This window comes from Clostridium sartagoforme (assembly GCF_039521405.1).
Lineage (GTDB): Bacteria > Bacillota > Clostridia > Clostridiales > Clostridiaceae > Clostridium > Clostridium sartagoforme.
The window spans coordinates 1-57,671 of sequence record NZ_BAAACH010000003.1 but is presented as its reverse complement, the minus strand read 5'-3'; the positions used below and the strand labels follow the sequence as shown (position 1 = coordinate 57,671).

Here is a 57,671-nt window from a genome sequence, read left to right as displayed (position 1 = left end):
GAAGAAGTAAGATAAGTTAATCTATATACTTGTCTAATTAAGTTTAATAACAAAGTTTATATTGTTTAACAAAAATAGCGTCAGATGTTCTGGGGCTATTTTTATTAATATATTAATTTTTGCTTAATACTTATAATGATTTATGCATAGATTATAATTGAGCGATATAAAAGGGGAAAAGGATGAGTAGTAAAGGAGAGTGTTTTATTAAAAAAGATAAATTAAGTACAGCAAGAAGACTTCAAGAAGATGTATCACAAATGATTAAAAAACAAGAAAGTAAAAAAATAAATGCTATGTGGCTTGAAGTAACTGGATGTTCTGGTAATATAATATCCCTATTAAATAGTGAAAATCCAGGGTTGTATGATATTTTAACTAGTATAGTAAATTTTACTTTTAACAATACACTTATGGGTAATGAAGGAGATGCTGCTTTTGAGAAGTTTTTAGAGACACTTGATACAGAATTCATATTACTAGTAGATGGAGCTGTCTCAACAAAAGAAAAAGGAGCTTATAATATTATTGCAAATTATAATGGGAAGGCTATTACAGCTTTAGAAGCTATAGAATTAGCTGGTGCAAAAGCAAAGTATGTTGTAGCAGTAGGAACATGTGCTTCTCATGGAGGAATTTCAGCAGCAAAGCCAAATCCTTCAGAAAGCAAAAGTGTACAAGAAGTTTTAAATCGTCAGGTGATTAAGTTGCCAGGATGTCCATGTCATCCTGATTGGGTAGTGGGGACTTTAGCTCATTTAGTTGGATATGGTGTCCCAGAGTTAGATAGTGAGGGAAGACCACTTCTTTTTTATAGTTTTACAATTCATAATACTTGTACAAGAAGAGGCTTTTTTGAAGAAGGTATTTTTGCAAAAAACTTTGGGGAAGAGGGTTGTATGATTAAACTTGGTTGCAGAGGACCAAGCACAAAAACTGATTGCCCAAGGAGAAAATGGAATGGCTATGTTAATTGGCCTATTGGTGATAATACTAATTGTATAGGTTGTGCAAAATCAACTTTTCCAGATGGAAATGAGCCTTTTGTAAAATATTAAGGAGGAGTTATGATAAAAAGAATTACTATAGACCCAGTTACAAGAATAAGTGGTTTCTTAGATGTTAAAGCAGAAGTAGAAAAAGATACAATTGTACAGGCAACTGCTAGTGGTTTACTTTTTAGAGGATTTGAAGAAATGTTAAAGGGAAGACCAGCACTAGATTCTATATATTTTACAGAAAGAATTTGTGGAATATGTTCAGCGGCTCATTCTATGGCATCTACTTTAGCTTTAGAAGATGCATTAAAGGTTCAAGTTACCTTAAATGATAGCTATATAAGAGACATTATGCATGGTTTTGAATTTATTCAAAATCATTTAAGACATTTCTACTTACTTTCTATCCCTAGCTATGCAAAAATTTATAGCGTAAAATTAGCTGAAAATAGCCAATACAACGATTATAGACTTCCAAGCAAAATTAACAATATTATAGGAGAACATTATGTTAAAAGTATTGAATTAAGTAGATTAGCACATGAAGGTTTGGCAATATTGGGGGGAAAGGCACCGCATAATCATGGGATTTTTGTTGGAGGAGTTACAGTAGATATAGATGCGTACAAAATAGAGAAAGTTAAAAGTACTATAAGAAAAATTACTGATTTTGTATCAAATGAAATGATAGAAGATGTAGAGGTTATAGCTAAATATTATCCGGATTATTTTAAAAAGGGAATATCATATCCTAATTTTATGAGCTTTGGGGTTTTTGATAAGTATGAAGATCCAGAAATAACGTATGTCAAATCAAAAGTAATAGAAAATAATGTTAGGTATGCCTTTGAACCTAATAAAATTACTGAACAAGTTCATTATTCTTGGTACAAGAAAGAACAAGGTTTAGAAGAAGTAGATTTGACTAAGAGTAATGCTTATACCTTTATAAAGGCGCCACGATACAATGGATTGCCCATGGAAGTTGGACCATTAGCACGATTGATTATTAGTGGAGAATACACAAATGGACATTCTTGTATGGATAGGAATATAGCAAGGGTTTTAGAGACCAAAAAAATACTTAATATATTAGAGAACTTAGTAAAAAGAGTGGAATTAAAGTCTAATAATCAAAAGGTTTATTTAATTCCTGATAAGGCTTATGGTGTAGGACTTATAGATACCACTAGGGGAGCTCTAGGACATTGGATAGAAATAGAAAATAAAGTAATTAAGCATTATAATATCATAACACCAACAGTATGGAATCTTTCTCCTAAGGATGAGTTAAACAATCCAGGGCCAGTAGAAAAATCATTAATTGGCTCTAAAATAAATAATATTAGTGAGCCGGTAGAAATCGGAAGAATTGTAAGGTCTTTTGATCCCTGTGTATCTTGTGCAACTCATTTAATTGGAAGTAATGGAGATACTAATATAGTTGAGGTCCTAGTATGAGTTTCAAGCTTATTGCAATAGGAAATATTCTTATGAAAGATGATGCAATAGGAATTAAAGTGGCAGAGCAAATAGAAGATGAACTCTCAAGTATTGGAGTTGAGGTTATATATGGAGAAACAAACCTTCAACATATTATGGGAAATATAAAAAAAGAAGATTATATAATAATTCTAGATGCAGCCTACTATGGAAAAAATATAGGGGAAATAACAACTGTATCAATAGATAAATTTATTTCTAATAAGGTTGAGTCCTCTCAGCATAACTATAATTTTTTGGATTTAGTAAAAATTTATTATCCTAATATCAAAGGGATAATTTATGGTATTGAAGTTAATAAAGTTGAATTTGGAGTTGGACTAGATTGTATTTTAGAGAAAAGGCTAAAATTAATTTCTAAAAATATTTTAAATGAAATAAAAAAAATCGTAAACTAGAGGGATACTCAAATATGGAAAATACTTTTTTATTAAATAAGACTTCAAAATACTATTATTTAAAGTATTATAAAACTCTTCAATATGAAATAAAAATAGAGGGAATAGTGCAGGGTGTTGGATTTAGGCCTTTTGTATATAAAAATGCCACTATTTACAATATTTCAGGATATGTTAATAATGTAGGGGGAGCTGTGGAAATTTATTGCCAAGGAACAAGAGATAATTTGAAAAAATTTATACTAAGTATTTTAAATAATCCTCCTCCTATTGCTAAAATTGAAAAATTTCAATGTAAATTTATAAAAGAAGAATCTTCACATAGAAAGAATCTTTATGAAGATATTTTTCAGATTAAAGAAAGCGTCAATGAAAAAAATTTGTTAAAGTTTATTTCGCCAGATGTAGCAATTTGTAAAGAATGCTTAGAGGACATACAAAAAAGTGAAACTAATAGATATAAATATGTATTTACAAATTGTACTAATTGCGGGCCGAGATATTCTATAATTAAGGGTTTACCTTATGATAGAAACTATACAACTATGGAAAAATTCATAATGTGTAAAGAGTGTAATGCTGAATACAATAATCCATTAAGTAGAAGATTTCATACTGAGCCAAATTGTTGCAAAAAATGTGGGCCAAGTATTTCTTTAGTAGACAATGAAGGGAAAATAATTGAATGTAAGAATGTAATTGATGAAGCTAAAGAGTTGCTTAAGGCAGGAAAAATACTAGCAGTTAAAGGTATTGGAGGATTTCACTTAGTTTGTGATGCTAAAAATGAAGCTGTTATTAAACTTATTAGAAATAAAAAGCAAAGACCACATAAACCATTAGCAATAATGGCAAAGGATATTAATGCTGTAAAAGAGGTTTGTCAATTATCAGCTAAAGAAGAAGAAATATTGAAAAGTAATAAAAGACCTATTGTAATTTTGAAAAAGAAACCTTCCTTTTTATTATCAAAAGCTATATCACCAAAACAAAACTCATTAGGAGTTATGATGCCATATACAGGGTTACATCATTTACTATTAGATGAAGAATTACGTTTTTTAGTTATGACTAGTGGAAACATAAGTAATATGCTAATGGAATATGAAAATAATGAGGCATTAAATAATTTGAATAGAGTAGCTGATTATTTTTTAATGCATGATAGAGATATTTATATTGAAGAAGATGATTCTGTTGTGAAAGTTATAAATAATGATGAAAAGGTTATAAGGATAGGGAGGGGATACGCACCATATATATCAAAGGGTAATGAAAAATATGAAATTATAGCAGTTGGTGGTGAACAAAAAAATACAGTTTGTGTTTCAAAAAATGGCTATTCTTATTTGAGTCAATACTTAGGAAATTTGGAGGATTTTAATTGTTACAATAATTTTAAGTATGTGATTAATCACTTTATTAATTTACTTGATGTCAAAAAATATATATTAGTACATGATATGCACCCTTCATATATAAGTACTAATTATGTAAAGAGTCAAAAAATAAATAAAATAGAAGTTCAACATCATCATGCACATATGGTAAGCTGTATGGCAGAAAACTCAATATATGAAAATACAATTGGAGTTATTTTTGATGGAACTGGCTTTGGATTAGATGGAGCAGTATGGGGTGGAGAATTTTTTGTTGGAAATAGAAAGTCGTTTAGAAGAGTTGGTCAATTACAATATGTAAATATCCAAGGAGGATATAAGGCAATAAAAGAACCGTGGAGATGTGCAGTAAGCTATTTGAATTCTTTGGATTATAATCCTCTAGAAATAATTAATTATATAGATAAAGAGGAAATTGAAGCTGTTATACAAGCTTTGAAATCAGGAATAAATTGTTTTTTATCTTCTAGCATTGGAAGACTATTTGATTGTGTAGCCTCCCTTATAGGTATAAGAAATTATATATCCTACGACGGACAAGCCGCTATAGAATTAGAAAATATCATTAATGAGAATATAAATGAATGCTATTTATATGATATCAGAGAAAATGAGAAAGTTCTTCAGATAGAATATAAAAGAATAATAGAAGGTGTACTAAAGGATATAAAAGATGGAGAATCTCATTCAAATATATCCGCTAAATTTCATAACTCATTAATCTATGCAACTTGTGACTTACTTTATATTTTAAGGCAAAGGGAGAATATTAATAAAGTTGTTCTTAGTGGTGGAGTGTTTGAAAATGAATATTTATTAAAAAATATATATAAAAAACTAACTGAGAAGGGATTTGAAGTTTTTTATAATAAGAAAGTTCCTACAAATGATGGAGGATTATCTTTTGGACAACTTTATATAGCTAGTGCTTTATTAAAGGAAAATTAATTATATTTATGATAATGAAGGGAATTGAAAAGGATGTGTCTTGCAATACCAGGTCAAATTGTAGAAATAAGTGAAGCTACTGCAAAAGTAAACATTATGGGGATGGAAAGTGAAGTAAATATTCAAATTATTGAAGAAGCCCAAATAGGTGATTATGTTTTAATACATGCTGGATGTGCTATTCAAAAGATTGATATAGAGTATTTTGAAGAATTAAATGATCTTCTTAAATTATTATCTAAAGTAGAGGTAAATAATGAACAAGAAATTTTTAATTAAAAGGTTTTTAGAGGAAATTAACAATTATCCTAATGGTGAATTTAATATTATGGAGGTTTGTGGAACTCATACTCAATCTATATCAAAATTTGGAATCAGGGAATTAGTTGAGCCTAAGATAAATTTAATATCAGGACCCGGTTGTCCAGTTTGTGTTACTTCTGAGGAATATATAGATGCTGCTATAGAAATCCTTAAAGATGATAAAGTAGTTTTAGCTACCTTTGGAGATATGATGAAAGTTAAAGGAAGTAAGGAAAATTTAATTGAACAAAGAGAAAAAGGAAAGAATATTAGGATAATATATTCACCTTTAGATTCAATAAATCTGGCAGAAGAAAATAAAGATAAAGAAGTAGTTTTTTTAGCAGTTGGGTTTGAAACTACTGCACCAATAATTGCTTTAACTATTAAAACAGCTAAAAAAAGAAATATAAGAAATATTTCCTTTTTTATAGGAATAAAAAGGATGGAACCAATACTACATCATATCTTAAGGGATGATAAATTAAACATACAGGGACTTATTTGCCCAGGCCACGTAGCATCAGTAATGGGAGCAGATTATTTTAAGTTTATTGTAGAAGAATATAATATTCCAGCAGTAGTAGCAGGATTTAATGAGTTAGATATTATTGGAGCTATATATTTTTTAACCCAAGAGCAAAGTAAAAATAAGAAAACATTTAAAAATTTATACAAAAGTTGTGTAACTTCAAAAGGAAATTTAAAGGGAAACCAAATAATAAAGGAAGTATTTTCTTATTGTGATTCTGAATGGAGGGGAATAGGCAATATTGGCTCTTCAGGTTTTTTATTAAAGGAAGATTATAAATATTATGATGCAATAAAGAAATTTAAAATAAGTTTAAGAAAAGGTAATAGCAAAAATTGCGTTTGTAGTGAAATTTTATTAGGAAAAAAGAGACCTATTAATTGCGAATTTTTCGGAAGGCTTTGTACTCCAGAAAATCCAGTTGGGCCCTGTATGGTTTCTAATGAAGGAGCATGCTCAATTTTCTACAAATATAATGGGAGAATAATAAATGAATAATGTAATAAAGCTTAGTCATGGAGATGGAGGAAAGCATACTGAAGAATTAATCAAAAACATTTTTTATAAATATTTTAATAATGATTTGTTAGTAAAGGGCCAAGATGCAACAATATTTCAAGCTGCTAATAATAAGCTAGCATTTACAACAGATTCTTTTGTAGTGAAACCAGTATTTTTTTCTGGTGGAAACATAGGAAAACTTGCGGTTTGTGGAACAATTAATGATTTAATTGTATCAGGGGCAAGCCCCCTTTATTTAAGTGCTGGGTTTATAATTGAAGAAGGATTTTCATTGGAAAACCTAAATAAAATTGTGAAGTCTATGAGTGAAACTTGCTTAGAGTCAGGAGTAAGTATTATAACAGGAGATACAAAAGTAGTAGAAAAGGGAAAAGTAGATGGAATCTTTATTAATACTAGTGGAATAGGGATTGTTTTAGAAAGATATAAGCAAAAGCCAATTAAAGAAGGGGATAAAATTATAGTAACAGGAAATATAGGAGATCATGGTACAACAATTGCAATAGAAAGATATGATATCAAAGTGAAAGATAAGATAAAAAGTGATTGTGCCTCTCTATACCCTTTTACAGAAATAATTAAAGATAACTATGATTCAATAAAAATAATGAGAGATCCAACTAGAGGGGGGTTAGCAACTGTATTGCATGAGTTTTCTAATCTTTGTGAACTTGGAATACATTTAATGGAGGAAGATATTCCGATTGATAGAGGTGTTATAGCTGTAAATGAACTTTTAGGATTTGATCCATTATATATGGCATGTGAAGGAAGAATGGTAATAGTTGTAGAAGCATCAGAAGCAGAAAATATATTGAAGAAAATTCAAGAATTTAATGGGGGAAAAAATGCAAAAATTATAGGTGAATTCATTAAAGAATCACGAAATACTATTTTTATAGAAAATTATTTTGGAGGTAAAAGAATATTGCCACCTTTAGAAGGAAATATGTTACCTAGGATATGTTAGAATAATATAATAAAGTCTAAAAATTAGAATTTTAACTTTAAGCTTTACTTGTTGATTTACAAGGAAACTTATGAAATAATAAAGAGTTGCGATTATGAAGTAAATATATAAAAAACTTTGACAATGAATATTTTATTTGCCAAAGTTTTTTTATTGTCTAAAATATTAGTAACAAACTGTGGTGCTAAGAATAGTATATAGATATATATCTATAATAAATAATTGAAAGTATTATAATTAAAGATATATATTGACATTATATAGATAGTTATCTATATTGTATACAAGGAATAATTTATGCTGGGAGGATAAATATGAAAAATAATTATGAGGAAAATGCAAAAGTTTTAAAAGCATTAAGTGACCCTAATAGACTGAAAATAATAGATATCTTATCTTGTGGTGAAAAGTGTGCCTGTGATTTGCTAGAAAGTTTTAATTTTACTCAGCCAACATTATCTCATCACATGAAGGTTTTAATGGAATGTGGTTTAGTTTTATCAAGAAAAGAAGGGAATTGGAGCTATTATAAATTACATACAACTAATGCTAACAGATTAATTTTAAACTTAATGAATATTATCACTGACACGGAAGAGTGTATTTGTAAGCAAAAAGAATGTGTATGTAAAAATAATTAAAAATTTAAAGGAGTGTATTTATTATGAAAAAAATGATTATTTTTGATCCTGCAATGTGCTGTTCAACAGGGGTTTGTGGTCCATCTGTAAATCCAGAACTTTTAAGGGTTTCAACAGTAATAAATAATTTAAGGAATAAGGGGATATTAGTTGAAAGATATAATTTAACAAGCAATCCACAAATATTTGTTGATAACAAAACAATAAATGAAATATTGATGAAGCAAGGTGTTGATGTATTACCAGCAACAATGGTTGATGGGAAAATTGTAAAAGTAGGTAACTACCCTACTAATGATGAGTTTTGTAATTTACTAGAAATTTCTCCTGATTTACTAAAGGCTGAAGAAAAAAAATCAAATAGTTGTTGTTGTAAGGGTGGTTGTTGTTAATTAAGGGGGAGTGATAGAGAATGTATAAAACATTTGATATAAAAGAAATAAACCTAACTAAATATTTATTTTTCACAGGTAAAGGAGGAGTGGGTAAGACTTCAACAGCTTGTGCGACAGCAGTGTCTTTGGCAGATGAAGGAAAGAAGATAATGCTTATCAGTACAGATCCTGCTTCTAATCTTCAAGATGTTTTTAATACTGAATTAGATAATAAAGGTGTTCAAATAAAAGATGTGTCTAATTTGGTAGTGGCTAATTTTGACCCAGAACAAGCAGCAGCAGAATATAAAGAAAGTGTTATATCACCATATAGAGGAAAGTTACCAGAAAATGTATTAAATAATATGGAAGAACAACTTTCAGGCTCATGTACTGTTGAGATTGCGGCCTTTAATGAGTTTTCATCTTTTATTACTGATGAAAAAGCAGCTAATGACTTTGATCATATAATTTTTGATACTGCACCAACTGGACATACATTAAGAATGCTTCAATTACCATCAGCATGGAGTAATTTTATAAGTGAAAATACTCATGGGGCATCATGTTTAGGACAGTTATCGGGACTTGAAAGTAAAAAGGAAGTTTACAAAAATGCAGTTTCTAATTTGGCAGATAAGGCAAAGACTACTCTTATTCTTGTATCTAGACCAGAAGAGTCTCCATTAAAAGAAGCTGAAAGAGCATCAAATGAACTTAAGGAAATCGGTGTAGCAAATCAAATTTTGGTTGTGAATGGAGTACTAGAAAAGTATGATGATGATTTATCAACTGCATTATATAATAAACAACAAAAAGCCTTAAATGATATCCCAGTAGGATTAAAAGGGATTGAAAGGTACAAAATACCCTTAAGACCTTATAATATTACAGGGCTTGAAAATGTCAGAGCGTTATTAAAAGAGAGTAATATAAAAGTAAGTACAGATAAAATAAATACAACAACAATTCCTAAGTTAAATAATGTTATAGAAGACATATTTAATAGTAATAAGAAAGTTATATTCACAATGGGAAAAGGAGGAGTTGGAAAGACAACTATTGCAGCAGCTATTGCAATAGGACTCGCTAAGAAGGGTAAGAAAGTTCATTTAACTACTACAGATCCGGCAGCTCATTTAAAGTTTGTGGTTGATGAAAGCTATGGAATAACTTTAAGTAGCATTGATGAAAAGAAAGAACTAGAGAAGTATAAAGAAGAAGTTTTAAGTAAGGCAAGAGAAACAATGAGTGATGCTGATATTGAATATGTTGAAGAAGATTTGAGATCACCTTGTACTCAAGAAATTGCAGTATTTAGAGCTTTTGCAGAAATAGTTGGAAAATCAGAAAATGAGGTTGTAGTTATTGATACTGCACCAACTGGACATACGTTATTACTTTTAGATTCAACTCAAAGCTATCATAGAGAGATCCAGAGATCAGAAGGTGATATACCTGAATCAGTTAAAAAGCTTTTACCAAAACTAAGAAACGAAAATGAAACAGAAGTTATTATTGTTACTCTAGGAGAAACTACTCCTGTTTTTGAAGCAATTAGATTGCAAAAAGATTTAAATAGAGCAGGGATAAATAGTAAGTGGTGGGTAATAAATTCAAGCCTTTATGCAACTGAAACCACTAATGAAATATTAAGAGCAAAGGCAAGTAATGAAATTAAATGGATAAATAAGGTTGATAAAATATCAAAGGGAAATTTTTCAGTGATTGAATGGAAACCTAAAGAATTAAAAGGTAAAAATTTATTAGAAATAATTAAATAAAAGGAGAAACTAAAAATGAAAAAGAAGGTAGCATTTATATGTGTTCATAATTCTTGTAGATCACAAATGGCGGAGGCATTAGGAAAATTATATGGAAGTGAAGTTTTTGAAAGTTATTCAGCTGGAACTGAAACTAAACCACAAATAAATCAAGATGCAGTAAGAATAACTAAGCAATTATATAATATTGATATGAATGAAACTCAAAAATCTAAATTACTTACAGATATACCAGATGTTGATATTGCTATAAAAATGGGGTGCAATGTTGTGTGTCCTGTTATATCAGCTAGTCATGTTGAGGACTGGGGCTTAGAAGATCCTACTGGTAAAAGTGATGAGGAGTTCATTAAAGTTGCAAAAGTGATAGAAGAAAAAATAAAAGATTTAGCAAAAAGAATTAAGAATAACGAGATATAGGAGGGAATTATGGGGGAAGAAAGTAAAGGAAAGGGATTAGGAGTCTTTGAACGATATTTAACAATATGGGTTGCTGCTTGTATTGTGATAGGAATATCCATTGGTCAATTGCTTCCTATTATACCTGAAACATTAAATAAGTTTGAATATTATAATGTATCAATACCTGTAGCTATCTTAATATGGCTTATGATATATCCAATGATGTTAAAAATAGATTTTACAAGTATTCTAAATGCTACTAAAAAGCCAAAAGGACTTATTGTAACTTGCACAACTAATTGGCTAATAAAGCCATTTACTATGTATGCAATAGCAGCATTTTTCTTATTTGTAGTCTTTAAAGGGATTATTACACCAGATTTAGCTAAAGAATATTTAGCTGGAGCAGTTTTATTAGGAGCAGCTCCTTGTACAGCTATGGTATTTGTATGGAGTCACTTAACAAAAGGAGATCCAGCATATACTTTAGTTCAAGTAGCAGTAAATGATTTAATTATTTTAATTGCATTCACACCTATAGTAGCGTTTTTACTAGGAGTTAGTGATGTATCTATACCATTTGGAACTTTAATATTATCAACTATATTATTTGTTGTAGTTCCTTTAGCATTAGGATATATTACAAGAACCTTAGTAATAAAAAATAAAGGTAAAGAGTATTTTGAAAATATATTTTTAAAAAAGTTTGATAATATAACAATAATAGGACTACTTTTAACATTAATAATATTATTTTCATTTCAAGGAGATACTATAATAAACAATCCAACTCACATATTGCTGATTGCAATACCACTTACAATTCAAACATTTTTTATATTTGGGTTCGCATATATTTGGGCAAAGCTTTGGAAGTTGCCACATAATATTGCAGCACCAGCAGGGATGATAGGAGCAAGTAACTTCTTTGAACTTGCTGTAGCAGTAGCTATTTCTCTTTTTGGACTACAATCAGGAGCAGCACTTGCAACAGTAGTAGGAGTTTTAGTTGAAGTTCCAGTAATGCTTACACTAGTTAAGATTGCAAATAAAACAACAGGATGGTTTACCTTAGAAAAATAATTTAAATTTTATTATTATATTTTTATTAAAAATCAGTATCAAGGAGGGTTATCTCATATGAAATGGGAATATAAGGTCGTTGAAATTAATTCTATAAAAAACTTAGGAGATCCAGATAAGCTGCAAGAGGAACTTAATAATTATGGTAGTGAGGGATGGGAGCTCACAGGTGACTTAACTAAGCCTCATGAGGGAGTAGGGTGGAATCCAAAACCAGATGATGGCTCAGTAATATTCAAAAGAGAATTAAAATAGGCATAAAAATATTAGATTGAAATTAAAATATAATAAATAAAATTAATCCCCCATAGGCAATAAGTAATTGCTATGGGGGATTTTATTAGAATTCAGATTGTCCTGTGGTTCTTGGGAATGGAATTACGTCTCTGATATTTGGCATACCTGTAATATACATAATAAGTCTTTCAAAACCTAATCCAAATCCAGCATGCTTAGTTTCTCCATATTTTCTAAGCTCTAAATACCACCAGTAATCTTCTTCTTTAAGGCCAAGTTCAGCCATTCTCTTAGTTAGGATATCTAATCTTTCTTCTCTTTGGCTTCCACCTATAAGTTCTCCTATACCTGGAACTAAAAGATCTGTTGCAGCAACTGTTTTTCCATCATCATTTAATCTCATATAAAATGCTTTTATATCTTTTGGATAATCTGTTACAAACACAGGTCTCTTGAAATGTTCTTCTGTTAAATATCTTTCATGCTCTGTTTGTAGGTCAATTCCCCATTCAACTGGATATTCAAACTTTTTATTAGCTTTCTTTAATATTTCAACAGCTTCAGTATAAGTTACTTTTCCAAAGTCAGAAGTCATAACGTGAGTTAATCTATCTAAGATTCCTTTATCAACAAATTGATTAAAGAAGGCCATTTCTTCTGGACACTCTGCTAAAACATATTCTAAAACATATTTAAGCATATCTTCAGCTAATTCCATATCATCTTGTAAATCTGCAAATGCTATTTCAGGTTCTATCATCCAGAACTCTGCAGCATGTCTTGCTGTGTTTGAATTTTCTGCTCTAAAAGTAGGTCCAAAAGTGTAAATATTTCTAAATGCTAAAGCATAACATTCACCATTTAATTGTCCTGATACTGTTAGGTTACTTTCTTTACCAAAGAAATCTTGACTAAAGTCAATAGTACCTTCTTCAGTTTTTGGAACATTGTGTAAGTCTAATGTAGTAACTTTAAACATTTCTCCAGCACCTTCAGCATCACTTCCAGTTATTAGAGGTGTATGAGTATAAACAAATCCTCTTTCTTGGAAGAACTTGTGAATAGCGAAAGCTGCCACTGAACGTACTCTAAATACAGCTGAAAAGGCATTACTTCTTGGTCTTAAGTGAGCTATTGTTCTTAAATACTCATAAGAATGTCTTTTCTTTTGTAGTGGATAATCAGAGTTTGACATACCCTCTACTATTACTTCTTTTGCTTGAATTTCAAAGGGTTGCTTAGCTTCAGGTGTAGCAACTAAAGTACCTATAACTGATATTGAAGAGCTTATAGGTAGCTTTGAGATTTCTGTAAAGTTTGAAAGTTCATTTGAAAATACAACTTGAATATTTTTAAAGAAACTACCATCATTAACTTCTATAAATCCAAAAGCATTAGATGCTCTTAATGTTCTTATCCATCCAGAAATTTTTATTTCTTTGCTTAAATATTCTTCTTGATTTCTGTAAAGTGATTTTATTAAAACTACTTTATCCATTTGTAATCCTCCTAAAAATTATTTCATAAAATAAAAAAACCTTTCAATCCCTAAAAAGGGACGAAAGGATAAATTTCGCGGTACCACCCAAATTGCTATAAATAGCCACTCAATTGACACTATAATGTCATTCAAATTATAACGGTTTGAATCCGTCTAAGTCTACTTAAGTGAAACTAAAGGTTTGAATTTTGTTAATCTAGATTACACCTTTAACATAATGAAAAGGTAATAATTTTCCACTTGTTCGGTTAGAAACTCAGAGATGTTCTTCACTAAAGGCTTCGTATAAGGCTTACACCATTCCTTACTCGCTAAAACTACTTCCATATAGTTACTCTTCTCATCACAGTAATAAAAAATATAATGTTTATTACGATTTTACACCAATTCACTAACATTTGCAACTTTAAATCATAATATAATTTTAGGAACATTTTATGGAGGATATTATGGATAATAAGGAGTTTTTAGAAAAGAAATTTATTGAATTAAATGAGTTGAAAAGCATGTTAGTAACATATCCAGAAGATTATAAGGAAAATATATTACATGTTATGGAAAGAGTTTGTAATCAAATTAATTCTTATCTTAATGATATAGGCTTTCATAATAAAAAAAGAGATAATGAATTACTTCAACTTACCTTAGAAGAGTTAAGTGAATATAATGGAGAAGGTGGAAGACCTTCTTATATTGCTGTAAATGGAACTATTTATGATATTATAGATGTAGATAACTGGAGTGAGGAAAACTTTTGCGGAATGAAACCAGGAACAGATCAAACTAAAACATTTGAAAATTGTAGTAAAGAACAACTAGAAGCTTTGGAAAAGTTACGAGTAGTAGGACATTTAAATTACACAAAAAAATGTACATGGGAATAATAAAAAATTGCTACGGTTAAATCGTAGCAATTTTTTATTATTCGTTTCCGCTTTCATAAGATGAAATTAATTGATTTGGAAAGTGAAGCATTTGAGTATCTTTAACAATTCTTTTAAATTCATATTCCAACTCTCTAAATTTCACGTCTATTTTTTTATTATCATCAATATTAATTATGCAATAAGTAGCATTTGGACGACCTATTTTAGGCTTTCCTACACTTCCTACATTAATAAACATTTTATTGTTAAATTTTTTATATGAAGGAATATGAGTATGTGCACAAACTAAAATATCTTCTTCTAAATTATTCATTACTTCTTCTGTATTTTCTTTATCTTCAAATAAATACTCACTTATAGAATTAGGACTACCGTGTGTAAATTTAAGCTTTACTCCATTAATATCATAGTTTAAAAATAGAGGAAGCTGTGATAAATAGTATTTATTTGAAGCCCTAACTTCATCACAAGCCCAAGGAAGTGCAAAGGAGTTAATTGACGTATCTCTTATAAATGTAAAACCTCCATCTACAACAGAAGCATCATAATTTCCTTTAATACAAGGAATTTCTCTTCTTTTGATTAAAGCCACAACTTCATTAGGATGAGGTCCATAACCAACTAAATCACCAAGACAAATTGTTAAGTCAACTTTTTGATCATCTATATCTTCTAATACCTTCATTAAGGCATATATATTTCCATGAATATCTGAGATAGCAGCTATTTTCATAAGTATTCCTCCATAAGTTCAAAATAAAGTTAAAGTATAGATTTTACTAAATATATTATATCACTTTAAATATTTAGTATAAATAAAATTAATAATATTATAAATAGATATTATTTAATTGTTGATGTATATTATATTTATATATAAGTTGTTATGAGGAGGAAAATAAATGAAGTTAAATAGGCTGCAAAATATATTAAAATCAATGGAGGGCAAAAACTTAAGTCAAATGTTAATATCATCACCTCCAGCTATCTTTTATTTAACGGGAAAGTGGTTTTCACCAGGAGAAAGAATGATTGCTTTATACTTAAATATAAATGGTAATCACAAATTTATAGTTAATAAATTATTTCCTATATATGAGGATTTAGGCGTAGATTTAATATGGTATTCGGATACGGAAGATCCAATAAACATATTATCAACAATTGTTGATAAAAATGATGTTCTAGGTGTGGATAAAAATTGGCCCGCACATTTCTTAATAAAACTTATGAATAATAATGGAGCGAAAGCTTTTGTTAATGCATCTCCTATAATTGATAGGTTAAGAATGATAAAAGATGAAGAAGAAATAGCTTTAATGAAAAAATCTTCAGAGATTAATGATAATGTTATGCTAGAGCTTTTAAATAATTTACAAGAAGGGAAAGCAGAAAAGTACTATGCTAGCCTTTTAACTGAAATTTACGAGAAGTATGATGTAAATAAATTTTCTTTTTCACCAATAATTGCAGTAAGTCCTAATGGAGCAGACCCACATCACCATTCTGGAAATGATATTATAAGAAAAGGTCATAGTATAGTTATAGATATTGGTGGAGTGTATAATTCTTATTGTTCTGATATGACAAGAACAGTATTTTTTAGAGAAAGCCCAAATGAAAGGCATGAAAAAATATATAATGTCGTAAAGGAAGCAAATTTAAATGCTATAAGTAAAGTAAAAGAAGGCATGAAATTTTCAGATATAGATAAAGCAGCAAGAGATTATATAATAGATTCTGGTTATGGTGAATATTTTACTCATAGAACAGGTCATAGTATAGGGATAGAAGATCATGATTTTGGAGATGTCAGTTCATCTAACCATGAAGAAATTAAGGCTGGCATGATATTTTCTATTGAACCTGGAATTTATTTAAAAGATGATTTTGGAGTAAGAATTGAAGACTTAGTCTTAGTTACTAAGGATGGGTGTGAAGTTTTAAATAAAGTAAGCAAGGAGATAACTGTAATTAAGTAATAAATTGCGAATATAAAGGCTACGATAAATAGATATGTTTCATAAGCTAAATAGCTACGAAAAGAAGTACTAGGCTCGGAGAACTACTATGCCAAGAGTTTTGGTTAAACTCGCTGCGCTCAGACAAACCAACAACACTAAGGCATAGTAGTTCTTCCTTCATCAAGTACTTCTAGTTTCTCACTATATGCTTATTTCACATATTCTATTTACCTTCGCCAACTTATATTAAGAATTTAAATTAATAATGAATTAAGTTATTGGTAAAAAATAATTGGTGAGGGAAATTAAAAACTTAGTTGAGTTTAGCAGACTATAATTGAGCTTGTTCCCTGTTCCCTGGTACCTTTTACCTAAGAAGCTTGCTTCGCAAAATATAACAACTGTAAACTGTGTCTTGTGAACTGTGAACTGATTAAATTTCTTTAATTATTTCGTTCATAAGTTTAGTAAATGTTTCTTTTACTTTAGCTGAAGTTTCCATAACCTCTTCATGATTTAATGGTTGATCTAGTATACCAGCTGCCATGTTAGTTAAGCATGATATTCCAAGAACCTTCATTCCACAATGAGCAGCAACGATTACTTCAGGAACAGTTGACATACCAACAGCATCTGCTCCAAAAACTCTAGACATTCTAATTTCAGCTGGTGTTTCATAAGTTGGACCACTAAACATCATATAAACTCCAGTTTTAATATCGATGTTTAATTTATTTGCAATTTCTTTAGCCTTCTCAACTAAATCCTTTGAATAAGCACTTGAAAGATCAGGGAATCTTGGGCCAAATTCATCTAGGTTTTTACCTATTAAAGGATTATCTCCAGAAAAGTTAATTTGATCTGTTATAATCATTAAGTCTCCAGGCTTAAAGCTTTCATTAACAGCTCCACAAGCATTTGTAACAATAAGCTTTTCAACTCCAATTGATTTCATTACTCTAACTGGGAAAGTTACCTCATTGAAAGCATAGCCTTCATAGTAATGGAATCTTCCTTGCATAGCAACAACGCACTTGCCGTTTAACATACCAACAACTAGTCTTCCAGCATGACCTTCAACTGTTGATACTGGAAAGTGTGGAAGGTCTTCATAAGGATAAAATTCAGGATTTTCTATAGAATCGGCTAATGATCCTAATCCAGATCCTAAAATTAAACCGATTTCAGGTTTGTATTTAGATTTTTTCATTATAAAGTCTGCAGCGTTTTTAATCTTATTTGATAAATCCATAAAATCACCTCTACTCTAATATTTGCTTTTTATAAAAATTATAAAACCAAAAAATTTATATAATAAAATTTAATAGTTCCTGTAAATTATAAGATAAACTTATTTAAAAATAAATATAAAAAGAGAATAATATCAATATTCTTAGTATATTAGTCAAAAGATGGCAAAGAAAAGCAAAAGAAAAACCATAAGGAGTTAATATTTATGTAAATATTAACTCCTTATAGTATTTACTAAGAAAAAAATAATATAAGTTTTATTATTGTTTTAAAATTATATCAGCAACTTTTACTACATCTCCAGCTCCTATAGTTAGAACAATATCATCATTTGAGATCTTATCTTTTAAATAATTTGCAACCTCATCATGGCTATGAAAATTGGTACATTTAATACCTTTAGATCTTATTGCATCTCCAAGATCATTTGAGCTTACAAGTCCTGTATCTTTTTCTCTTGCTGCGTATATATCCATAAGAATTAACTCGTCAGCATGAGAGAAGCATTCTGTAAATTCATTAAATAAAGTTTTAGTTCTTGTGTAGGTATGTGGCTGAAATACAGCATAAATATTTTTATGAGGAATTATATTAGCCGTATCTAATGTAGCTTTTATTTCAACAGGATGATGAGCATAATCATCAATTATTGTTGCTCCATTGAATTCACCTTTATATTCAAATCTTTTGTGGGCTCCCTTACATTCAGCTAGTCCTTCAATTATTGAGGAATAAGGTATATTAAAGATTAAACCAACACAAATTGTTGATAAAGCATTTAATATATTGTGTTTACCAGTAGTGTTTAAAGTTACATTAAATAGCTTGTTATTATCCTTAAGTACAGTAAATGTAGCGCATCCTTTGTTATCAAAGGAAATATTAGTTGCTCTTACATCACCTTTATTTATACCATAACTAATTGTATTACATTTAGCTTTACTCAATATCTCATTTACATTTTCATCTTCACAATATCCAATTAGATATCCATCAGTAGGTATTATGTTGGAAAATTTTTCAAAGGTCTCCTTTATATGATTTAAATCTCTATAGTAATCTAGATGATCTGCATCTATATTTAAAATAACACCTATATAAGGATAAAATTTTAAAAATGATTCTTTATACTCACAAGCTTCAGTTAAAAAGTATTCACTATTTCCTATCTTGAAGTTACCATCTATTACATCTAATTCACCACCTACCAATATTGTAGGATCTAGATTTGCTTTTAAAGTTACATGAGAAAGCATTGATGTGCAAGTAGTTTTCCCATGAGTACCAGATATAGCAACATTATACTTATGACCTTTCATTATTAATCCTAAGAATTCAGCTCTATCCATAAGTTCTATTTGTTTATTTTTAGCCTCTACTATTTCAGGATTATCACATGGTATAGCAGCTGTATAAACTACTAAGTCAACATCTTTTAAGTTGTTTTTATCATGACCTATGTAAATTTCAGCGCCTTCAGATTTTAATTTATCAGTAATTTCAGATTCCTTAAAATCAGAACCGGATACCTTAAACCCCTTTGTTAATAAAACTGCAGCAAGCCCGCTCATACTAATACCGCCAATACCTATAAAATGAACTTTTTTATTTATATCTTTATTAAGATCAAAAGACAAAAAAATCAACCCCTTTTTTTATTAAGAATTATTTTATAAAATTACTGCAAATAGTTTTCACTTTATAATTATATACAAATTTAAGAAAATGAACACATAAAAAAGCTGTAAATTCAAGAAATTACTAAAATTTTATTGAAAAATCAATAATTATAAGTAAATTAAAAATATAAGTGATTAAAATCTATTGATATTGAGAAAAATATAGAATAAAATATGAATATTAGAGGGCTAAAATTAACGAATAATTCGGAAAATAATAAAATGTAGGTGATATATATTGGAAAAATTAAGTAGAAATAGTAGGGTAGTAGCTATTACAAAGATTCTAACTGAAAATCCTAATAAGGTTATAGGTTTAAATAGATTTTCAGATCTGTTAAATGCAGCAAAATCAACCATAAGTGAAGATATAGTAATAGTAAGAGAAATTTTAGAAAAATTGGAAATGGGAAAAGTTGAAACTATAGCAGGGGCAGCAGGAGGAATAAAGTATATTCCAGGTATAGAAAATGAAAGCAGAAGAAAATTTGCAGAAGATATTTGCGAAATGTTGAAGGATGAAAGTAGAATAGTTCCTGGCAATTTCATATATATGACGGATTTAATGTATAATCCTCAGATTATAAGCAAAGCTGGAGTTATTTTATCTTCAGTATTTTATAATAAAGAAGTGGATTATGTTGTAACTGTAGAAACTAAGGGGATACCACTTGCATATGAAGTTGCAAGAAATTTAGGAATTCCATTAGTTATAATAAGAAGAGATAATAAGGTAACAGAAGGATCTACTGTTACAATAAACTATGTATCTGGTACTAGCGGCAGAATTCAACAAATGTCACTTTCAAAGAAATCAATGAAAGCGAAGAGTAAGTGCATATTCATAGATGACTTTTTAAGAGGTGGAGGAACTGCACAAGGTATAAAGGATTTATTAAAGGAATTTGAAAGTGAATTAGTAGGAATAGGGGTATTAGTAGATAATATAGGAGTTACACAAAAAAGAGTTGATGATTATATATCTATAGTAGATTTAAGACATTTAGGCGAATCTAAGGACCTAGAAGTTAGACCTTCCAATTTAATAAAATAGGCAAAAAATTCACAAATAGTAAATTGTAAATGATAACTTTTAAAAAAATATAGAAAATTTAAAAAAATTTATAATAAAAAAGAGGATTTCTACGATTTTTATAGAATTCTATATCTATCATAGCAACGGAGGTGTAGTGCAATGACAATAACCGATGTAAGGATTAGAAAAATAGCTTCCGATGGAAAAATGAAGGCTATAGTTTCTGTTACATTTGACAACGAATTTGTAGTTCATGACATCAAGGTAATCGAAGGACAAAATGGATTATTTATAGCTATGCCAAGTAGAAAGACACCAGATGGGGAGTTTAAGGATATAGCACATCCTATTAACACAGACACTAGAGAGAAGATTCAGACATCAATACTTGAAGCTTATGAAAAAGCAAAGCTTGAGGATGAATCAGAGGCAATAGTTGGTTAATTTGTATTGTTTAAAAATAAAAGGGATAACCCTTTTATTTTTTTTGCAATTTTTTAATATAACTCTGAGAATAATGCTCAAATATTAAGATTATATGTATATATATAAGAGATTTAAGGTTGAAATACTTATTCCAATACAATATAATAGAATGAGATGTTTACGAACATTTTTTAAATTAATTATAAATTTGTCCTTAATATTTCAAATAAAGAGGTGTTTTTATGTATAAGTGTGCATTAATTTTGGCTGCTGGGCAAGGAACAAGAATAAAATCAGACTTACCAAAAGTTTTACATAAAATTTGTGGCAAGGAAATGGTGAATCATGTAATAGATACTATGAGAAAAGCTGATATAGAAGATATAAATGTAATAGTAGGAAAAGGGGCAGAATTAGTAAAAGAAAAAACTGCTTCAAGAAATATTAGCTATTCAGTACAAGAGGAGCAATTAGGAACAGGCCATGCTGTAAAATGTGCCATAGATTTTCTTAAAGGGAAAAAAGGTGTTGTGGGAGTTTTTTGTGGTGATGCACCATTAATTAAAGCGGAAACAGTTGATAACTTATTTAAATCACATATAGAAAACAATAATAGTGCAACTTTATTAAGTTCAATACTAGAAGATCCAACTGGATACGGAAGAGTAGTAAGAAAAGATAATGAAGTTTTAAAAATTGTTGAGCATAAAGATTGTGATGAAAAAGAGTTGAAGATAAAAGAAATGAATGCTGCAATATATTGCTTTGATATAGAAGAATTAGTAAGTTCATTAGATAAATTATCTAACAATAATAATCAAGGAGAATATTATCTAACAGATGTTATTGGAATACTAAAAGAAGAAGGAAAAAGCGTAGGAGCAGTTGTAATAGATTATGATGAAACAATAGGTGTTAATTCAAGGGTACAGCTAGCAGAAGCAGAAGAAATATTAAGAAAAAGAATTAATTTAAAGCATATGATAAATGGAGTAACGTTAATAGATCCTAATTCTACATATATAGGAGATGATGTAGAAATAGGTAGAGATACAATAATATATCCAGGAAACGTTATAGAGGGAAATACTAAAATTGGAGAAGGAGTTATATTATACCCAAATTCAAGAATATCAAATAGTATAATTTCTAATAATGTAGAAATTCAGTCTTCTGTTATAATAGATAGTAAAATTGGAGAAAAAACTACAGTTGGTCCTTTTGCATATATACGACCAGAATCAATAATTGGAAACAATGCAAGAATAGGAGATTTTGTAGAAATTAAAAAATCTACTATAGGGAACAATACAAAGGTATCACATTTAACTTATATAGGAGATGCTTCTGTTGGTGAAAATTGTAATTTTGGATGTGGAACAGTTGTAGTTAATTATGATGGAAGTAAGAAGCATAAAACTATAATTGGAAATAATAGTTTTATAGGTTGCAATACAAATTTAGTGTCACCAGTTAAAGTAGAAGATAACACGTATATAGCTGCAGGCTCAACAATAGTTAATGACGTGAAAGAAGGAGAACTAGCAGTAGCTAGGGCAAAACAAAGAAACATAGAAGGTTGGGTAGCTAAAAAAGGTCTTACTAACAAATAGTTATTTAGATAAACAAAAGTGCCAAAAATTTTAAGGAGGTCTTCACATAATGATAACCCATGGAAAAAATATAAAGATATTTACTGGAAACTCACATCCAGAATTAGCCAAAGAAATAGCTGATATTTTAGGATTACCACTAGGTAAAGCTAAAGTTTCAACCTTTAGCGATGGAGAGATATCAGTTGATATAGCGGAAACTGTAAGAGGAACAGATGTGTTCTTAGTTCAATCAACTAGTTCACCAGTTAACAATAATTTAATGGAACTTTTAATAATGATAGATGCATTTAAGAGAGCTTCAGCAGGTAGAATTACAGTAGTTATGCCTTACTATGGTTATGCTAGACAAGATAGAAAAGCTAAATCAAGAGATCCAATTACAGCAAAGCTAGTAGCTGATCTTTTAACTGCAGCAGGAGCTCATAGAGTTTTAACAATGGATTTACACGCATCTCAAATTCAAGGATATTTTAATATACCAGTTGATCATTTATTAGGATCACCAATATTAGCTAAGTATTTCGTTGAAAAAGGCTTTGATGAAGATGAAGATGTAGTAGTTGTTTCCCCAGACTTAGGAAGCGTTACTAGAGCTAGAAAATTTGCTGATAGATTACATGCACCAATAGCAATTATAGATAAGAGAAGACCAAAAGCAAATGTATCAGAAATAATGAATATTATAGGTGATATAAAAGGCAAAAGATGTATACTTATAGACGATATGATTGATACAGCAGGCACTATTGCAAATGCTGCAAATGCATTAAAGGACTTAGGTGCTAAAAATGTTTATGCATGTTGTACCCATGGAGTTTTATCAGGACCAGCTTTTGAAAGAATAACTAATTCAGCAATCGAAGAATTAGTTATGTTAAATACTATAAAGCTGCCAGAAAGAGATGGATTAGTTAAATTTAAGGCATTATCAGTAGCTCCACTATTTGCAGAAGCAATAAAGAGAATATATGATGATGAACCAATAAGTAAATTATTTGAAGTTTAATACATAATAGGATAATAAGCCCCTAAGAAGCACAAACTTTTTAGGGGCTTATTAAATTAATAATTTGTAACAAATGTAAATTATTATTTATAATTAGCTAAGAAGTATTAATATAACGATTAAATCAATTATAATAAGAATAAGGAAGGTGTTATTATGGATAATAGATTAGGTAAGGTATTAGTAGTAGATGATGATGAAAATATATGCGAAGTTATAAATATGTACTTACTAAGTGCAGGGTATGAAACAAGAAAATGTCATAATGGAAGAGAAGCCTATGGAATGTTTGAGGACTTTAAACCAGATTTGGTTCTTTTAGATATAATGTTACCAGGAATGGATGGAGTAGAAGTATTAAAGCTAATTAGAAAAAATAGCGAGATTCCTATAATTATGTTAACAGCAAAGGGAGATACATTTGATAAAGTTCTAACTTTGGAATTAGGAGCAGATGATTATGTTGTAAAACCTTTTGAACCAAAGGAGTTATTAGCAAGAGTAAAAGCTGTTATGAGAAGATATAATTATGATGAAAAGGATAGTGAAGTAATTAATTATTCAGATCTTACTATAGATGCTAGTTCATATAATGTTACTTATAAAGGAATGGAGATAAAAATGCCTCCAAAAGAATTCGAATTACTTCATTACCTGGCAAGTAATAAAAATAAGGTCTTTACAAGAGAACAATTACTTTGTGAAGTGTGGGGATATGATTATCCAGGAGATTCAAGAACCGTGGATGTTCATATTAAAAGATTAAGAGAAAAGATTAGTGGTGGAGAGAACTGGCAGATAGAAACAGTTTGGGGAGTTGGATATAAATTTGAGGTGAAGTAATGAAGGGAAAAAGTGTTATATATAGACTTTTAGTTGCTTTTTCATCAATAACATCAATAATATTGATATTAGTAGGAATGATTTTGACAGCATGGATTAACAAAGAATATTCATCTCAAAGAATTGAACGTATAGATAGTTATATGGCAATGATTCAAGAACTTACATCTGAATTTTTAAATGGTAATGGTGAAACAGGATATGATGATTTAAAAAAAATGATGAATATAGTTAAAACTTCTGTCAATAAAGACTCTATAATTTTAGACAATCAAGGATATGTTTATGCTGTATCGGATGATAAATTTAATTATTTAATGTATAGTAAATTAAGCATATCAGATTCAGATATAGATTTATTAAAGCAAGGGAAAATTATAGAAAGAAAATTTGTTGATAATTATAATGGTACATATAGATGCTACTATAAGCCTTTGGTAAATGGAGGAAGTTTTAGTGGAGCTGTAGCTCTTATTGAAAGTACTAATGGTATTACTTTGTGGAGAAATATATATGGTGTTATATGGATATCGGTAATAGGTGCTGTTGTTTTATCTAGTATAATAGCTTACTACCTAGCTAGAAGAATATTACTAACACCTTTATTAGAAATTACTAATGCAGCCAAAAGGTTAGCTAAAGGAGAAGTTGAAAAAAGAATTTATATAAATTCTCAAGATGAAATAGGCGAATTAGCGGATTCTATAAATGCAATGGCTGAATCTTTAGAAAAAGTGGATAATATAAGACGTGAATTTATATCAAATGTCTCTCATGAGTTAAGATCCCCTATAACCTCTATTAAAGGATTTATAACTGGAATAATAGATGGGGTTATTCCAAAGGATAAGGAAAGTTATTATTTAAATATAGTAAATGATGAAATATGTAGGTTATCCAGATTAGTAAATGATCTTTTAGATATATCTTCTATGGAATCAGGGAAGTTTAAGCTAAATATTATTAATATGGATATAAATGAAATTATAACATTATGTATATTAAATTTAGAAGGAAAAATAAAAGAAAAGAAAATAAATGTTGAAATTATATTTAGTAATAGTCATGAGTATTGTAATGGTGATAGAGATAGAATAATACAAGTTGTTACCAATTTGCTTGAAAATGCTATAAAGTATGGACATGAAGGTGGAAAGATATTAGTAGAAACATATACTAGAGGAGAATTTGTGTATGTAAGTATATTTAATAATGGACCGAATATATCCAGGGAAGATATAAATAAGATATGGGAGAGATTTTATAAGATGGATAAGTCCAGGACTAATAAAATAAGTACAGGACTTGGATTACCTATTGTTAGGCTAATATTATCTCAACATAATCAAGATATTTGGGTGAAGAATATTGATGGAAAAGGCGTTAAATTTACATTTACTCTATCTAGATAGAATGTATAATTATATATTACTTAGGAAGGAGTGGATTCTATGGATAAAAAAATAAAAGATGAATTTGAAAATGAAGAAAAATTTATGTGCGAATACCTTCCTTCAATACAATTTAAAAGAAGAAAAATTAAATCTAATATTAAATTAATTAGTAAGATAATTAGTTTATTAGTGGTGGCAGGGATATCAGGAGCGGTATTTTCTAATTTAGCCATACAAAATAAGTACAAAAACTTAATTGACAAGTTTGATGAAAGGATAGAAAAAAGTGCCATTATTTTAAATTATTCTAAAATAATAGAAAAAGTAAAGCAATCTTTAGTAACTATAAGTGATAATGAAGAAAATTTAAGCAAGAACAAGTATTTTGAAAATAATGTTACTGGTATAATAGTAGAAAGTAATGGCAAAATACTAACAAATTATTCGAAAATAGAAAATTTAAAAGATATATATGTTAAGTTACCCATGGTTGGAGTTAAGCCTGTTAAAGCAAAGTTAATTGTAGGAAACGAAGATATGGATATGGCAATTATACAAGTTGAATATAATGAAGAATTAAAGCCAATTAAGCTTGCTGAAAAGTCAGATATAGTAGAGGGAATAGAAGTCGCCCTAATAAGTAATTCTACAGGTGACGAATATATTGATAGTATAATACCAGGAATTATAACTTCTACCAATAGAATTTTAAACTCTAACCATCATGAATATAAGGTATTGGAAACTAATATACCTATAACTCCTATAAATACAGGCGGAGTTATAAGTAATTCTAATGGAGAACTTGTAGGATTATCTAGTTATAAAGTAACAAAGAATATAAATCAAAATGGATTATATTATGCAAATAATTTAAACTCAATAGAAGAAATCATAAATTCTACAAATGAAATAGGAGAAAAACTTGGTATTTTAGAAGGTGGATTCCTAAAATCAAATGTTGTTGGATTTTATGTAGCTGAAATTAAACAAGATAGTAATGGGTATGAATCTGGGCTAAGGCCAACTGATATAATAATGAGTATTGATGGTAACCCGATAAATAGTATGAGCCAGTTGACGGAAGTATTAAAAGCAAAGAAAACTGGGGATACTTTAAAGTGTAAGGTTATGAGATCTGGAAAAGTTGAAGATTTAGAAATAAAACTAGATATCAATAAATAAATATTTCAGTATTTGCAGCCTATTAAGGGGCTGCATTTTTATTTTAAAGTACTTTTATTATCGTAAAAAACTAGTATAATAATAAATATGCTAATAGCTATTAGGAGGTTGCATAATATGTTTTTAATTGTTGGATTAGGAAATCCAGGAAAAGAATATAATGGTACTAGACATAATATAGGATTTGATGCTATAGACTATCTTTCAGATAAGTATAATATAGATGTTAATAGGATAAAATTTAAAGGTATATATGGAGAGGGTTTTATAAATAATAATAAGGTTATTTTGTTAAAACCAACTACTTATATGAATTTAAGTGGAGAAAGTATAAGAGAGGTAGTAAACTTTTATAAATTAAAAAATGAAGAAGTTATAGTAATATATGATGATGTTAGTTTAGAAATTGGAAAGCTTAGAATTAGAGAAAAGGGAAGTGCTGGTGGGCATAATGGAATTAAAAGTATAATAGCTAATATAAACACAGAGGTTTTTCCAAGAATTAAGATAGGTGTAGGACAACCTAAAGGAGATTTGGTTTCACATGTATTAGGTAGATTTACAAAGAAGGAGTCGGAAGATTTATTGGAAGTTATAGAAGCTTCTGCAAATGCAGTAGAGATAATGATAAAAGAAGGAACAAAAGAAGCGATGAATAAATTTAATGGGTTTAAATTATCCCAAAAAGAATAAATAAGGACGGTGCATATAATGAGATTAAAGGGGGTACTACAACCTTTAAGAGAAAGCTCTACTTTTAACGAAATAATATCTAGTATAAATAATAAAAAATATCCAATTAATATAAATGGGTTATCAGATTCAGGAAAAAGCTATAGTATTTTTGGGATTTATGAAAATATAAATTCACCAATGATAATATTAACGCATAGTGATATGGAAGCTAAAAATATATATGAAGATTTAAGTTTTTATACAAATGATGTTTATTATTTTCCGGCAAAAGAAGTAGTATTTTATAATATAGATGCTATTTCAGGAGATTTAAGGTGGGCTAGGCTAAAGGTAATTAAAAAAATATTAGATAATAATAAAAAAATTATAGTGACTTCGATAGATTCACTAACATCTGTGTACACGCCAAAAGAGTTATTTTTAAAATATACTTTTAAGCTAAATATAGATGATGAAGTTGATTTTAAAGACTTATCTAAGAAATTATTAGAAAGTGGTTATGAGAGAGTAGAGTCAGTAGAAGGAAAAGGAGAATTTTCTTTAAGAGGAGGAATATTAGACGTATTTCCACCAACTACTACATATCCTTATAGAATAGAATTATTTGGAGACTCTATAGATTCAATAAGAACATTTAATACTGAATCACAAAGAAGTATTGAAAAGGTTGACAGTGTAGAGATATTTCCAGCTAAGGAAGTCATTTTAAGTGAAGAGGCTTTAGGAAGAGGAAAAGAGAATATACTTAATGAATTAGAGGATATAAAAGCTAAGGCTAAAAAGGATGAAGAAAGAGTTCAGAAATTAGAAATCATGGTGAGATCTAATATAGAATCCTTAACAGAAACCCTAACATTTGAAACATTAGATAGCTATTTACCTTATTTCTACCATAAGTCAGATAGCTTTTTTGACTATGTAAAAAATTATGCATATATAATTGATGATGTTAAAAAATGTGAAGGAAAGTTAGAAAGTTGTTATTTTGAATTTAGTGAAAATTATGAAGCTTTCTTACAGAGAGGTGGAATTTTACCTAAACAAAGTGAGCTTTTATTAGAAAAAGAAGATTTAATAGAGCTTTTAGAACTTCAAAAAGTAATAACTTTAGATATATTTGGAGTTAGTAGTAATATATTAAGACCTATATACAGTTATTCTCTAAAAGAAGTAACTCTTAATAGTTATCAGGGGCAATTAGATCTATTAATAGAAGATATTAAAGAAAAGAAATTAAAGGGATATAAAACTTTAATATTATCAGGAACAAGAGCAAGAGGAGAAAGACTTGTAAATACATTAAGAGATAGGGAAATAGAAAGTTCTTATAGAGAAGATATAACTTCTATAGAATTTGGAGAAGTGGTAATTACCTTTGGTAATTTATTAAAAGGTTTTGAATATCCAGATTTAAAAATATGTGTGATTTCAGATAAAGATGTATTTGGAGAAGCTAAAAGAAAAATAACTAAAAAGGCGAATAAAAGAAAAGGTATAGCAAAAATAAAAAGTTTTGCAGAACTTAAGCTTGGGGATTATGTTGTTCATGCTAATCATGGGGTTGGTGTATATAAAGGAATAAAGCAAATTGAAGTTGGAGGGCATACAAGAGATTACTTAGATATTGTTTATGATAAAGGTGATAAACTATATGTACCTGTAGACCAATTAGATTTAGTTCAAAAATATATAGGTAGTGAAGGAAAAACACCTAAAATAAATAAGCTTGGAAGTAATGATTGGAGTAAAGCAAAGGCTAAAGTCAAAAAATCTATAAATGAGATAGCAGAAGATTTGGTTAAGCTGTATGCTGCAAGAGCTACATTAAGAGGATATAAGTTTAAAAAGGATACCGAATGGCAAAGACAGTTTGAAGATGAATTTCCTTTTGAAGAAACACCAGATCAGTTAACATCGTTAGAAGAGATAAAAAAGGACATGGAAACTGATAAGCCTATGGATAGACTTCTATGTGGTGATGTCGGTTATGGTAAAACAGAAGTGGCTGTTAGAGCCGCATTTAAGGCTGTTATGGATGGTAAGCAAGTTGCATTTTTAGTACCTACCACAATATTAGCAGAACAGCATTATAAAAATATGACAAAGAGATTTTCTGATTTTCCTGTAAAGATAGACATGATAAGTAGATTTAGAAGTGCAAAGGAACAAAAAAATACCCTTCAAGCTGTTAAAGAGGGAAATGTTGATATATTAATAGGAACTCATAGATTGGTATCTAAGGATATTATTTTTAAAGATCTGGGACTTTTAATAATAGATGAAGAGCAAAGATTTGGAGTTGCTCAAAAGGAAAAAATAAAAGGGTTAAAGAAGAATGTAGACGTATTAACTTTAAGTGCGACCCCTATACCAAGAACTCTTCATATGTCATTAACTGGTGCAAGAGATATATCTGTAATAGAGACACCGCCAGAGGAAAGATATCCTATTCAAACATATGTTGTTGAACAAAACGATCAGCTTGTAAGAGATGCTATATTAAGAGAGGTAAATAGAGATGGTCAAGTTTACTATGTATATAATAGAGTTGAGAGTATAGAAGGAATGGCTAAATATATAAGAGACCTAGTTCCTGAGTGCAATGTTGGGATTATACATGGACAAATGACAGAACGCCAGCTTGAAAAAGAAATGGTAAGCTTTATGAATAAGGACTATGATATATTAGTTTGCACTACTATTATAGAGACTGGAATAGATATACCAAATGTTAATACAATGATAGTTCATGATTCGGATAAAATGGGTTTATCTCAACTTTACCAATTAAGGGGTAGAGTTGGAAGATCCAATAGAATAGCATATGCATACTTTATGTACACTAAAGACAAGATACTAACTGAAGTAGCAGAAAAAAGGTTAAAAGCTCTTAAAGATTTTACAGAACTCGGCTCAGGCTTTAAAATAGCAATGAGAGATCTAGAAATAAGAGGGGCCGGAAATATGATGGGTTCAGCTCAACATGGTCATATGGCGGTGATAGGATATGATTTATATTGTAGAATGTTAGAAGATACAATAAAGATTATAAAAGGTGAGATAGAAAAAGAACCTATTGAGACTACTGTAGATATAAAGGTAGATGCTTATATACCAGGAACTTATATAGAAGATGAAATTCAAAAAATTGAAATATATAAGAAGATTGCAGCTATAGATGGATTAGAGGATTATATGGATATAAAATCTGAACTTGAAGATAGATATTCAGAAATTCCAGAGGCAGTATATAATCTGATGGATATAGCTTATATAAAGAGTAAAGCAAAGCTACTTTCAATAGAGGAAATAAAAGAAACACCAAAAGAAGTAAGATTCATATTTGCAGATGGAGTTAAGGATTTAAATAACATATATAGGTATTTACTAGAGAATTATAAAGAAAAGGTATTCCTAATGTTTGGAGAAAAGCCTTATTTCGCAGTAAGATTTTCAGAAATTAAAAAAGAAAACTTGTTAGGTTTTTATAAAGAAATGTTAGAAAATTTAATAAAAAATATGTAAATATAATTTAAAAAATTGAATAACTGACACAATATTGATATACTAATTATGTATAATGGGATTGAAACAAATTAAAAAGAAATGAGGGAACATCATTGATTAAAATTAAGAGAATTATAGCTGCAGGAGCTTTAAGTATATTTGCTTTTTCAGCAGTTGGATGTGAAATGATACAAAGGACACCGGAGTCAATAAAAAATACTGTAGTAGCAAAGGTTGGAGATGTAAAGATAACTAAAGGAGATGTAGATGAAATCGCAGATCCATATTTAAAACAATACTATGGGGAAGATTATGCGAGTAACACTCAACTTTCAGATGCCATAAAAGAAATGAGAACTCAAGCCTTAAACTTACTAGTTGAAGAAAAAATAATATTAAAAAAGGCGGAAGAGTTAGGAGTAACTCCAACCCAAGAAGAAATTGATGAAGAAGTTCAAAAATATATAGATAGTATGAAGACAAATTATGGTGGAGATGAAGGCTTTAACTCTGCCCTTGAAAGTGCTGGTATGACATTAGATGAGTTTAAGACTAATGTTACTTCAAGTATGAAAAGTCAATTAGCAACAACTAAAGTAACTGAAGAGATATTTAAAGATGTAAGTATAACAGATGAAGAAATAGGTACTTACTATGAAGAAAATAAAGAAGGGTTTAGTGAAGCAAATGTTTCTCATATTTTAATTAGTGATGAAACAAAGGCAAAGGAAGTAAGAGAAAGAGCTGTAAATGGAGAAGACTTTGCAACATTAGCTAAGGAACTTTCAGAAGATACAGGAACTAAGGAAGCTGGTGGAAGTTTAGGAGTTGTTAAATACAATTCAACTCAATATGTACAAGAATTTATGGATGGTTTAAAAGCTCTTAAGGAAGGTGAAATTTCAGAACCTGTAAAGAGCCAATTTGGATATCATATAATAAAGGCAACTGATGTAAAGAATAAAACATTAGAAGAATCAAAGGATACCATAAAAACTACTTTAGAAAACGAAAAGAAAAATGAAGTTTATAAAAATTCTATTGAGCAATGGAAAAAAGATTATAAAGTAAAAACATACGAAGACAAACTTTAAGCAATTAGTAAATTACAGTTTACAATTAACAATTGCGAAACAAATTTAGCCAAGGCTGAATTTATAATTAAATAAATGTATTATGGTGAAGTGGATCCATTTGAGATCTACTTCACTTATTTTTTTCCTCTAAGAAATTCCGAGGCAGGAGGAATTTCTACCTTAATTGTCAATTGTTAATGGTTAATTGTTAATTGTCAATGTTTTTTCTTATTTTAATAAATTTTGGTTATAAGTGTATAAAATTTCTAAGAAGTCAAATAATAATATTGCAACTAATTATTATTAATTAAAGGAGGTAGCTCATAATAATGAAGGCGACAGGAATTGTTAGACGTATTGATGACTTAGGTAGAGTAGTTATACCAAAGGAAATAAGAAGAACTTTAAGAATTAGAGAAGGTGATCCTTTAGAGATTTTCACTGATAGAGAAGGTGGGGTTATTTTAAAAAAATACTCACCAATTGGAGAACTTACAGATTTCTCTAAGGAGTATGCAGAAAGCTTACAACAAGCAATTGGACATATTGTTTTAATAGCTGATAAAGATGCATTTATATCAGTAAGTGGAGCATCTAAAAGAGATTACATGGAAAGAAAGGTTAGTGTAGAGTTAGAAAGAATAATGGAAGAAAGAAGAGCTGTGCTTATAACAGACCAAAACAAGACTATTCCATTACATAATGATGAAGAAGTTGGTAAATATACTAGCCAAGTAATTTCACCTATAATTGCTGAAGGAGATGCAATTGGAGCGGTAATAATACTATCCAAGGAATCAGAAGGAAAATTAGGAGAATTAGAGTTAAAATTATCTGAAACAGCTTCATCTTTCTTAGGTAAACAAATGGAACAATAAAATTAATAAATAATTAAATATAAAGTTATCAATAAAATAAAGTAATAATACCTCTAAACTTACAATACAAATTTACTAGAACTAATTTGAAGTTTGGAGGTATTTTATGAAGAAACAGTCATTGCTTAAAGCAAGCTTAGTTCTTGGGATAGCAGGAATATTAGCAAGGTTTTTGGGGTTATTTTTTAGATGGCCATTAATAATGTTAATAGGAGACGAAGGGGTTGGTTATTATCAAATGTCGTATCCGTTGTACATGTTTTTCGTAGCCATGGCATCAGGAGTTCCTGTAGCTATTTCAAAGATGATATCTGAAAGAAGAGTGAAGGGGGATATACAAGGGGTATTTGAAATTGTAAAAGAGTCAACAATACTAATGATGTTTTTAGGAATTGGTACAACCCTTATATTATTCATTTTTGCTAAACCTATTATTAAATTTGTTCAGTGGGATATGAAATCATATTACGCTTTACTTGGGATATCCTTTGCACCATTTGTAATATCTATAATGACAATATACAGAGGTTTTTTTCAAGGATTACAAAATATGACTCCATCGGGAATGTCTCAAATACTTGAGCAGATAGGCAGAGTAATAATAGGAGTTGGACTTGCTATACTACTTTTACCAAAGGGAATAGAATATGCAGCAGGGGGAGCAGCTTTTGGTGCTGCGGCTGGAGGTACAATAGGAGCAACATATCTTTATGAAAAGTATAAAAAAGTAAAGAAGCAGATGTGGAATAAAAAAATAAAAAGTAATCCGGAAATTTTGACATCTATATTAAAAATAGCTTTACCTATTTCAATAGGAACAACGGTTGGAACTATAATGAGCTTAATTGATTCTATACTGGTTCCTCAAAAATTATTACAGGCAGGATTAACATCAGAAGGAGCTACGATTTTGTATGCTCAGCTAACTGGAAAGGCAAATGTAATTACAAATATACCATTAACTTTATCTATGGCATTAGGAACCTCACTAATTCCTATAATAGCAGAAAATTATGTTATGAATAGAAAAAGAGATTTAGAATCTAAGGTGCAATTATCATTAAAATTGTCGATGTTAATAGCAATGCCATGTACCCTAGGATTATTTTTTCTTGCGGGACCAATAATGAAGCTTATATTTCCTGGGAAATATGACGGCATAGAAATAATGAGATATATGTCTTTAGCTGTTCCATTTATAATTATAACTCAGACTACAACTTCTATTATGCAGGGGATAGGTCACTATATAAGACCTATAATAAATTTATTTATAGGATGTATAGTAAAGGTTATATTAACATTTATTTTAGTTTCTATGCCTAATATAAATATATATGGTGCTGTAATTGCTAGTATATCAGCATATTTCGTAGCAACCATATTAAATATAATTTCTCTAAAGCGTAGGTTACATTTAAAATTAGATATATTTCAAGGCTTTATTAAGCCTATAGTTGCCTCATTAGTTATGATAACAGGGGTAGTAGCAGCATACTTATTTTTATTTAATAAAACTAGTAGCAATGGTTCTTCTTGCTTAGCAGCTATATTTTTGGGTATTATTATATATATAGCATTAATACTATTACTAAAAGTATTTAGCATAGATGAAATAAAAAGTAAAATTATAAAAAATTAATTAGTAAGGAGAGAACCTAATGATAAAAATAATAGGTTTAGGACCAGGTGCACCAGAAGCTTTAACTATAGGAGCCGTTAAAGCTTTAGAAGAAGGAAAGAATATTTATTTTAGAACAGAAAAACATCCAACAGTTAATTATCTAAAGGGAAAAATAAAAGATTTTAAAACCTATGATAATTATTATGAAACATCAGATAGTTTTGATGAAGTCTATAATAATATTGCAAGAGATATAATAGATAAGTACTCTAATGAAAATGAATTAATATATGCGGTTCCTGGACATCCGTTAGTGGCAGAAAAATCAGTTTTTAATCTTATAGAGCTATGTGATGAAAAAGGAATAAAATATGAAATAGTTCCAGCAGTAAGCTTTATAGATGCTATGATGGATGTATTAAAGATAGACCCAATAGAAGGATTAAAAGTGATAGATGCTTTTGATATGAAAAATCAAGTCCTAGATAAGAGAATAGGGACTATAATAACTCAAGTATATAACCAATTAATAGCATCAGAAGTTAAACTAAAATTATTAGATTATTATAATGATGAAACAGAAATATATTATGTTAGAGCAGCAGGAATAGTTTCAGAAGAGTCTATAAGAAAAATACCTATATATGAGCTGGATATGCAAGAAGATATAGATTATTTAACATCATTATATATACCAAGGGATATTAATAATAAGAAGGATTTCAATGATTTAATTGAAATAATAGATAGACTAAGAGGGGAAGATGGATGCCCTTGGGACATGGAACAAACTCATGATAGTATAAAAAATGAGCTTTTAGAGGAAGCATATGAGGTTGTAGATAGTATAAATAATGATGATATAGATGGAATGATAGAGGAGCTTGGAGATGTGTTATTACATGTTGTATTCCATGCATCAATAGGAAAAGATGATGGATATTTTAATATTAGTGATGTAATTCAAGCTATATGCAATAAGATGATCTATAGGCATCCACATGTTTTTGGAAAAGATAAGGTTTTAAACAGTGGAGAAGTTCTTGATAATTGGGAAGAAATTAAAAAGGAAGAAAAGAATTTTGAAACTATAACAGATGAGATGAAGGCAATAGCTAATGCATTACCTTCTTTAGTTAGAGCGCATAAGGTTCAAAAAAAGGCTGCAAAGGTAGGTTTTGACTGGGATGATGTAGAAGATGCAGCTTTAAAGATTAATGAAGAATTAAAAGAGGTATTAGATGTATATAAATCCAATAATAAGGAAAAAATAAAAGATGAGGTAGGAGACTTAATATTTGCATGTGTTAATGTAGCCAGAAAATTAAATATTAATGAAGAAGAAGCAGTAAATTCAACAATACAAAAATTTATAAGAAGATTTTCTTTTATAGAGCAGGCAGCTTTAAAATCTAAGAAAAATTTAAGTGATATGACATTGGAAGAAATGGATGCTTTATGGAACGAAGCAAAAAAAAATGAATAATTTCACGAAAATAAGAAGGATTTATAAGATGTTTGGAGAATAATATATAATGGTTTATGCTATACTATAAATAACTTATTGTAATAAATAGCTTTTATAACAAAAAATTCATATTATTATAGACTAGTAATAAAAGACGATATATAATAAGAGAATGTAGTTATAGTACATATTAACAGAAATAGTTAACTACTAAAATATATAACGGGTTATTTAAGGAGGATGTAATTGTGAATAAAGCAGAATTAATCACTAGCATGTCAGAAAAAAGTAAATTAACTAAGAAGGATGCCGAGTTAGCTTTAAAAGCATTTATAGAAAGCGTTGAAGAAGCATTAGAAAAAGGCGAAAAAGTTCAATTAGTTGGATTTGGAACTTTCGAAACAAGAGAAAGAGCTGCAAGAGAAGGCAGAAATCCAAGAACTAAAGAAACTATAAATATTCCAGCTTCAACAGTTCCAGTATTTAAAGCTGGTAAAGAATTCAAAGAAAAAGTTAATAAGTAGGATATTAGGAACCCGAGTTTTCTCGGGTTCTTTTAATAATGTAAATTAGTAATAAAAAGGAGAATAATTATGAGATTAGATAAATATCTTAAAGTTTCAAGAATAATAAAAAGAAGAACGGTAGCGAAAGAGGTTTGTGAAGGTGGAAGAGTATCTATTAATGAAAAGGTAGCAAAGCCATCAACAGTTGTAAAAGAGGGAGACATAATAGAAATACAGTTTGCAAACAGAGCATTAAAGGCTAGAATAACGAATATATTAGAACATGTAAAGAAAGAAAATGCAAAAGAAATGTATGAGATCCTAGAAGGAGAAGAAGATAAAGAATAAAAATAAAATCTCATTCATATATTTTTATAAAGAATATGTGGAGGAGATAAAATGGAAAAGAAAATTGAAAATAAGTTAGAAGAACCAAGAAGTAGTATAACTTTAGAGAATAGAAAGAAAATGACTCTTACAGGAGTAGAAGAAGTTATAAGTTTCGATGATGAAAAAATCTTATTAAATACAAAGTTAGGCTTTTTAACCATTAAGGGATCAGAATTAAAAATGAATAAATTAGATGTACAAAATGGTGATGTTATAATTGTGGGGAATATATCATCTATAGTTTATAGTAGTAAAGAAGTAAAAAAAGAAAAAGAAAGTATAATTTCTAGATTATTTAAATAGGTGGATATATGCCGTTATCAATAGATGTACAATTTGACATAGTTATGTACTCTATTCTATCAGGAGTACTAATAGGAATTATGTTTGATTTATATAACATAATAAGAGGAGTGAAAATACCTAAGATAATAATTATTCTAGAAGATATATTATTTTGGGTATTAACTGCTATTATAGTATTTACTTTTTTACTATACACTAATTATGCTTTTTTAGGCCCATATGTTTATATTTTTATGATTATAACCTTGATGATTTATTTAAAGTTAATAAGCCCTACAGTTTTAAAATTAGAGAGATATATAATAGACAAATTTAGTAAAGTTATAAGAGTACTTTTTAAAAATTTAATTTATCCTGTAAAAATAATATACTACAGTATTTGTGGAAAAAAATAATGAAAAGGAAGAACATAAAAAAATAGCTTGAATAAAATATATATAGTGTTTAAAATATAGTATATAATATATTTTAAAGAGGGTGAGAGCAATTAAAAGGCAAGTAACTCTTAAAAGATTAGTTATAATTTTTATTTTTGCAGTTTTTATATTTAATTATATTAAACAGGAAATTACAATGAAAAAAATTCAAGAAGATATTATTACTAGCCAAAATCAATTAGAAGAGCTTAAAAATAAAAATAGTAAATTAGAAGCAGACTTAAAAAAGGTTCCTTCTGATGAATATATAGAAAAGCTTGCAAGGGAAAAGCTAGGAATGATAAAAGAAGGAGAAAAAGTTGTAAATCCTAAACCGCAAAATTAAAGAATATGTTTTAAAACTATAAAAAAAGGTTATTATTATAATAACATATATTATTTAATTTTTAAGGAGGAATCTTTGTAACATGACCTTGATGGCAGGAAACATATTAGAAGGTACAGTGGTTAATATAACTAGTTTTGGGGCCTTTGTAGAAATAGAAGGTAAAACAGGATTAGTTCACATTTCAGAAGTAGCAGATTCATTTGTTAAGGATATTAGACAACACCTTAATGAACAAGATAAGGTAAGAGTAAAGGTAATATCAATTGACGATAACGGAAAAATAAGCTTATCAATTAAGCAAGCAAATGTTCAAAAGAAATCAGTTAAACCTATGGAGATAGACTGGTCTTCAGAAACTAAAAAAGGTGGTCCAAATTCAGGAAATTTTGAAGATATAATGTCAAGATTTTTAAAGGATAGCGAAGAAAGAATGCAAGATGTTAAAAAGAATCAAGACTTTAAATCTAAAAATGGAAGAAGAAGTTTTTAATAAGATAATTAATAACATCATATAAATTTAATATATAAATCTATAAAGACTATCACCAAATTTAAATTGTTTAGTGATAGTTTTCTTTTTCGCTTTTTACTAGGTTGCGTAACAAAATATAAAAAATGAAAAAAGGGTGTTGACACTATGTGAAACATAATATATAATTAATTTTGTCGTTAAGAGGCGAAGAAAAAATATGCTGAAGTGGCGGAACTGGCAGACGCACAGGACTTAAAATCCTGCGGTGGTTAAACACCGTACCGGTTCGATTCCGGTCTTCAGCACCAAGCTAAATTCAACTTAAATATCGCGGGGTGGAGCAGTTGGCAGCTCGTCGGGCTCATAACCCGAAGGTCGTAGGTTCAAGTCCTGCCCCCGCAACCAAAATATGGCGGAATAGCTCAGCTGGCTAGAGCACTCGGTTCATACCCGGGGTGTCGTAGGTTCAAGTCCTATTTCCGCTACCATGCATGCTGAAGTGGCGGAACTGGCAGACGCACAGGACTTAAAATCCTGCGGTGGTTGAACACCGTACCGGTTCGATTCCGGTCTTCAGCACCAAGTTGAATTTAGCTTAAAATATCGCGGGGTGGAGCAGTTGGCAGCTCGTCGGGCTCATAACCCGAAGGTCGTAGGTTCAAGTCCTGCCCCCGCAACCAAAATATGGCGGAATAGCTCAGCTGGCTAGAGCACTCGGTTCATACCCGGGGTGTCGTAGGTTCAAGTCCTATTTCCGCTACCATGTACGCTGAAGTGGCGGAACTGGCAGACGCACAGGACTTAAAATCCTGCGGTGGTTAAACACCGTACCGGTTCGATTCCGGTCTTCAGCACCAAAAGCACTTAATTTAATTAAGTGCTTTTTTTATTATAAAGATATGAAACCTTTTAGAGTTAATATTTAAAAGGTTTTATTTTTTTATTTAACTTAAGTCATTTGATATGGGGTTAAAATTATTTTTTAATTAGTCATAAAATAAAGTATATGACTAAAAGTTATAAAATATTAATATCTTGTAATTTTTTATTCTTCATAAAAAATTATATAGTGACAAATTTGTATTGAAAATATTTAATGTAAATTCAATCTTAAGTTTATATAAAAATAGAATAATGCCTTAAATTTCATTAATATTAACATAATATGATGATAAAGCTTATAAAAACTAACTATGCAATAGAATAAAAATTATTTGGCTAGCCATAAGGAATTTTATATATTATTGTCCAACGAAAAAAATAATAAGATACACTATATGACATATATTTCAGAAATGCAATGATATAATTTAAATTACATTTTATGGAAATTGGAGGGACGTATATGCAGTATGGTGTTGATATATCAACATATAAGAGGTTGGAGAAGAGGAATAATAAAAATGAACTAAATGTTCAGCATTCATCAATAGGAATGATTATATCTTTTATAATAGGATTTTTACTAAGTAGGGTTTTACTATCAATAACAGTAGAAATGGGTATAGCCCCTTTTGGGATTGCATATCTCATAGGAATAAAAAAAGAAAAGAGCAGAAATATATTATTATCTCTTATTGGGATAATAATAGGCTATTTGTCTATATATAAGAGTTTAGAAGGAGCTATTTCTTATTGTATAGTAGCTTTTATAGTGATGGCATATATTGAAATATGTAATAAGATAGAGCTAAAACAAAGAGATACAATAATTTTTGGTTTGATATTTTCAATTTTCTTTATATATAATTTACTAGTAAATAATCAACCTATAGGAGTCAATTTAACATTTTCTGCTTTAAAGGTAATAAGTATAATACCAGTAAGATACATACTAAATTATGCACTAAATTGTGTTGATGAATTAGAAAGTAATTATTTCTTCTCAACAGAAGAATTAATAAGTATAGGATTATTGTTATGTTTATTGGTAGCAGGAATAGGTAATTTGAATATTTTCGATATATATATAAGAAATATATTTGCATTAGCTGTTATAGCTATTTTTGCATATGTTGGAGGATCTGGTTTAGGAGCAGCCATAGGTGTTTCTATGGGCTTCGTAATAGGAATGACTAGTAACGATATAATAATATATATTAGTTTATATAGTTTATGTGGACTTATTATAGGGATATTTAAAGATACTGGAAGAATATTTTCATCAATAGCTTATTTAGTTGTGTATTTTATAATATCAATGTATTCTGATAAATTTTCAATTTATGGGGGAATAGAAGTTTTAATATCTGCAGCAATCTTTATAGCAATTCCTAAAATGTTTATAGAGTTTATAAGCAAGGAATTTAATCAAGAAAAAAAGACTGAAAGTATAAATGATGCACATTTAAATGGAATAAAAAATGAATTTGTTGATAGATTGAACTCAATGAAATCTATATTATCAAGCTTGTCAGCATCTATATTAAATTTAGGTGAAAATGATATTTTATCATTAAGTAACAAAGGAACTGCTATGGTGGAGAGTTTAGCAGATAGAGTTTGTTATAATTGCGAGCTTAAACAAAGATGTTGGGATCGCAACTTACATTCTACTTTTGAAGGCTTTTCTGAACTTATAAGTGGTTGTGAGAACAATGAAATGAATTTTCCTCAGAGCTTAGAAAAGAAGTGCGTTAAAAAAAGAGGCCTAATAAAAAATGCTCAAGAAATTGTAAATAATTACACTGTGAATGAGGCATTAAGAACTAGGCTTGCAGAAGGCAGAAGTTTAATAGCTAATCACATAAATAATATATCTTCTACTATGGGGGATATGATTAGAGATTTTGAAAATGATATATCAATTTGTTCAGAGATAGATAAGGTTCTTAAGAAGGCTTTAAATAAAAATAAGATAGAATATAAGGATGTTTTTTGCTATTTAGATAGAAAAGGGAGAATGAAAATTAAAATAACCTTAACCAATTGCGAAGGTGGAAATTACTGTGCCAAAAATATATTACCTATAATAAATGGCTTAGTAAAAGTTCCTGTGTCTATAGCGAATGGGGGATGTAGGATAAACCCTGATACAGATGAATGCTCAATTGTTATAGAGGAAACTCCTAAGTATCATATGACATCTTATTCAGCCATAAAGGCTAAGGATGGTGAAACGTCTATAGGAGATAGCCATAGTTTTGCTAAAAATAGTGACGGAACATACTTAACTATAGTTAGTGATGGAATGGGCTCTGGCCCAGAAGCTGGGGTTGAAAGTAGTCTTGCAGTAAATTTAATAGAAAAGTTCATAGAAAATGGATTTAGTGAAAAGACTGCTATAAATACAGTAAATTCTATAATGGCAATGAAGTTTAACGAAGATGAAAAATTTACAACTATGGATATGAATATTGTTGACTTATATACAGGAGAAACTGAATTTATTAAAATTGGGGGAGTAGTTAGTTTTATAAAGAGAGGAGAGGAAGTTAAAGTTATTAAATCCAATAGCTTACCATTTGGGATTTTAGATAGTGTTGATATAAGTTCAGAAAAAGTTAAACTAAAACATGGAGATATAATAGTATCAATTAGTGATGGTATATTGGATATAGATAAAAATAATGTTGGAAGTTATTCCTGGTTACAGGAATATTTAAAATACGCAGATACAAATCCATCAGCTTTATCAAGAGATATACTTGAAAAGGCAATGGTCTTAAGTGGCGGAAAAGTATGGGATGATATGACGGTACTTGTGTCAAAATTATATTCTGTATATTAATAACTTGGTAGATATAAAGAGGGTGAGATATAACTTTGTTATCTCATCTTCTTCAATTTTGAGCATTGTAAAAATTAACTAATCATAGTGTTTACATATGCAGATCATAAGGTTATTATATTATATATGATTTATAATTCAATTATTTTGCTTAGCAAAATAAAAAGGGGTTTTGATGTGATAAACAAGGTAAAGGATTTTATAATTAAAAATAATCTCATAAAAGAAAATGATAAAGTATTAGTAGCTTTATCAGGAGGACCTGATTCGGTTTGTTTACTTCATATACTTTATGAACTTAAAGAATTGTTAAATATAAAAATTGGAGCTGCTCATGTGAATCATATGCTAAGAGGTGAAGATGCATTAAAAGATGAGAACTATTCATCTGAATTGTGTGAAAAGCTTAATATAGATTTTTATTCCCAAAAGGTTGATATAAACAAAATATCAAGGGAAAAAAATATTTCGCATGAAATGGCAGGTAGAGAAGAAAGATATAAATTTTTTAACTTTATAAAAGATACATATAATTATAGTAAGATAGCAGTAGCACATAATTCTAATGATCAAGCTGAAACTATAATTATGAACATGATGAGAGGATCAGGGCTTGAAGGATTATGCGGGATAAGGAATATAAGAAGTGGGGGAATAATTAGGCCTATCTTATGTCTTTCAAGAGATGAGATAGAGAATTACTGTAAAGATAACAATTTAAATCCTAGAATAGATAAAACCAATTTAGAAAACATATATAGTAGAAATAGAATTAGATTAGACATATTGCCATATATGAAAGAGAATTTTAACAGAGATATTATAGAAACCATAAATAGAATGTCTAGTTTATTACAAATAGATAATGACTTTATAGAAAAACAATGTGATAATTATTATAAAAAATATTGTCTTAATAAAAAGGATTATATGACTATATCTAAGAAAGCCTTTATATTAGATAAAGCAGTATTAACGAGACTTATAAAAAGGGCATTTGTGGAGTTTACTGGAAAATATAATAATTTTGAAATGAAACATATTTATGAAGTTATTGATTTATCTAGAAATACTACTAATAAAAAGGTATTTCTACCAAATGAAATAATAGCTGAAAATATATATGGGGATATATTATTAAAAAATAAGGAGTATATTAATAAGGAAAATAAAAGTGAAGAAATTATAGCAAATAAAGATCAGTTAAAAAAATATTCTTGTGAATATAGCGAATATAAGATTGATTTTGAATTTATAAATAATAAAAATAATATAGAATTTTCTAATAATGTATTAATAAAATATTTTGATTATGATAATATAGAAGAAAGGTTGATTATCAGAAAAAGAGAAAATGGGGATAGAATAATTCCTTTAGGTATGAAGGGGAGTAAAAAGCTTAAAGATATCTTTATTGATTTAAAGATACCAGTAGAAAAAAGAGATAAAATTCCTGTTTTATGTTTTGATGATGAGGTAGCTTGGATAGTAGGATATAAAGTTTCTGAAAAATTTAAAATAACAAAGGAAACCCAAAATATATTAAAAATTACTTTTACTAGAAAGGAATAAAAGGATGATAAGGGACATAAAGAAAATATTACTTACTGAAGATCAAATCTCGAAGAAAGTTAAGGAATTAGGAAGTAAAATAAGTGAAGATTATAAAAATAAAAACTTACTTGTTGTAGGTATTTTAAAGGGTTCAGTACTATTTGCATCTGATCTTATAAAAAGCATAACAATACCATGTGAAATAGATTTTATGGCAGTATCTAGTTATGGAAGTTCTACAGAAACTTCAGGGGTAGTTAGAATACTAAAAGATCTAGATCATAGTATTGAAGGAAAAGATATAATTATTGTAGAAGATATAATAGATAGTGGAGTAACATTAGACTATTTATTAAAATATTTAAGAACTAGAAAGGCGAATAGTATAGAGATAATAACTTTATTGACTAAGCCTTCTAGAAGAAAAGTAGATATTGAAGTCAAATATTGTGGGTTTGAAGTTCCAGATGAATTCTTAGTAGGATATGGATTAGACTATTCAGAAAGATATAGAAACTTGCCTTATGTAGGTATATTGAGTGAAGAGGTATATAAAAATTAAAAAATATATAAATGCAATATAATAAAACTAGAAGAAAGGGGGGCCTTGAATGAAAAAATATTCAAGTGCAACGGTATGGATATTTGTTATTTTGATACTTTTCTTATCTGCGACATTCTTATGGAATAGCGGTAAGATGGCAGATGAGATATCATACAGTGATTTTCAACAAAAATGGGTTAATGATGAGATAGAAAGTATTATGGTTCATCCAGACAAGATGCTTATTTCAGGGAAAACAAGAGATAACAAGCAATTTAATACTTATGCACCTAGTGAAATGGTGCAAATGTTAATGAATCAAGCTCCTAAAGATGATATAAGGGTAGATTTTAAACAACCATCAAATAGTAGTGTATGGATAAGTATAATTCCAACATTAATGATATTAGTATTATTCTTTATATTCTTCTTTATGATGTCACAGCAATCACAAGGTGGTGGCGGTGGTAGAGGTGTTATGAACTTTGGAAAAAGTAGAGCTAAAATAATGCCTCCAGATGCCAAAAGAGTTACTTTTGATGATGTAGCTGGAGCTGATGAAGAAAAGCAAGAATTAGAAGAAATAGTTGACTTTTTAAAACAACCATCAAGATATACGGAGATGGGAGCTAGAATTCCTAAGGGAGTTTTACTAGTGGGACCTCCAGGAACAGGTAAAACCTTATTAGCAAAAGCTATAGCGGGTGAAGCTGGTGTTCCTTTTTATAGTATATCAGGGTCAGATTTCGTTGAAATGTTTGTTGGAGTTGGGGCATCAAGAGTTAGAGACTTATTTGAACAAGCAAAAAAGAGTGCACCATCACTTGTGTTTATTGATGAAATAGATGCGGTTGGTAGACAAAGAGGTGCAGGATTAGGTGGAGGCCATGATGAAAGAGAACAAACATTAAATCAATTACTAGTTGAAATGGATGGTTTTGGGGCAAATGAAGGAATAATAATGATAGCAGCCACAAATAGACCAGACATACTAGATCCGGCCTTATTAAGACCAGGTAGATTTGATAGACAAATAGTAGTTGGAGCTCCTGATGTTAAGGGTAGAGAAGAAATATTAAAGGTTCATACTAAGAAAAAACCTTTATCAGAAGATGTAGAATTAAAAGTTTTAGCAAAGAGAACTCCAGGTTTTAGTGGAGCTGATTTAGAAAATTTAGCAAATGAAGCAGCCTTATTAGCTGTAAGAAAAAATGAGAAATTAATAGGAATGCAAGAGTTTGAAGAAGCTATAACTAGAGTAATAGCAGGACCAGAAAAGAAAAGTAGAGCAATTAATGAACATGATAGAAAATTAACTGCCTACCATGAAGCAGGGCACGCAGTTGTAATGAAACTTCTAGAACATGCAGACCCGGTTCATGAAATAAGTATAATACCAAGAGGTATGGCAGGTGGATACACAATGCATTTACCTAAAGAAGATAGATCATACACATCAAGAGATAAATTAAAAGATGATATGGTTGGATTACTTGGTGGTAGATTAGCAGAAAAAATCATATTATCAGATATAAGTACTGGTGCAAAAAATGATATTGATAGAGCTAGTGCTATTGCAAGAGCTATGGTAATGGAATATGGAATGAGCGAAAAGCTTGGAACTATTTCTTATGGTGGAGATAATAATGAAGTATTCTTAGGACGAAATTTAGGACATAGCAGAAACTTTAGCGAAGAAATTGCAGCTGAAATAGATAAAGAAGTTAAGAGATTTATCAATGAAGCTTATGAAAGAGCAGAAAACTTATTAAGTCAAAATATTGATAAGTTGCATGCTGTAGCATTAACGTTATTAGAAAAAGAAAAAATTGATGGCGAAGAATTTGAAAGAATTTTTAATGCGAGCTAAAAAATTAAAAGAGTAGTCATTTGGCTACTTCTTTTTTTACTCTAAATAAGATAGAATAGATAACCAATGGCGAATAATTGTTTTGGATAAACTTATATAAATAGAAAAAATACATTATTATAACGAAATATAAATATTTAAAACAAATAAATATTCGAAATTTTATTTTAATGAGTAAGGCTAGATGATATAATTTATGTATAAAATAAGAATATATTATATTAAAAGGTAGGGTGTGCAATATGAAGAGTGATATACAAATAGCTCAAGAAGTAAAAATGGAGCATATAAATAGGATAGCAGAAAAATTAAATTTATCAGAAGATTATATAGAGCAATATGGAAAATATAAATGTAAATTATCATTAGAGATATTTGAAAAAAATAAAGAAAAGAAAAATGGAAAATTAGTATTGGTGACTGCCATAAATCCAACACCTGCTGGAGAAGGAAAATCAACTGTAACTGTTGGTTTGGGTCAGGCTTTATGTAAAATGGGAAAAAATGCGGTGATAGCATTAAGAGAACCATCTCTTGGTCCAGTATTTGGAATAAAAGGAGGGGCTGCAGGTGGAGGATACTCCCAAGTTGTTCCTATGGAGGATATAAATCTACATTTTACAGGAGATATGCATGCAATAACAAGTGCTAACAATTTACTAGCAGCGGCAATAGACAATCATATACATCAGGGGAATAACCTAAGAATTGATTCAAGAAGAATAATATTTAAAAGAGTTATAGATATGAACGATAGAGCTCTAAGAAACATTGTTGTAGGATTAGGAGGAAAGCTTAATGGATTTTTAAGAGAAGACGGATTCATGATAACAGTGGCATCAGAAATAATGGCTATATTATGTTTAGCAGATAGTCTATCAGATCTTAAAGAAAGAATGGGGAGAATTCTAATTGCGTATGATTTAGATGGTAATCCAGTATATGCAAAACAATTGGATATACAAGGTGCCATGGCTTTACTTATGAAAGATGCTATAAAGCCTAATTTAGTTCAAACTTTAGAAAATACACCTGCTATAATACATGGAGGACCTTTTGCTAATATAGCTCATGGATGTAACTCTATAATAGCAACTAAGATGGCATTAAAATTGGGTGATATAGTAGTAACAGAAGCTGGATTTGGAGCGGACTTAGGAGCTGAAAAGTTTTTAAATATAAAATGTAGATATGGAAATTTAGATCCTAATTGTGTAGTTATAGTTGCAACTGTAAGAGCATTAAAAAATCATGGGGGAGTAGGTAAAGAAAATCTAAGTATTCCAAACGTAGATGCTTTATCTAAAGGGATCAGTAATTTAGAAAAGCAAATTGAAAATATTAAGAAGTTTAATGTTCCGGTAGTTGTTGCGATAAATAAATTTGTTACAGATAGTTTAGAAGAAATAGAGTTCATTAAAAATTATTGCAATAAACTTGGTGTGAAAGCAGCTTTATCAGAAGTTTGGGAAAAAGGTGGAGATGGAGGAATAGAGCTTGGAGAAGTAGTTTGTGATATATTGGAAAACGAAGAGTCTAACTTCAAGCCTATTTATGATGTAGAAAGTAGTATAGAAAGTAAAATATTAACTATAGCAAAAGAAATTTATGGAGCTAAAGGGATTGTTATTACGCCTAATGCAAAGAAGCAAATACAAGAACTAGAGAAGTTTGGGCTAGATAAGTTGCCTATTTGTATGGCAAAAACACAATATTCTCTTTCAGATAATCCATCACTGATAGGTAGACCAGAAAACTTTGATATAACAGTGAAGGAAGTAAGAGTATCTAATGGAGCTGGATTCATAGTAGTGTTAAATGGTGACGTAATGACTATGCCAGGACTACCAAAGGTACCAGCAGCAAATAAAATGGATATATTAGATAACGGAGAAATAATTGGATTATTTTAATATATAAAATTTACAACCCTTGACAAATGCGTAGTAATTGTTAAAATTAAATTGTTAAATTTATTGTGATTATATTTATTTGAATAAAGGCAGCTTTCGAAGCTGCTTTTAATTGTATTAAGGTGGTGCCAATATGATTTTAGTGGTAGATGTAGGGAATACAAATATAGTTTTGGGGGTATATAAAAATTCCGAAATTATTTCTAGTTGGAGAATATCTACTGATGCAAAAAAAACATCGGATGAATATTCTATTCAATTTATGCAACTTTTTATTCAAGGGAATTTGAAACCAGATGATATAAAAGGGATAATAATTTCATCAGTTGTTCCAAATATAATGCATTCATTAGAAAATATGATAAAAAAGATCTTTGGAATTAATCCTTTAGTTGTTGGACCGGGAGTTAAAACTGGAATAAATATTAAATATGATAATCCAAAGGAAGTTGGAGCAGATAGGATTGTAAATGCAGTAGCAGCACATGAAAAATATAGAAAAGATCTTATAATAATAGATTTTGGAACAGCAACTACATTTTGTGCTTTAACAAAAGATGCAAACTATCTTGGTGGATGTATTACTCCAGGAATAAGAATATCCTCTGATGCATTATTTGATAGAGCTGCCAAGCTACCAAGAGTAGAATTAGAAGTGCCTAAAAATATAATATGTAAAAATACTGTATCTAGTATGCAAGCTGGTATAATTTATGGATATATTGGTCAAGTAGAGTATATAGTAAATAAAATAAAAAAAGAAATGAAGGATCTTGGAGCAGCAGAACCTTTAGTTATAGCAACAGGGGGCCTAGCTAATTTAATAGCTAATGAAACTAACTTTATAGATAAAGTAGATTCTAGTTTAACATTAGAGGGGTTAAGAATAATATACGAAAAAAATAAGGAGTAGTATACTATGAAAATTAAAAACCTAGAATTTAGTAATAATGTTTTTCTAGCACCTATGGCAGGAGTGACAGATATAGCTTTTAGAGGTCTATGCAAAGAAATGGGATGTGGACTAGTTTATACGGAAATGGTAAGTGCAAAAGCACTTTACTATGGAAATGAAAACACAAAAACCTTACTTAGGATAGCTGATGAAGAAATGCCTGTTGCAGCTCAGATATTTGGGAATGATCCTAAAATAATGGCAGAAGTAGTACAAAGATATTTTAATGACAGAGAAGATATTTGCATAGTAGATATAAATATGGGATGTCCTGTAAATAAAATCACTAAAAATGGAGAAGGTTCAGCCTTATTAAAACATCCAGAATTAGCGGCTAAAATAGTAAAAGAAATAAAAAAGGTGTCATCAAAACCTGTAACAGTTAAGTTCAGAAAAGGATGGGATGAAGGTAATATCAATGCTGTTGATTTTGCTAAGGGCCTAGAAGATGCTGGAGCTGATGCTATTACTATTCATGGAAGAACAAAAGAACAAATGTATGAAGGAAAAGCGGATTGGGATATAATAAGGAAAGTTAAGGAATCTGTATCGATACCAGTAATAGGAAATGGAGATGTATTTACAGCAGAGGATGCACTTAAACTAAAAAATAAAACTAATTGCGATGGAATCATGGTTGCGAGAGGTAGTATGGGAAATCCTTGGATATTCAAACAAATAGAAAATAAGTTAGATGGAATAGATCCTATAGAAATAACTTATATAGATAGAATAGAAATGTGTTTAAGACACTATGAATTATCAATAAAATATGGCGGAGAAAAAAAAGCTGTACGTGAAATGAGAAAACATGCATCTTGGTATCTTAAAGGATTACCAAAAAGTAATGATATAAGAGGCGTTATGAATACGTTAGATGAAAGTAAGGAAGTATTTGACTTGCTGAATAATTATAAGGAAGAGCTAAAAGATAAATAGATGTTTAATTAATATATCGAATAATTAATATATTGAAGAATAAATATATTAAAAGCGAGAATAATATATATCTATTAAAGCTATAATACTTACAAGCCTTTTGGAAACATTACTTAGTTGACAGAAGATATATGCTGATTTATAATGTTTTAAATGATTTGGAGAATATCAGACCTAGTGTTAGGTATTTAAATAAAATAGTAGTAAATTTGAAGGGGAGAAAATCATGAGTGAAGCAAAAAAATTTTTAATGACATATGAAGGTGTAAAGAAATTAGAAGATGAATTGGAATTTCTAAAAACTGTTAAAAGAAAAGAAATAACTGAAAAAATAAAAGTTGCATTAGGATATGGAGATTTAAGTGAGAATTCTGAATATGATGAAGCAAAAAATGAGCAGGCTTTCACAGAAGGAAGAATTATACAATTAGAAAATATGCTAAAGAATGCTGTAGTTGTTGATGAGTCAGAAATACCAACAGATATAGTAGCAGTAGGTGCAATAGTCAAGGTTAAGGACTATGAATTTGATGAAGAGGTTGAATATTCAATAGTAGGTTCAGCAGAAGCAGATCCTATGAATTTTAAAATATCAAATGAATCACCAGTAGGAGCAGCATTGCTAGGTAAAAAAGTGGGAGAAATAGTTGAAGTTTCAGTACCTAGTGGAGTTAACAAGTTTGAAGTATTAGGAATAAGAAGAGAGTAAACGGAGGGATATTTAATGTCAACTGAGGAAATGAATATACAAGAGTTAGAATCTCAGTTTAGTGAGCAAGAAGCATTAAGAAGAGAGAAGTTAGTAGAATTACAAGACCAAGGAAAGGATCCATTTGACGTATATAAAGTTGAAAGAACTCATATGTCAGAGGATGTAAAAAATAATTTTGAAAGTTTATCAGGAACTGTAGTTACAGTTGCTGGAAGAATTATGTCTAAAAGAGGTCAAGGTAAAGTTGTATTCTCAGATGTTCAAGATAGAGATGGAAAAATTCAATTATTCATAAAGATTGATGAAGTAGGAGAAGAGGCTTTAAAATCATATAAATCATATGACTTAGGTGACTGGGTTGTAGCAACAGGAGAAGTTTTTAAAACTAAAACGGGAGAAGTTTCAGTTAAAGTTAAAAGCTTTGAATTAATATGTAAGTCTTTAAAACCACTTCCAGAAAAGTGGCATGGCTTAAAGGATCCAGATTTAAGATATAGACAAAGAGAAGTTGATATGATTTCTAATCCTGAAGTTAAGATTAACTTTATAAAAAGAGCTTCTATACTAAGAGGAATTAGAGAATTCTTAGATAATAGGGGTTTTATAGAATTAGAAACTCCAATGCTTGCACCAATAGCAGGAGGAGCTTCAGCAAGACCATTCGTAACACATCATAATACATTAGATATTGATATGTACTTAAGAATAGCTCCTGAATTATACTTAAAGAGAGCTATAGTTGCAGGACTTGAAAGAGTATATGATATGGGTAGAACTTTTAGAAATGAAGGTATGTCAGTAAGGCATAATCCGGAATTTACTATGATTGAATTATATCAAGCTTTTGCTGATTATAATGATATGATGGAAATAACAGAAAATATGATAGCTGAAGTTTGTAAAAAAGTTAATGGAAGTACTAAGGTTATGTACCAAGGAACTGAAATAGACTTTGCACCACCATGGAGAAGAATAACTATGGTTGATGCAGTTAAGGAATATGCAGATGTAGATTTTAATTCCATAAATTCTGATGAAGAAGCACAAGCTATAGCAAAAGAAAAACACTTAGAATTTAAAAAAGATATAAAGCACGTAACAAAGGGAGAAGTTTTAAATCTTTTATTTGAAGAATATGCAGAACAACATATGATACAACCAACGTTTGTTTGTGACTACCCTGTTGAAATATCCCCTCTAACTAAGAAGAAGAGAGGAAATGATATGTTTACAGAAAGATTTGAAGGATTTGTATTCGGAAGAGAACTTTGTAATGCATATTCAGAACTTAATGATCCAATAGTTCAAAGAGAAAGATTTAATCAACAAGAAAAAGAAAGAGAACTTGGAGATGACGAAGCATACATGATAGATGAAGAATTCATGAGTGCTTTGGAAACAGGCATGCCTCCAACAGGTGGACTTGGAATAGGAATAGATAGACTTATAATGTTCTTAACAGATTCAGCATCAATAAGAGATATTATAATGTTTCCAACAATGAAACCAGTTAAATAAAAGTTATGAAAAAAATTTAACTAATAATTTTTAAAGTAACAATTAACAATTAGGGATGTTTTTATATTTAAAATCTCTTAGAGATTCATTCTTTAATTGTTAATTGTTAATTATTTTACTTAATAAATTAATTGAAGAATTAATTTAAAAAACTTTTTTAATAAAAACACTTGCAATATTAATAAAAATTGATATAATAACTAATGTAGTAAATATTCCGCGATAGCTCAATGGTGGAGCACTCGGCTGTTAACCGATAGGTTGGAGGTTCGAATCCTCTTCGCGGAGCCATTTTAATTTTAAAATTAATTTATAATATTCCGCGATAGCTCAATGGTGGAGCACTCGGCTGTTAACCGATAGGTTGGAGGTTCGAATCCTCTTCGCGGAGCCATTTTAATTTTAAAATTAATTTTTTAAATATTCCGTGGTAGCTCAATGGTGGAGCACTCGGCTGTTAACCGATAGGTTGGAGGTTCGAATCCTCTCCACGGAGCCATTTAAAAAAGGTTTTTATAAGTATGGAGTAATCTATATTTATAAAAACCCTTTTTATTTTTCACTTGACATATATAAGGCTTTTGGTAAAATTAATATATAATTTAATAAATACAGTGAGAAAGAGGAGTAAGTTTAAATTTCTTTTAGAGAGACGATGCATGGTGAAAATCGTTATTAATTTATACTGAAGGGCGCTTTTGAGTATTAATCAATGAGAAAGTTGGGCTAAAGCCAAGAAGGGTGGAACCGCGGAATTTAAATTTCGTCCCTTTAGGTGTTTAAGGCCTTTTTTATTTATAAAAAAATTGGAGGTATTAAAATGGCAGTAGAAAAGACTATGGATAAAGTTGTTGCTCTTTGTAAAAATAGAGGATTTGTATTTCCAGGATCAGAAATATATGGAGGATTGGCAAATTCATGGGATTATGGTCCTCTAGGAGTTGAATTCAAAAATAATGTTAAAAAAGCATGGTGGAAGAAGTTCGTTCAAGAAAGTCCCTATAATGTTGGAGTAGATTGTGCTATATTAATGAATCCGGAAGTTTGGGTTGCATCAGGTCACGTTGGAGGATTTTCAGATCCGCTAATGGATTGTAAAGAGTGTAAGGCGAGATTTAGAGCAGATAAAATTGTAGAAGATCATATGACTGAAAATGGAGCAGAAGTTGCAAGTGCAGATGGATGGTCTAATGAACAATTAAAGGAATATATAGAAAAGAATAAGATTGTATGTCCTAAGTGTGGTAAGTTAAACTATACAGATATAAGAAAGTTTAATTTAATGTTTAAAACATTCCAAGGAATAACAGAGGATTCCGCAAGCACAATATATTTAAGACCAGAAACAGCTCAAGGTATATTCGTAAACTTTAAGTCTGTACAAAGAACTTCAAGAAAAAAAGTTCCTTTTGGAATTGCACAAATAGGAAAGTCTTTTAGAAATGAAATAACACCAGGAAACTTTACTTTTAGAACTAGAGAGTTTGAACAAATGGAATTAGAATTTTTCTGTAAACCAGGAACAGACTTAGAATGGTTTAAGTATTGGAAAGATTATTGCTGGAACTTCTTATTGGGATTAGGTGTAAAACAAGATAACTTAAGAATGAGAGATCATGGAGAAGAAGAATTATCATTTTATTCAAATGCAACATCAGATATAGAATACTTATTCCCGTTTGGCTGGGGAGAATTATGGGGAATAGCTGATAGAACAGACTATGACTTAACGAAACATCAAGAACATTCAGGTCAAGATATGAATTACCTAGATCCTACTACTAATGAAAAATATGTTCCTTATGTTATAGAGCCATCTTTAGGAGCAGATAGAGTTGCATTAGCCTTCTTAGTAGATGCTTATGATGAAGAAGAATTAGAAGGTGGAGATGTTAGAACAGTTATGCACTTACATCCAGCGTTAGCACCATATAAGGCAGCTATTTTACCACTTTCAAAAAAGCTTTCTGAAAAGGCGTTAGATGTATATTCGGATTTAAGTAAAAAGTTTAATTTGGAATATGATGAGGCTGGAAGTATAGGTAAGAGATATAGAAGACAAGATGAAATAGGAACTCCATTCTGTATAACAATAGACTTTGATACATTAGAAGATAATGCAGTTACTATTAGAAATAGAGATACTATGGAACAAGAAAGAGTTAAAATTGAGGATTTAGAAGCCTATATAGAAAAAAGCTTAGAATTTTAATTATAAGAAGAAGCAGAATTTTACATATTCTGCTCTTTTTTGTGTTTAATAAATTTAAGTGTTATAATTAGAAAGAATTGGGACAGACTTAATAAGGTGAACTTATTCATTCTAATGTATTATAGAATGAGTTACGTAGTAGAGAATATTTCATATAATATTTTATATATAATTCTGGAGGAAGATTATGAAGAAGCAATTTGGTGAATTTAAAGAGTTTATAAAGGGCAAAAAAGTTGCAGTGGTTGGTATCGGAGTTAGTAATATACCTCTTATAAAGTTTCTAGTTAAGCTTGGAGCAAATGTAACTGCATTTGATAAGAAAAACAGAGAAGATTTAGGAAATATAGCCGTAGAGTTTGATGAGCTATCAGTTTCCTTAGAATTAGGGGAAAAATACTTAGATAATCTATCAGGATTTGATGTTGTTTTTAAGACTCCTTCTATGAGGATAGATTGTGATGCATTAGTGAAAGTAAAAAAACAGGGTGCATATATAACATCTGAGATGGAGGAGTTTGTTAGATATTGCAAGGGAAAAGTCTATGGAATAACAGGAAGTGATGGGAAAACAACGACAACAACCATTATATCTAAGCTTTTAAAAGAAGCTGGATATAAAACTTGGGTTGGAGGGAATATAGGAACTCCATTATTTTCAAATATAGAAGAAATAAAAGAAGATGATAAAGTTGTTTTAGAATTATCTAGTTTTCAACTTATGACTATGAATAATCCAATAGATGTTGCAGTTGTAACAAATCTTGCACCAAATCATTTAGATATGCATTTAGATATGCAAGAATATATAGATGCAAAGAAAAATATATTCTTATATCAAGAAAAAAATGGATTATTGATTTTAAATAGGGAAAATGAAATAACTCATGGATTTATTTCAGAAGCTAATGGAGAAGTAAGAGAATTCAGCTCAAAAAGAGAGATTAAGGATGGAGCATATTTAAAAGATAATATATTATACCTAAATAATGAAGAAGTATGTAATAAAGAAGATATAGCTATTAAGGGAATTCACAATATAGAAAATTATTTAGCTGCATTTTTAGCTACTAAAGAGGATGTTTCATTAAAAGTAATGAAAAAGGTGGCAGAAACATTTGGGGGAGTTGAACATAGATGTGAACTAGTAAGAGAACTTAATGGAGTTAAATATTATAATGACTCTATTGCTTCAAGTCCAACGAGAACCTTAGCAGGATTGTTAGCTTTTGAGAAAGGGGTTATCTTAATAGCGGGGGGATATGATAAGCATATACCATTTGAACCACTAGCAGATGAAGGATATCCTTATATAAAAGAACTTATACTTCTTGGAGATACAAGAAATAAAATAAAAAGTACTTTTGAAAAACTTAAAGAAGAAAAAGGAATTGAGATTTCTATAAGTATGGTGGATACATTAGAGGATGCAGTTTTAAAAGCTAAGGAGTTAGCTAAAGAAGGGGATATAATTACTTTATCACCAGCTTGTGCATCTTTTGATATGTTTCCTAATTTCATGATTAGAGGAAATAAATTTAAAGAAATTGTAAATAAATTAAAATAAAGAAAAGGCCTTAAGGCCTTTTCTTTATTTTAATTCATATTAATAAACTTAACTTCATTTATATTAGCGGAAGTTTCTATAAAGATTCCTTTATCAGTAGGAAAATATTCATTTGTAGAATCTGAAAATATTTCAGTAAATGTGTAGTCATTATTTTCTTTGTTCTTAGTAAGTTGGCAAATTGTATTAGCACTAGCATTATTAATAAAATAAATTCTTTCATCACTTTGCTTTAATTTACTAGCATCTACATTTAGTATCTTTTTTGATTCGCTATTTAAAATATTAAAAGAATGCAATGTATTATTATCAGAACTATTTACAAATAAAATTTCATTATTGTAAGTTACGAAACTATCTACAGAGTCATCAGTTAATTTAATGTTAGAACTTCCATCTATTTTTAAACAATATAGTTTTGAATTATCATCTAGATTCCTATAAAATATTGAATTATTATTTATAATAAAGTTTCCGACCTTAGAAGTTGATAACAATGACTTAGAATTAGATTTAACATCATATGAATAAATATTTTGAGTATTTGAATCTATATAATATAATTTTTCATTCGCGTAAATTAGTCCCTTTGGAGAATCGTTATTAAGTTTTGTGATAGTATTCTTTTGATAATCCAACTTAAATAATCCTCTATCTTTAGAGATTGATGAAAAATAAATTATATCATTATTTGAAATAAGATAATCTATAGAGTAATCGAAGATATCTATTATTGATTCTTGAGAAATTACAGTATTGCTTTTAGCAAGTTCAGATACTGATAACTTATTATTGTTATTAGGATCAGGGAAAAACAATAAATTTCCTAAATATATATATTTATAATTAGTAAGAGTTTTCCCGGAAAGAATTATTTTGTTATTTGTTGTTATATTCTCCTTATAAGAGGTTGAAAGCGAATGGTTCTTTGCGCTAGAATCTGATTCCGGTATTTGATTACTACATCCTGTTAAAAAAAATGTTGATATAATTAAAAAAGAAAAAAATTTTCTTAGCATATTATCCTCCAAAACTTTAATGATAAATATTTTATAATAATATCTTAAATTAAAACTCTTATTAAGTAAAATAAAAAATACAATAATTTATCTAATAATTTTGTTGATTTATAAATAATGAATAGTTTTAAATAATATATAGACTATTGTTAACTTTATATAAGTGTAGATTATATAAAGCAGAGAAATGAAATGAATTATCGTATAATTAATAAAAGATAGTGAAATATAATATGTAATAAAGATAACTTTACCAGGTGTATCATTATAAGAAAAAATAAGAAAAAATAAGAAAAAAGTAGAATAATAATAATAATATAAGAATATAATATAAATGTTGATTTGAATAAGTTTAATATCATGATAAGATAAATAGCGTCGTCAGGGCGCGGAAGCAAATAACAAACAAATTGGCAACAAAAAAATGTTGACAATTCAAGAAGAAAATGTTATTATGAATAAGCAGTCCATGAGACCGCAAATTGAGATCTTTGAAAATTGAACAGAATATAAGTTAAGTAAAATAAACCAGCAATTCTTTTAGAAGTCTTAAAACTAAGACTCAAA

51 protein-coding genes, 10 tRNA genes and 2 other annotated features (1 of these 63 running past the window's edge) are annotated in these 57,671 nt (G+C 29.3%); of the genes, 56 read left to right on the top strand and 5 right to left on the bottom strand.

Going from position 1 to position 57,671, the window contains the following annotated elements:
• The 14 genes from ABDZ60_RS01080 to ABDZ60_RS01015 all read left to right on the top strand — a co-directional run.
• Positions 1-20, top strand: partial view of a SpaA isopeptide-forming pilin-related protein gene (locus tag ABDZ60_RS01080; RefSeq protein ID WP_343775158.1) — the final stretch only. It extends 4,678 nt beyond the left edge of the window; 20 of the gene's 4,698 nt are visible here — the last part of the coding sequence; its start codon lies off the left edge, out of view; the stop codon is at positions 18-20.
• 162 nt (positions 21-182) lie between these two features.
• The gene (locus ABDZ60_RS01075; protein ID WP_343775156.1) at positions 183-1,058 is read left to right on the top strand and encodes a hydrogenase small subunit; all 876 of its coding nucleotides are present in this window, start codon (positions 183-185) and stop codon (positions 1,056-1,058) included.
• A 9-nt stretch (positions 1,059-1,067) separates the two neighbouring features.
• Entirely contained in the window at positions 1,068-2,459 is a 1,392-nt protein-coding gene (locus ABDZ60_RS01070; RefSeq protein WP_343775154.1) for a nickel-dependent hydrogenase large subunit, read from the top strand.
• Complete coding sequence (locus ABDZ60_RS01065) at positions 2,456-2,899, top strand: hydrogenase maturation protease (RefSeq protein WP_343775152.1); 444 nt, start codon at positions 2,456-2,458, stop codon at positions 2,897-2,899. Before ABDZ60_RS01070 ends, ABDZ60_RS01065 begins: the two co-directional genes overlap by 4 nt.
• A gap of 14 nt (positions 2,900-2,913) precedes the next feature.
• On the top strand, positions 2,914-5,247 hold the full coding sequence (gene hypF / locus ABDZ60_RS01060) for a carbamoyltransferase HypF (RefSeq protein WP_343775150.1): 2,334 nt from the start codon (positions 2,914-2,916) through the stop codon (positions 5,245-5,247).
• A gap of 33 nt (positions 5,248-5,280) precedes the next feature.
• Complete coding sequence (locus tag ABDZ60_RS01055) at positions 5,281-5,526, top strand: HypC/HybG/HupF family hydrogenase formation chaperone (protein WP_343775148.1); 246 nt, start codon at positions 5,281-5,283, stop codon at positions 5,524-5,526.
• Entirely contained in the window at positions 5,504-6,580 is a 1,077-nt protein-coding gene (gene hypD / locus ABDZ60_RS01050) for a hydrogenase formation protein HypD (RefSeq protein ID WP_343775146.1), read from the top strand. The genes ABDZ60_RS01055 and hypD overlap by 23 nt, the downstream gene beginning before the upstream one ends.
• Positions 6,573-7,574, top strand: a complete 1,002-nt coding sequence (gene hypE / locus ABDZ60_RS01045) for a hydrogenase expression/formation protein HypE (protein ID WP_343775144.1) — start codon at positions 6,573-6,575, stop codon at positions 7,572-7,574. Before hypD ends, hypE begins: the two co-directional genes overlap by 8 nt.
• Before the next feature lie 314 nt (positions 7,575-7,888).
• Positions 7,889-8,215 carry an ArsR/SmtB family transcription factor gene (locus tag ABDZ60_RS01040; protein WP_016206875.1) on the top strand — a complete coding sequence of 109 codons (327 nt, stop codon included), beginning with the start codon at positions 7,889-7,891 and terminating at the stop codon, positions 8,213-8,215.
• Positions 8,216-8,238: 23 nt separating this feature from the next.
• The gene (gene arsD / locus ABDZ60_RS01035) at positions 8,239-8,607 is read left to right on the top strand and encodes an arsenite efflux transporter metallochaperone ArsD (protein ID WP_016206874.1); all 369 of its coding nucleotides are present in this window, start codon (positions 8,239-8,241) and stop codon (positions 8,605-8,607) included.
• A gap of 20 nt (positions 8,608-8,627) precedes the next feature.
• Positions 8,628-10,373: an arsenical pump-driving ATPase gene (gene arsA, locus ABDZ60_RS01030; protein WP_343775140.1), complete on the top strand. Its 1,746-nt coding sequence runs from the start codon at positions 8,628-8,630 to the stop codon at positions 10,371-10,373.
• A gap of 15 nt (positions 10,374-10,388) precedes the next feature.
• A complete protein-coding gene (locus ABDZ60_RS01025) occupies positions 10,389-10,793 on the top strand; it encodes an arsenate reductase ArsC (protein WP_016206872.1) in 405 nt (134 codons plus the stop codon).
• A gap of 9 nt (positions 10,794-10,802) precedes the next feature.
• The gene (arsB, locus tag ABDZ60_RS01020; protein ID WP_343775137.1) at positions 10,803-11,858 is read left to right on the top strand and encodes an ACR3 family arsenite efflux transporter; all 1,056 of its coding nucleotides are present in this window, start codon (positions 10,803-10,805) and stop codon (positions 11,856-11,858) included.
• Between the two features lie 57 nt (positions 11,859-11,915).
• The gene (locus ABDZ60_RS01015; RefSeq protein ID WP_343775135.1) at positions 11,916-12,113 is read left to right on the top strand and encodes a DUF4177 domain-containing protein; all 198 of its coding nucleotides are present in this window, start codon (positions 11,916-11,918) and stop codon (positions 12,111-12,113) included.
• Between the two features lie 85 nt (positions 12,114-12,198).
• Here ABDZ60_RS01015 and asnS read toward each other — a convergent pair whose 3' ends face one another.
• Positions 12,199-13,593 (bottom strand): asparagine--tRNA ligase, encoded by a 1,395-nt coding sequence (asnS, locus tag ABDZ60_RS01010; protein WP_016206869.1) that lies wholly within the window; start codon positions 13,591-13,593, stop codon positions 12,199-12,201.
• A 53-nt stretch (positions 13,594-13,646) separates the two neighbouring features.
• Positions 13,647-13,952 (bottom strand) — a binding site (T-box leader).
• A 93-nt stretch (positions 13,953-14,045) separates the two neighbouring features.
• Between asnS and ABDZ60_RS01005 the strand changes: the two genes are divergently transcribed.
• Entirely contained in the window at positions 14,046-14,480 is a 435-nt protein-coding gene (locus ABDZ60_RS01005; RefSeq protein WP_343775132.1) for a cytochrome b5-like heme/steroid binding domain-containing protein, read from the top strand.
• 37 nt (positions 14,481-14,517) lie between these two features.
• Here ABDZ60_RS01005 and ABDZ60_RS01000 read toward each other — a convergent pair whose 3' ends face one another.
• A complete protein-coding gene (locus ABDZ60_RS01000; RefSeq protein WP_343775130.1) occupies positions 14,518-15,216 on the bottom strand; it encodes a metallophosphoesterase family protein in 699 nt (232 codons plus the stop codon).
• Between the two features lie 169 nt (positions 15,217-15,385).
• Here ABDZ60_RS01000 and ABDZ60_RS00995 point away from each other — a divergent pair, with 169 nt between their 5' ends.
• Positions 15,386-16,465, top strand: coding sequence for a M24 family metallopeptidase (locus ABDZ60_RS00995; protein ID WP_343775128.1), 1,080 nt, complete (start codon positions 15,386-15,388; stop codon positions 16,463-16,465).
• 415 nt (positions 16,466-16,880) lie between these two features.
• On the opposite strand, the gene ABDZ60_RS00990 is transcribed toward ABDZ60_RS00995, so the two are convergent.
• Complete coding sequence (locus ABDZ60_RS00990) at positions 16,881-17,699, bottom strand: purine-nucleoside phosphorylase (protein WP_016206865.1); 819 nt, start codon at positions 17,697-17,699, stop codon at positions 16,881-16,883.
• Positions 17,700-17,958: 259 nt separating this feature from the next.
• A complete protein-coding gene (gene murC, locus ABDZ60_RS00985) occupies positions 17,959-19,335 on the bottom strand; it encodes a UDP-N-acetylmuramate--L-alanine ligase (RefSeq protein ID WP_016206864.1) in 1,377 nt (458 codons plus the stop codon).
• 280 nt (positions 19,336-19,615) lie between these two features.
• On the opposite strand from murC, the gene purR reads away from it, so the two are divergent.
• From purR to murD, 40 genes are all read left to right on the top strand, one after another.
• On the top strand, positions 19,616-20,431 hold the full coding sequence (gene purR, locus ABDZ60_RS00980; RefSeq protein ID WP_016206863.1) for a pur operon repressor: 816 nt from the start codon (positions 19,616-19,618) through the stop codon (positions 20,429-20,431).
• Between the two features lie 141 nt (positions 20,432-20,572).
• Positions 20,573-20,857 carry a septation regulator SpoVG gene (spoVG, locus tag ABDZ60_RS00975; RefSeq protein WP_016206862.1) on the top strand — a complete coding sequence of 95 codons (285 nt, stop codon included), beginning with the start codon at positions 20,573-20,575 and terminating at the stop codon, positions 20,855-20,857.
• A 224-nt stretch (positions 20,858-21,081) separates the two neighbouring features.
• Complete coding sequence (glmU, locus tag ABDZ60_RS00970; protein ID WP_343775124.1) at positions 21,082-22,452, top strand: bifunctional UDP-N-acetylglucosamine diphosphorylase/glucosamine-1-phosphate N-acetyltransferase GlmU; 1,371 nt, start codon at positions 21,082-21,084, stop codon at positions 22,450-22,452.
• Positions 22,453-22,501: 49 nt separating this feature from the next.
• A complete protein-coding gene (locus ABDZ60_RS00965) occupies positions 22,502-23,461 on the top strand; it encodes a ribose-phosphate diphosphokinase (protein ID WP_016206860.1) in 960 nt (319 codons plus the stop codon).
• Between the two features lie 156 nt (positions 23,462-23,617).
• On the top strand, positions 23,618-24,304 hold the full coding sequence (locus tag ABDZ60_RS00960; protein ID WP_016206859.1) for a response regulator transcription factor: 687 nt from the start codon (positions 23,618-23,620) through the stop codon (positions 24,302-24,304).
• Complete coding sequence (locus tag ABDZ60_RS00955; RefSeq protein ID WP_046999955.1) at positions 24,304-25,716, top strand: HAMP domain-containing sensor histidine kinase; 1,413 nt, start codon at positions 24,304-24,306, stop codon at positions 25,714-25,716. Before ABDZ60_RS00960 ends, ABDZ60_RS00955 begins: the two co-directional genes overlap by 1 nt.
• A gap of 39 nt (positions 25,717-25,755) precedes the next feature.
• Positions 25,756-26,883: a S1C family serine protease gene (locus ABDZ60_RS00950; RefSeq protein ID WP_343775120.1), complete on the top strand. Its 1,128-nt coding sequence runs from the start codon at positions 25,756-25,758 to the stop codon at positions 26,881-26,883.
• 117 nt (positions 26,884-27,000) lie between these two features.
• Entirely contained in the window at positions 27,001-27,576 is a 576-nt protein-coding gene (pth, locus tag ABDZ60_RS00945) for an aminoacyl-tRNA hydrolase (protein ID WP_016206855.1), read from the top strand.
• Positions 27,577-27,594: 18 nt separating this feature from the next.
• Positions 27,595-31,104 (top strand): transcription-repair coupling factor, encoded by a 3,510-nt coding sequence (gene mfd, locus ABDZ60_RS00940; RefSeq protein WP_343775117.1) that lies wholly within the window; start codon positions 27,595-27,597, stop codon positions 31,102-31,104.
• A gap of 95 nt (positions 31,105-31,199) precedes the next feature.
• On the top strand, positions 31,200-32,180 hold the full coding sequence (locus ABDZ60_RS00935) for a peptidylprolyl isomerase (RefSeq protein WP_016206854.1): 981 nt from the start codon (positions 31,200-31,202) through the stop codon (positions 32,178-32,180).
• Positions 32,181-32,491: 311 nt separating this feature from the next.
• A complete protein-coding gene (gene spoVT, locus ABDZ60_RS00930) occupies positions 32,492-33,040 on the top strand; it encodes a stage V sporulation protein T (protein ID WP_016206853.1) in 549 nt (182 codons plus the stop codon).
• A 106-nt stretch (positions 33,041-33,146) separates the two neighbouring features.
• Complete coding sequence (locus tag ABDZ60_RS00925; protein WP_046999959.1) at positions 33,147-34,682, top strand: putative polysaccharide biosynthesis protein; 1,536 nt, start codon at positions 33,147-33,149, stop codon at positions 34,680-34,682.
• 19 nt (positions 34,683-34,701) lie between these two features.
• Positions 34,702-36,150, top strand: coding sequence for a bifunctional methyltransferase/pyrophosphohydrolase YabN (gene yabN, locus ABDZ60_RS00920; RefSeq protein WP_343775112.1), 1,449 nt, complete (start codon positions 34,702-34,704; stop codon positions 36,148-36,150).
• Positions 36,151-36,380: 230 nt separating this feature from the next.
• A complete protein-coding gene (locus ABDZ60_RS00915; RefSeq protein ID WP_016206851.1) occupies positions 36,381-36,656 on the top strand; it encodes an HU family DNA-binding protein in 276 nt (91 codons plus the stop codon).
• Between the two features lie 69 nt (positions 36,657-36,725).
• Entirely contained in the window at positions 36,726-36,986 is a 261-nt protein-coding gene (locus ABDZ60_RS00910) for an RNA-binding S4 domain-containing protein (protein ID WP_016206850.1), read from the top strand.
• Positions 36,987-37,037: 51 nt separating this feature from the next.
• Positions 37,038-37,331, top strand: coding sequence for a sporulation protein YabP (yabP, locus tag ABDZ60_RS00905; RefSeq protein ID WP_016206849.1), 294 nt, complete (start codon positions 37,038-37,040; stop codon positions 37,329-37,331).
• An 8-nt stretch (positions 37,332-37,339) separates the two neighbouring features.
• The gene (yabQ, locus tag ABDZ60_RS00900; RefSeq protein ID WP_016206848.1) at positions 37,340-37,729 is read left to right on the top strand and encodes a spore cortex biosynthesis protein YabQ; all 390 of its coding nucleotides are present in this window, start codon (positions 37,340-37,342) and stop codon (positions 37,727-37,729) included.
• An 82-nt stretch (positions 37,730-37,811) separates the two neighbouring features.
• A complete protein-coding gene (locus ABDZ60_RS00895; protein WP_016206847.1) occupies positions 37,812-38,096 on the top strand; it encodes an FtsB family cell division protein in 285 nt (94 codons plus the stop codon).
• A gap of 82 nt (positions 38,097-38,178) precedes the next feature.
• A complete protein-coding gene (locus tag ABDZ60_RS00890; RefSeq protein ID WP_016206846.1) occupies positions 38,179-38,589 on the top strand; it encodes a S1 domain-containing RNA-binding protein in 411 nt (136 codons plus the stop codon).
• Positions 38,590-38,790: 201 nt separating this feature from the next.
• Positions 38,791-38,879: transfer RNA gene (locus ABDZ60_RS00885), tRNA-Leu, on the top strand.
• A 21-nt stretch (positions 38,880-38,900) separates the two neighbouring features.
• Positions 38,901-38,976 (top strand) — tRNA-Met (locus tag ABDZ60_RS00880).
• Positions 38,977-38,982: 6 nt separating this feature from the next.
• A tRNA-Met gene (locus tag ABDZ60_RS00875) sits at positions 38,983-39,059 on the top strand.
• A gap of 5 nt (positions 39,060-39,064) precedes the next feature.
• Positions 39,065-39,153 (top strand) — tRNA-Leu (locus tag ABDZ60_RS00870).
• A 22-nt stretch (positions 39,154-39,175) separates the two neighbouring features.
• A tRNA-Met gene (locus tag ABDZ60_RS00865) sits at positions 39,176-39,251 on the top strand.
• 6 nt (positions 39,252-39,257) lie between these two features.
• A tRNA-Met gene (locus ABDZ60_RS00860) sits at positions 39,258-39,334 on the top strand.
• 5 nt (positions 39,335-39,339) lie between these two features.
• A tRNA-Leu gene (locus tag ABDZ60_RS00855) sits at positions 39,340-39,428 on the top strand.
• A 488-nt stretch (positions 39,429-39,916) separates the two neighbouring features.
• Positions 39,917-42,301, top strand: coding sequence for a stage II sporulation protein E (gene spoIIE / locus ABDZ60_RS00850; RefSeq protein WP_046999964.1), 2,385 nt, complete (start codon positions 39,917-39,919; stop codon positions 42,299-42,301).
• A 177-nt stretch (positions 42,302-42,478) separates the two neighbouring features.
• Positions 42,479-43,873, top strand: coding sequence for a tRNA lysidine(34) synthetase TilS (tilS, locus tag ABDZ60_RS00845; protein WP_343775105.1), 1,395 nt, complete (start codon positions 42,479-42,481; stop codon positions 43,871-43,873).
• Between the two features lie 4 nt (positions 43,874-43,877).
• The gene (gene hpt, locus ABDZ60_RS00840) at positions 43,878-44,417 is read left to right on the top strand and encodes a hypoxanthine phosphoribosyltransferase (protein ID WP_046999966.1); all 540 of its coding nucleotides are present in this window, start codon (positions 43,878-43,880) and stop codon (positions 44,415-44,417) included.
• A 49-nt stretch (positions 44,418-44,466) separates the two neighbouring features.
• Entirely contained in the window at positions 44,467-46,269 is a 1,803-nt protein-coding gene (gene ftsH, locus ABDZ60_RS00835; protein ID WP_016206842.1) for an ATP-dependent zinc metalloprotease FtsH, read from the top strand.
• Positions 46,270-46,511: 242 nt separating this feature from the next.
• Positions 46,512-48,182: a formate--tetrahydrofolate ligase gene (locus ABDZ60_RS00830; protein WP_343775101.1), complete on the top strand. Its 1,671-nt coding sequence runs from the start codon at positions 46,512-46,514 to the stop codon at positions 48,180-48,182.
• A gap of 133 nt (positions 48,183-48,315) precedes the next feature.
• Positions 48,316-49,095, top strand: a complete 780-nt coding sequence (locus ABDZ60_RS00825; RefSeq protein WP_016206839.1) for a type III pantothenate kinase — start codon at positions 48,316-48,318, stop codon at positions 49,093-49,095.
• Positions 49,096-49,101: 6 nt separating this feature from the next.
• Complete coding sequence (dusB, locus tag ABDZ60_RS00820) at positions 49,102-50,076, top strand: tRNA dihydrouridine synthase DusB (RefSeq protein WP_046999968.1); 975 nt, start codon at positions 49,102-49,104, stop codon at positions 50,074-50,076.
• Between the two features lie 226 nt (positions 50,077-50,302).
• The gene (gene greA / locus ABDZ60_RS00815; protein WP_016206837.1) at positions 50,303-50,785 is read left to right on the top strand and encodes a transcription elongation factor GreA; all 483 of its coding nucleotides are present in this window, start codon (positions 50,303-50,305) and stop codon (positions 50,783-50,785) included.
• A gap of 15 nt (positions 50,786-50,800) precedes the next feature.
• A complete protein-coding gene (gene lysS / locus ABDZ60_RS00810; RefSeq protein WP_016206836.1) occupies positions 50,801-52,306 on the top strand; it encodes a lysine--tRNA ligase in 1,506 nt (501 codons plus the stop codon).
• 216 nt (positions 52,307-52,522) lie between these two features.
• Positions 52,523-52,597 (top strand) — tRNA-Asn (locus tag ABDZ60_RS00805).
• 28 nt (positions 52,598-52,625) lie between these two features.
• Positions 52,626-52,700: transfer RNA gene (locus ABDZ60_RS00800), tRNA-Asn, on the top strand.
• Between the two features lie 30 nt (positions 52,701-52,730).
• Positions 52,731-52,805: transfer RNA gene (locus ABDZ60_RS00795), tRNA-Asn, on the top strand.
• Between the two features lie 106 nt (positions 52,806-52,911).
• Positions 52,912-53,080: a binding site (T-box leader), on the top strand.
• Positions 53,081-53,126: 46 nt separating this feature from the next.
• Positions 53,127-54,518, top strand: coding sequence for a glycine--tRNA ligase (locus tag ABDZ60_RS00790; protein ID WP_016206835.1), 1,392 nt, complete (start codon positions 53,127-53,129; stop codon positions 54,516-54,518).
• Positions 54,519-54,705: 187 nt separating this feature from the next.
• Positions 54,706-56,085: a UDP-N-acetylmuramoyl-L-alanine--D-glutamate ligase gene (murD, locus tag ABDZ60_RS00785; RefSeq protein WP_343775094.1), complete on the top strand. Its 1,380-nt coding sequence runs from the start codon at positions 54,706-54,708 to the stop codon at positions 56,083-56,085.
• Positions 56,086-56,114: 29 nt separating this feature from the next.
• Here the strand turns inward: murD and ABDZ60_RS00780 are convergent, their stop codons facing one another.
• Positions 56,115-57,104, bottom strand: coding sequence for a DUF5050 domain-containing protein (locus ABDZ60_RS00780; RefSeq protein WP_343775092.1), 990 nt, complete (start codon positions 57,102-57,104; stop codon positions 56,115-56,117).
• Positions 57,105-57,671 lie beyond the last annotated feature (567 nt).

Excerpts from the sequence above, each read along its gene's own strand:
- ABDZ60_RS01070 (WP_343775154.1), top strand. The coding sequence starts at position 1,068 with ATGATAAAAAGAATTACTATAGACCCAGTTACAAGAATAAGTGGTTTC.
- ABDZ60_RS00790 (WP_016206835.1), top strand. The coding sequence starts at position 53,127 with ATGGCAGTAGAAAAGACTATGGATAAAGTTGTTGCTCTTTGTAAAAAT.
- asnS (WP_016206869.1), bottom strand. The coding sequence starts at position 13,593 with ATGGATAAAGTAGTTTTAATAAAATCACTTTACAGAAATCAAGAAGAA.
- yabQ (WP_016206848.1), top strand. The coding sequence starts at position 37,340 with ATGCCGTTATCAATAGATGTACAATTTGACATAGTTATGTACTCTATT.
- spoIIE (WP_046999964.1), top strand. The coding sequence starts at position 39,917 with ATGCAGTATGGTGTTGATATATCAACATATAAGAGGTTGGAGAAGAGG.
- ABDZ60_RS00890 (WP_016206846.1), top strand. The coding sequence starts at position 38,179 with ATGACCTTGATGGCAGGAAACATATTAGAAGGTACAGTGGTTAATATA.
- murD (WP_343775094.1), top strand. The coding sequence starts at position 54,706 with ATGAAGAAGCAATTTGGTGAATTTAAAGAGTTTATAAAGGGCAAAAAA.
- ABDZ60_RS00830 (WP_343775101.1), top strand. The coding sequence starts at position 46,512 with ATGAAGAGTGATATACAAATAGCTCAAGAAGTAAAAATGGAGCATATA.
- ABDZ60_RS01065 (WP_343775152.1), top strand. The coding sequence starts at position 2,456 with ATGAGTTTCAAGCTTATTGCAATAGGAAATATTCTTATGAAAGATGAT.
- dusB (WP_046999968.1), top strand. The coding sequence starts at position 49,102 with ATGAAAATTAAAAACCTAGAATTTAGTAATAATGTTTTTCTAGCACCT.
- ABDZ60_RS00965 (WP_016206860.1), top strand. The coding sequence starts at position 22,502 with ATGATAACCCATGGAAAAAATATAAAGATATTTACTGGAAACTCACAT.
- mfd (WP_343775117.1), top strand. The coding sequence starts at position 27,595 with ATGAGATTAAAGGGGGTACTACAACCTTTAAGAGAAAGCTCTACTTTT.
- arsB (WP_343775137.1), top strand. The coding sequence starts at position 10,803 with ATGGGGGAAGAAAGTAAAGGAAAGGGATTAGGAGTCTTTGAACGATAT.
- ABDZ60_RS01005 (WP_343775132.1), top strand. The coding sequence starts at position 14,046 with ATGGATAATAAGGAGTTTTTAGAAAAGAAATTTATTGAATTAAATGAG.
- hpt (WP_046999966.1), top strand. The coding sequence starts at position 43,878 with ATGATAAGGGACATAAAGAAAATATTACTTACTGAAGATCAAATCTCG.
- greA (WP_016206837.1), top strand. The coding sequence starts at position 50,303 with ATGAGTGAAGCAAAAAAATTTTTAATGACATATGAAGGTGTAAAGAAA.
- ABDZ60_RS00960 (WP_016206859.1), top strand. The coding sequence starts at position 23,618 with ATGGATAATAGATTAGGTAAGGTATTAGTAGTAGATGATGATGAAAAT.
- spoVT (WP_016206853.1), top strand. The coding sequence starts at position 32,492 with ATGAAGGCGACAGGAATTGTTAGACGTATTGATGACTTAGGTAGAGTA.
- ABDZ60_RS01055 (WP_343775148.1), top strand. The coding sequence starts at position 5,281 with ATGTGTCTTGCAATACCAGGTCAAATTGTAGAAATAAGTGAAGCTACT.
- pth (WP_016206855.1), top strand. The coding sequence starts at position 27,001 with ATGTTTTTAATTGTTGGATTAGGAAATCCAGGAAAAGAATATAATGGT.
- hypD (WP_343775146.1), top strand. The coding sequence starts at position 5,504 with ATGAACAAGAAATTTTTAATTAAAAGGTTTTTAGAGGAAATTAACAAT.
- ABDZ60_RS01000 (WP_343775130.1), bottom strand. The coding sequence starts at position 15,216 with ATGAAAATAGCTGCTATCTCAGATATTCATGGAAATATATATGCCTTA.
- glmU (WP_343775124.1), top strand. The coding sequence starts at position 21,082 with ATGTATAAGTGTGCATTAATTTTGGCTGCTGGGCAAGGAACAAGAATA.
- yabN (WP_343775112.1), top strand. The coding sequence starts at position 34,702 with ATGATAAAAATAATAGGTTTAGGACCAGGTGCACCAGAAGCTTTAACT.
- yabP (WP_016206849.1), top strand. The coding sequence starts at position 37,038 with ATGGAAAAGAAAATTGAAAATAAGTTAGAAGAACCAAGAAGTAGTATA.
- ABDZ60_RS00910 (WP_016206850.1), top strand. The coding sequence starts at position 36,726 with ATGAGATTAGATAAATATCTTAAAGTTTCAAGAATAATAAAAAGAAGA.
- ABDZ60_RS00780 (WP_343775092.1), bottom strand. The coding sequence starts at position 57,104 with ATGCTAAGAAAATTTTTTTCTTTTTTAATTATATCAACATTTTTTTTA.
- ABDZ60_RS01025 (WP_016206872.1), top strand. The coding sequence starts at position 10,389 with ATGAAAAAGAAGGTAGCATTTATATGTGTTCATAATTCTTGTAGATCA.
- arsA (WP_343775140.1), top strand. The coding sequence starts at position 8,628 with ATGTATAAAACATTTGATATAAAAGAAATAAACCTAACTAAATATTTA.
- hypF (WP_343775150.1), top strand. The coding sequence starts at position 2,914 with ATGGAAAATACTTTTTTATTAAATAAGACTTCAAAATACTATTATTTA.
- ABDZ60_RS00995 (WP_343775128.1), top strand. The coding sequence starts at position 15,386 with ATGAAGTTAAATAGGCTGCAAAATATATTAAAATCAATGGAGGGCAAA.
- ABDZ60_RS00825 (WP_016206839.1), top strand. The coding sequence starts at position 48,316 with ATGATTTTAGTGGTAGATGTAGGGAATACAAATATAGTTTTGGGGGTA.
- ABDZ60_RS00990 (WP_016206865.1), bottom strand. The coding sequence starts at position 17,699 with ATGGATTTATCAAATAAGATTAAAAACGCTGCAGACTTTATAATGAAA.
- arsD (WP_016206874.1), top strand. The coding sequence starts at position 8,239 with ATGAAAAAAATGATTATTTTTGATCCTGCAATGTGCTGTTCAACAGGG.
- lysS (WP_016206836.1), top strand. The coding sequence starts at position 50,801 with ATGTCAACTGAGGAAATGAATATACAAGAGTTAGAATCTCAGTTTAGT.
- ABDZ60_RS01015 (WP_343775135.1), top strand. The coding sequence starts at position 11,916 with ATGAAATGGGAATATAAGGTCGTTGAAATTAATTCTATAAAAAACTTA.
- ABDZ60_RS01040 (WP_016206875.1), top strand. The coding sequence starts at position 7,889 with ATGAAAAATAATTATGAGGAAAATGCAAAAGTTTTAAAAGCATTAAGT.
- ABDZ60_RS00955 (WP_046999955.1), top strand. The coding sequence starts at position 24,304 with ATGAAGGGAAAAAGTGTTATATATAGACTTTTAGTTGCTTTTTCATCA.
- spoVG (WP_016206862.1), top strand. The coding sequence starts at position 20,573 with ATGACAATAACCGATGTAAGGATTAGAAAAATAGCTTCCGATGGAAAA.
- ftsH (WP_016206842.1), top strand. The coding sequence starts at position 44,467 with ATGAAAAAATATTCAAGTGCAACGGTATGGATATTTGTTATTTTGATA.
- hypE (WP_343775144.1), top strand. The coding sequence starts at position 6,573 with ATGAATAATGTAATAAAGCTTAGTCATGGAGATGGAGGAAAGCATACT.
- ABDZ60_RS00925 (WP_046999959.1), top strand. The coding sequence starts at position 33,147 with ATGAAGAAACAGTCATTGCTTAAAGCAAGCTTAGTTCTTGGGATAGCA.
- ABDZ60_RS00950 (WP_343775120.1), top strand. The coding sequence starts at position 25,756 with ATGGATAAAAAAATAAAAGATGAATTTGAAAATGAAGAAAAATTTATG.
- ABDZ60_RS01075 (WP_343775156.1), top strand. The coding sequence starts at position 183 with ATGAGTAGTAAAGGAGAGTGTTTTATTAAAAAAGATAAATTAAGTACA.